This is a genomic window from Paraburkholderia sp. RL18-101-BIB-B (assembly GCF_046026985.1).
In the GTDB taxonomy this organism is placed as follows: Bacteria; Pseudomonadota; Gammaproteobacteria; order Burkholderiales; family Burkholderiaceae; genus Paraburkholderia.
The window spans coordinates 1-57,671 of record NZ_JARESV010000050.1 but is presented as its reverse complement, the minus strand read 5'-3'; the positions used below and the strand labels follow the sequence as shown (position 1 = coordinate 57,671).

The 57,671-nt window shown below is 62.9% G+C and carries 49 protein-coding genes and 1 riboswitch (1 of these 50 running past the window's edge); of the genes, 23 read left to right on the top strand and 26 right to left on the bottom strand.

All coding sequences use genetic code 11. The annotated features are described in order from the left end of the window. Positions 1 to 431: the 3' end of a LysR family transcriptional regulator gene (locus tag P0D73_RS38530; RefSeq protein WP_408280227.1), read on the top strand. It extends 520 nt beyond the left edge of the window; the window shows 431 of its 951 coding nt (coding positions 521-951); its start codon lies beyond the left edge, outside the window; its stop codon occupies positions 429 to 431. Between the two features lie 30 nt (positions 432 to 461). Here P0D73_RS38530 and P0D73_RS38525 read toward each other — a convergent pair whose 3' ends face one another. Next, entirely contained in the window at positions 462 to 1,898 is a 1,437-nt protein-coding gene (locus P0D73_RS38525; RefSeq protein ID WP_408435302.1) for an aldehyde dehydrogenase family protein, read from the bottom strand. 214 nt (positions 1,899 to 2,112) lie between these two features. Here P0D73_RS38525 and P0D73_RS38520 point away from each other — a divergent pair, with 214 nt between their 5' ends. Further along, on the top strand, positions 2,113 to 2,484 hold the full coding sequence (locus P0D73_RS38520) for a cupin domain-containing protein (protein WP_132375088.1): 372 nt from the start codon (positions 2,113 to 2,115) through the stop codon (positions 2,482 to 2,484). Between the two features lie 123 nt (positions 2,485 to 2,607). Here the strand turns inward: P0D73_RS38520 and P0D73_RS38515 are convergent, their stop codons facing one another. The 3 genes from P0D73_RS38515 to P0D73_RS38505 form a co-directional block, all read right to left on the bottom strand. Next, positions 2,608 to 3,999, bottom strand: coding sequence for an NAD(P)/FAD-dependent oxidoreductase (locus P0D73_RS38515; protein WP_408435300.1), 1,392 nt, complete (start codon positions 3,997 to 3,999; stop codon positions 2,608 to 2,610). Between the two features lie 68 nt (positions 4,000 to 4,067). After that, positions 4,068 to 5,672 carry a purine-cytosine permease family protein gene (locus P0D73_RS38510; RefSeq protein WP_408435298.1) on the bottom strand — a complete coding sequence of 535 codons (1,605 nt, stop codon included), beginning with the start codon at positions 5,670 to 5,672 and terminating at the stop codon, positions 4,068 to 4,070. Between the two features lie 269 nt (positions 5,673 to 5,941). Then, on the bottom strand, positions 5,942 to 6,922 hold the full coding sequence (locus tag P0D73_RS38505; RefSeq protein ID WP_408435297.1) for a LysR family transcriptional regulator: 981 nt from the start codon (positions 6,920 to 6,922) through the stop codon (positions 5,942 to 5,944). A 226-nt stretch (positions 6,923 to 7,148) separates the two neighbouring features. Between P0D73_RS38505 and P0D73_RS38500 the strand changes: the two genes are divergently transcribed. Beyond that, the gene (locus tag P0D73_RS38500) at positions 7,149 to 8,477 is read left to right on the top strand and encodes an NAD(P)/FAD-dependent oxidoreductase (protein ID WP_408435308.1); all 1,329 of its coding nucleotides are present in this window, start codon (positions 7,149 to 7,151) and stop codon (positions 8,475 to 8,477) included. Positions 8,478 to 8,550: 73 nt separating this feature from the next. Here the strand turns inward: P0D73_RS38500 and P0D73_RS38495 are convergent, their stop codons facing one another. Then, a complete protein-coding gene (locus tag P0D73_RS38495) occupies positions 8,551 to 8,898 on the bottom strand; it encodes a DUF4148 domain-containing protein (RefSeq protein ID WP_408435295.1) in 348 nt (115 codons plus the stop codon). Positions 8,899 to 9,142: 244 nt separating this feature from the next. Here P0D73_RS38495 and P0D73_RS38490 point away from each other — a divergent pair, with 244 nt between their 5' ends. The 6 genes from P0D73_RS38490 to P0D73_RS38465 all read left to right on the top strand — a co-directional run bounded on the left by P0D73_RS38490 (position 9,143) and on the right by P0D73_RS38465 (position 14,414). Beyond that, the gene (locus tag P0D73_RS38490) at positions 9,143 to 9,499 is read left to right on the top strand and encodes a hypothetical protein (RefSeq protein WP_408435293.1); all 357 of its coding nucleotides are present in this window, start codon (positions 9,143 to 9,145) and stop codon (positions 9,497 to 9,499) included. Positions 9,500 to 9,521: 22 nt separating this feature from the next. Further along, positions 9,522 to 10,205 (top strand): heavy metal response regulator transcription factor IrlR, encoded by a 684-nt coding sequence (gene irlR, locus P0D73_RS38485; RefSeq protein WP_132375094.1) that lies wholly within the window; start codon positions 9,522 to 9,524, stop codon positions 10,203 to 10,205. After that, positions 10,202 to 11,659: a heavy metal sensor histidine kinase gene (locus P0D73_RS38480; RefSeq protein ID WP_408318944.1), complete on the top strand. Its 1,458-nt coding sequence runs from the start codon at positions 10,202 to 10,204 to the stop codon at positions 11,657 to 11,659. Before irlR ends, P0D73_RS38480 begins: the two co-directional genes overlap by 4 nt. 129 nt (positions 11,660 to 11,788) lie before the next feature. After that, a complete protein-coding gene (locus tag P0D73_RS38475) occupies positions 11,789 to 12,085 on the top strand; it encodes a DUF4148 domain-containing protein (RefSeq protein ID WP_408435291.1) in 297 nt (98 codons plus the stop codon). Positions 12,086 to 12,151: 66 nt separating this feature from the next. Further along, a complete protein-coding gene (locus tag P0D73_RS38470; RefSeq protein WP_408435289.1) occupies positions 12,152 to 12,778 on the top strand; it encodes a carbonic anhydrase in 627 nt (208 codons plus the stop codon). A gap of 142 nt (positions 12,779 to 12,920) precedes the next feature. After that, positions 12,921 to 14,414 (top strand): SulP family inorganic anion transporter, encoded by a 1,494-nt coding sequence (locus P0D73_RS38465; protein ID WP_408435287.1) that lies wholly within the window; start codon positions 12,921 to 12,923, stop codon positions 14,412 to 14,414. A gap of 17 nt (positions 14,415 to 14,431) precedes the next feature. Here P0D73_RS38465 and P0D73_RS38460 read toward each other — a convergent pair whose 3' ends face one another. Further along, positions 14,432 to 15,325: a LysR family transcriptional regulator ArgP gene (locus P0D73_RS38460; RefSeq protein ID WP_408280204.1), complete on the bottom strand. Its 894-nt coding sequence runs from the start codon at positions 15,323 to 15,325 to the stop codon at positions 14,432 to 14,434. A gap of 97 nt (positions 15,326 to 15,422) precedes the next feature. On the opposite strand from P0D73_RS38460, the gene P0D73_RS38455 reads away from it, so the two are divergent. Further along, complete coding sequence (locus P0D73_RS38455; RefSeq protein ID WP_132375099.1) at positions 15,423 to 16,040, top strand: LysE/ArgO family amino acid transporter; 618 nt, start codon at positions 15,423 to 15,425, stop codon at positions 16,038 to 16,040. A gap of 103 nt (positions 16,041 to 16,143) precedes the next feature. Here P0D73_RS38455 and P0D73_RS38450 read toward each other — a convergent pair whose 3' ends face one another. After that, a complete protein-coding gene (locus tag P0D73_RS38450; protein ID WP_408435285.1) occupies positions 16,144 to 17,619 on the bottom strand; it encodes an HD domain-containing phosphohydrolase in 1,476 nt (491 codons plus the stop codon). Between the two features lie 149 nt (positions 17,620 to 17,768). On the opposite strand from P0D73_RS38450, the gene P0D73_RS38445 reads away from it, so the two are divergent. After that, on the top strand, positions 17,769 to 18,560 hold the full coding sequence (locus tag P0D73_RS38445) for an alpha/beta fold hydrolase (protein ID WP_408280197.1): 792 nt from the start codon (positions 17,769 to 17,771) through the stop codon (positions 18,558 to 18,560). Between the two features lie 229 nt (positions 18,561 to 18,789). On the opposite strand, the gene P0D73_RS38440 is transcribed toward P0D73_RS38445, so the two are convergent. The 13 genes from P0D73_RS38440 to P0D73_RS38380 form a co-directional block, all read right to left on the bottom strand. Beyond that, on the bottom strand, positions 18,790 to 19,008 hold the full coding sequence (locus tag P0D73_RS38440) for a DUF6566 family protein (RefSeq protein ID WP_408435283.1): 219 nt from the start codon (positions 19,006 to 19,008) through the stop codon (positions 18,790 to 18,792). After that, the gene (locus P0D73_RS38435) at positions 19,008 to 19,358 is read right to left on the bottom strand and encodes a hypothetical protein (protein WP_408280194.1); all 351 of its coding nucleotides are present in this window, start codon (positions 19,356 to 19,358) and stop codon (positions 19,008 to 19,010) included. Before P0D73_RS38435 ends, P0D73_RS38440 begins: the two co-directional genes overlap by 1 nt. Positions 19,359 to 19,639: 281 nt before the next feature. Then, positions 19,640 to 21,457: a glutamine--fructose-6-phosphate transaminase (isomerizing) gene (gene glmS, locus P0D73_RS38430; protein ID WP_408435282.1), complete on the bottom strand. Its 1,818-nt coding sequence runs from the start codon at positions 21,455 to 21,457 to the stop codon at positions 19,640 to 19,642. 63 nt (positions 21,458 to 21,520) lie between these two features. Then, entirely contained in the window at positions 21,521 to 22,543 is a 1,023-nt protein-coding gene (gene galE / locus P0D73_RS38425) for a UDP-glucose 4-epimerase GalE (RefSeq protein WP_408435280.1), read from the bottom strand. A 35-nt stretch (positions 22,544 to 22,578) separates the two neighbouring features. Then, on the bottom strand, positions 22,579 to 23,496 hold the full coding sequence (locus P0D73_RS38420) for an endo alpha-1,4 polygalactosaminidase (protein WP_408435278.1): 918 nt from the start codon (positions 23,494 to 23,496) through the stop codon (positions 22,579 to 22,581). A 56-nt stretch (positions 23,497 to 23,552) separates the two neighbouring features. Further along, on the bottom strand, positions 23,553 to 24,746 hold the full coding sequence (locus P0D73_RS38415) for a glycoside hydrolase family 191 protein (RefSeq protein ID WP_408435276.1): 1,194 nt from the start codon (positions 24,744 to 24,746) through the stop codon (positions 23,553 to 23,555). A gap of 138 nt (positions 24,747 to 24,884) precedes the next feature. Continuing rightward, a complete protein-coding gene (pelG, locus tag P0D73_RS38410) occupies positions 24,885 to 26,258 on the bottom strand; it encodes an exopolysaccharide Pel transporter PelG (RefSeq protein WP_408435274.1) in 1,374 nt (457 codons plus the stop codon). Next, on the bottom strand, positions 26,258 to 27,910 hold the full coding sequence (gene pelF, locus P0D73_RS38405; protein ID WP_408435272.1) for a GT4 family glycosyltransferase PelF: 1,653 nt from the start codon (positions 27,908 to 27,910) through the stop codon (positions 26,258 to 26,260). The genes pelG and pelF overlap by 1 nt, the downstream gene beginning before the upstream one ends. After that, positions 27,907 to 28,917 carry a tetratricopeptide repeat protein gene (locus P0D73_RS38400; RefSeq protein WP_408435270.1) on the bottom strand — a complete coding sequence of 337 codons (1,011 nt, stop codon included), beginning with the start codon at positions 28,915 to 28,917 and terminating at the stop codon, positions 27,907 to 27,909. Before P0D73_RS38400 ends, pelF begins: the two co-directional genes overlap by 4 nt. Further along, positions 28,910 to 30,322 carry a PelD GGDEF domain-containing protein gene (locus P0D73_RS38395; RefSeq protein WP_408181445.1) on the bottom strand — a complete coding sequence of 471 codons (1,413 nt, stop codon included), beginning with the start codon at positions 30,320 to 30,322 and terminating at the stop codon, positions 28,910 to 28,912. The genes P0D73_RS38400 and P0D73_RS38395 overlap by 8 nt, the downstream gene beginning before the upstream one ends. Before the next feature lie 89 nt (positions 30,323 to 30,411). Then, positions 30,412 to 30,963: an LpoB-related protein gene (locus P0D73_RS38390; RefSeq protein ID WP_408181443.1), complete on the bottom strand. Its 552-nt coding sequence runs from the start codon at positions 30,961 to 30,963 to the stop codon at positions 30,412 to 30,414. A 37-nt stretch (positions 30,964 to 31,000) separates the two neighbouring features. Further along, positions 31,001 to 34,987, bottom strand: a complete 3,987-nt coding sequence (locus tag P0D73_RS38385) for a tetratricopeptide repeat protein (RefSeq protein WP_408435268.1) — start codon at positions 34,985 to 34,987, stop codon at positions 31,001 to 31,003. Beyond that, a complete protein-coding gene (locus P0D73_RS38380) occupies positions 34,977 to 37,682 on the bottom strand; it encodes a polysaccharide deacetylase family protein (protein ID WP_408435266.1) in 2,706 nt (901 codons plus the stop codon). The genes P0D73_RS38385 and P0D73_RS38380 overlap by 11 nt, the downstream gene beginning before the upstream one ends. 445 nt (positions 37,683 to 38,127) lie before the next feature. Here P0D73_RS38380 and P0D73_RS38375 point away from each other — a divergent pair, with 445 nt between their 5' ends. The 3 genes from P0D73_RS38375 (at position 38,128) to P0D73_RS38365 (ending at position 39,938) form a co-directional block, all read left to right on the top strand. Then, positions 38,128 to 38,313 (top strand): hypothetical protein, encoded by a 186-nt coding sequence (locus P0D73_RS38375; protein WP_408435264.1) that lies wholly within the window; start codon positions 38,128 to 38,130, stop codon positions 38,311 to 38,313. Between the two features lie 111 nt (positions 38,314 to 38,424). Further along, positions 38,425 to 38,504, top strand: a riboswitch (cyclic di-GMP riboswitch). A 56-nt stretch (positions 38,505 to 38,560) separates the two neighbouring features. Beyond that, entirely contained in the window at positions 38,561 to 39,433 is an 873-nt protein-coding gene (locus P0D73_RS38370) for a spherulation-specific family 4 protein (protein WP_408435262.1), read from the top strand. Positions 39,434 to 39,776: 343 nt separating this feature from the next. Continuing rightward, on the top strand, positions 39,777 to 39,938 hold the full coding sequence (locus tag P0D73_RS38365; RefSeq protein WP_007182451.1) for a DUF1328 domain-containing protein: 162 nt from the start codon (positions 39,777 to 39,779) through the stop codon (positions 39,936 to 39,938). A gap of 201 nt (positions 39,939 to 40,139) precedes the next feature. Here P0D73_RS38365 and P0D73_RS38360 read toward each other — a convergent pair whose 3' ends face one another. Beyond that, a complete protein-coding gene (locus tag P0D73_RS38360) occupies positions 40,140 to 40,769 on the bottom strand; it encodes a GNAT family N-acetyltransferase (RefSeq protein ID WP_408435260.1) in 630 nt (209 codons plus the stop codon). Between the two features lie 104 nt (positions 40,770 to 40,873). Next, positions 40,874 to 41,779 (bottom strand): LysR substrate-binding domain-containing protein, encoded by a 906-nt coding sequence (locus P0D73_RS38355; RefSeq protein WP_408280174.1) that lies wholly within the window; start codon positions 41,777 to 41,779, stop codon positions 40,874 to 40,876. A gap of 107 nt (positions 41,780 to 41,886) precedes the next feature. Here P0D73_RS38355 and P0D73_RS38350 point away from each other — a divergent pair, with 107 nt between their 5' ends. Beyond that, entirely contained in the window at positions 41,887 to 42,777 is an 891-nt protein-coding gene (locus P0D73_RS38350; RefSeq protein ID WP_408435258.1) for an EamA family transporter, read from the top strand. Positions 42,778 to 42,828: 51 nt separating this feature from the next. On the opposite strand, the gene rfbC is transcribed toward P0D73_RS38350, so the two are convergent. Next, positions 42,829 to 43,380, bottom strand: coding sequence for a dTDP-4-dehydrorhamnose 3,5-epimerase (rfbC, locus tag P0D73_RS38345; protein WP_408181430.1), 552 nt, complete (start codon positions 43,378 to 43,380; stop codon positions 42,829 to 42,831). Positions 43,381 to 43,488: 108 nt separating this feature from the next. Next, on the bottom strand, positions 43,489 to 44,484 hold the full coding sequence (locus tag P0D73_RS38340) for a GlxA family transcriptional regulator (RefSeq protein ID WP_408435256.1): 996 nt from the start codon (positions 44,482 to 44,484) through the stop codon (positions 43,489 to 43,491). A gap of 758 nt (positions 44,485 to 45,242) precedes the next feature. Here P0D73_RS38340 and P0D73_RS38335 point away from each other — a divergent pair. The 6 genes from P0D73_RS38335 (at position 45,243) to P0D73_RS38310 (ending at position 53,742) form a co-directional block, all read left to right on the top strand. After that, positions 45,243 to 45,617, top strand: a complete 375-nt coding sequence (locus P0D73_RS38335) for a hypothetical protein (RefSeq protein ID WP_408181427.1) — start codon at positions 45,243 to 45,245, stop codon at positions 45,615 to 45,617. Positions 45,618 to 45,941: 324 nt separating this feature from the next. After that, positions 45,942 to 46,865 carry a LysR family transcriptional regulator gene (locus P0D73_RS38330; RefSeq protein ID WP_408435254.1) on the top strand — a complete coding sequence of 308 codons (924 nt, stop codon included), beginning with the start codon at positions 45,942 to 45,944 and terminating at the stop codon, positions 46,863 to 46,865. A gap of 16 nt (positions 46,866 to 46,881) precedes the next feature. Further along, the gene (locus P0D73_RS38325; protein WP_132375120.1) at positions 46,882 to 47,556 is read left to right on the top strand and encodes a response regulator transcription factor; all 675 of its coding nucleotides are present in this window, start codon (positions 46,882 to 46,884) and stop codon (positions 47,554 to 47,556) included. 247 nt (positions 47,557 to 47,803) lie between these two features. Continuing rightward, complete coding sequence (locus tag P0D73_RS38320) at positions 47,804 to 51,049, top strand: efflux RND transporter permease subunit (protein ID WP_408435252.1); 3,246 nt, start codon at positions 47,804 to 47,806, stop codon at positions 51,047 to 51,049. Beyond that, complete coding sequence (locus P0D73_RS38315) at positions 51,039 to 52,253, top strand: efflux RND transporter periplasmic adaptor subunit (RefSeq protein WP_408181423.1); 1,215 nt, start codon at positions 51,039 to 51,041, stop codon at positions 52,251 to 52,253. Before P0D73_RS38320 ends, P0D73_RS38315 begins: the two co-directional genes overlap by 11 nt. After that, a complete protein-coding gene (locus P0D73_RS38310) occupies positions 52,246 to 53,742 on the top strand; it encodes an efflux transporter outer membrane subunit (protein WP_408435250.1) in 1,497 nt (498 codons plus the stop codon). Before P0D73_RS38315 ends, P0D73_RS38310 begins: the two co-directional genes overlap by 8 nt. 99 nt (positions 53,743 to 53,841) lie before the next feature. On the opposite strand, the gene P0D73_RS38305 is transcribed toward P0D73_RS38310, so the two are convergent. After that, complete coding sequence (locus P0D73_RS38305) at positions 53,842 to 55,020, bottom strand: porin (protein ID WP_408181420.1); 1,179 nt, start codon at positions 55,018 to 55,020, stop codon at positions 53,842 to 53,844. Between the two features lie 325 nt (positions 55,021 to 55,345). Here P0D73_RS38305 and P0D73_RS38300 point away from each other — a divergent pair, with 325 nt between their 5' ends. Further along, a complete protein-coding gene (locus tag P0D73_RS38300) occupies positions 55,346 to 55,621 on the top strand; it encodes a DUF4148 domain-containing protein (RefSeq protein ID WP_408181418.1) in 276 nt (91 codons plus the stop codon). A gap of 10 nt (positions 55,622 to 55,631) precedes the next feature. Next, complete coding sequence (locus P0D73_RS38295) at positions 55,632 to 55,847, top strand: hypothetical protein (RefSeq protein WP_408435248.1); 216 nt, start codon at positions 55,632 to 55,634, stop codon at positions 55,845 to 55,847. Between the two features lie 281 nt (positions 55,848 to 56,128). Here P0D73_RS38295 and P0D73_RS38290 read toward each other — a convergent pair whose 3' ends face one another. Then, on the bottom strand, positions 56,129 to 57,244 hold the full coding sequence (locus P0D73_RS38290; protein WP_408435246.1) for a porin: 1,116 nt from the start codon (positions 57,242 to 57,244) through the stop codon (positions 56,129 to 56,131). Between the last annotated feature and the right edge of the window lie 427 nt (positions 57,245 to 57,671).

The following is a 57,671-nucleotide window of genomic DNA, read 5'->3' as shown; positions in this document are numbered from 1 at the left end:
ATCATCCGAAGGCCGGCTGCCGCACGCTGCTCGAACTGGAAGACGCGGAGTGGATATTGAACTGGGACCCGGCGAGTCGCGAGTCGATCTCGGACAACGTGTTTCGCAAGCGTGGCATGCAGGTGCCGCACACCATTCTGCTTGCGCACTCGCTGGCGGTCGTGCTGGGGCTGCTCGCCCACACGGACATGCTCAGCATCTTTCCGTGGCCACTCGTGGAAGTGACGCTCGCGAAGGAGCAGCTGTGGGCGCTGCCATTGCGTGAGACGGTCGATGAAACCATCGTCAGCATCACCTCACGCCGCGGCGCGCCGACGAGTCCGGCGGCCGCGTGCTTTCTCGAATGCCTGCGTGAAGTGATCGACGAAGGGGCGCGCTCGCAAGATCCCGAGCAGCGCCGGCTGTTTCATTCGATCGAGTTGCTGCTTTAGTGTTTTGTTACCTCACGGCGCTGTGTGGATTCAATCCGCGTAACCCACCACGCCCTTGATCTCCAGAAAGTCCTCCAGACCGAACTCGCCGTACTCGCGCCCGTTGCCCGATTGCTTGAAGCCGCCGAACGGCGCCTCGGGGTTGTAGTCCGCGTAGTTCAGATAGATCGTGCCGGTGCGCAGGCGCTTCGCCACCGCACGCGCGTGCTCGATCGAGCCGGATTGAATGTAGCCCGCGAGACCGTACAGGCTGTCGTTGGCCATCGCGATCGCTTCGTCTTCGGAGTCGTACGCGAGGATCGACAGCACCGGCCCGAAAATTTCCTCGCGCGCGATTGTCATGTCCGGCGTGACCTTGCCGAATACCGTCGGACGCACGAAGTAGCCGCCCTTCAATCCTTCGGGGCGGCCCAGGCCGCCGGCTACCAGCGTGGCGCCCTCTTCCATACCCACGCCGATCAGCTGCTGGATCTTGTCGAACTGCTGTTCGCTGATCACGGGGCCGAGGTCCGTGCCCTTCGCGTCCGCGGGACCGACGTTCAACGCTTCCGCGGCGTCTTTCGCATACGCCAGCGCTTCGGCTTCGCGGGCACGCGGCACGAACATGCGCGTAGGCGCATCGCACGATTGTCCGCTGTTGTCGAAACAGGCACGCGCGCCGCGCGTCACGGCTTCTTTCAGATCGGCGTCTTCGAGAATCAGGTTGGCCGATTTGCCGCCCAGTTCCTGATGCACGCGCTTGACCGTATCCGCCGCGGCCTTCGCGACCTGCACGCCCGCGCGCGTCGAACCGGTAAACGACATCATGTCGATATCCGGATGAGACGACATGGCTTCACCCACGGTGCGGCCTTCGCCGTTCACGAGATTGAACACGCCGGCCGGCACGCCCGCTTCGTCGAGGATCTCGGCGAAGATGATGGCGGACAGCGGCGCCAGTTCCGAAGGCTTGAGCACCATCGTGCAGCCGGCCGCGAGCGCGGGTGCGACCTTGGTGGTGATCTGCAAGGCCGGCCAATTCCACGGCGTGATCAGCCCGCACACGCCGACCGCTTCCTTGCGGATCAGAATGCCGCTCTTCACGTACTCGAACTCGAAGGTATCGAGCGTGCGGATCATGGTTTCCAGATGTGCGACGCCGGTCCATGCCTGCGCGTCGTTCGCGTACTGCAGCGGTGCGCCCATCTCGCGGCTGATCGCATGCACCATGTCGTCATAGCGTTTGCGATAGACGTCGAGGATCGCTTGCAGCAGATCGATGCGCTGCGCGATCGTCGTGTCGCTGTAGGCGGGAAATGCGCGCTTCGCGGCCGCGACGGCGCGATCGACATCCGCCGCGCTGCCCAGCGAGATTTGCGCGAACGCGGCGGCGGTGGACGGATCGATCACGTCGAGTGTGGCGGCGTTGGTCTGGCCGACGGGGTCGACCCACTGACCGTCGATATAAAACTGCTTGGCGTGTTGCATGGGGCTTGTCCTCTACATGAAAGTTTCAGGTCAGATGCGGGGCAAATCGCACCCGCGGCGGCATCGCCTGCTTTACATCGACGCCACTCAATCTGAATGTCTTCAAATCGAAATTCATCGCTACGCGGCTTTGGCTCAGACTCCGGCTTCGAATCCATTTTTCGCATCGATTCACACCGATAGCGACCTCGATCCAATCAACCAGGAGAGACACATGAGCAACATCACTTTCACCCGCATCGACGCTAAAGGCCCTGGCGCGTCCGGCCTGAACCCGGCCCTGCACGATCCGGCCGACGTCATTCTCGAAGGCGCCAAGGCACCGCACGCCCTCAATGCTTTCTCCGACGCCACCAACATGTTGTCCGCGGGCGTGTGGCAATGCGATGCGGGCACGCTGAAGCTGGCCGACCTGCCGATTCACGAAGTGTGCGTGCTGATCGAAGGCGAAGTCGTGATTACCAGCGACGACGGCCGCAGCGAACGCTATGCCGCCGGCGACGCCTTCATCCTGCACAAAGGCTTCTCGGGCACGTGGCACATGCCGGTGGCGACCAAGAAGTACAGCATCGTGTACTGCGGTTGATTCTGACTGCATCGCACCGTTGCTTCACCGGAAACCGCACCCACTGAGGTGCGGTTTTTTATTCTGGCGAAGAAACCAAAAAACGCAAAAAAACGCCCGCCACGATTGCGCGGACGCCATCAACTACATCGGAAAACCCAGCGCCTTGATCGAATTGATCCACAGACGCCGCCAGCCGCCGCGATCGTCGGCGCCGTCGAACGCGTTGAAGGTGATCTTCGCGGCGATCCAGCGCACGGGTTCCGGCGGAATATACGACGGCCCTTTGCGCGAAATATCGAGCGACGTGATCACCGTCTCGCGATGCCACAGCATGTCGAGGCCCATCTTCGCGCCAAAGCGGCTGCCCGCCACGCCAAAGCCCGTATAGCCCGCGACGAACACGCTCTTGCCGCCGTGATAGCGACGCGCGAACACGGCGCCGCGCGAACAGTAGTCGATCGGGCCGCCCCAGGCATGCGTGAAGCGTACGTCGTCGAGTTGCGGGAAGGTGCGGTAGAACGCTTCGGCGAGCTTGTAGTAGGTGCTTTCGTCGCGATCGGCGGCGGGATTCGGATTACCGCCGAAGTGATAGCTCACGCGGCCGCCAAAGATGATGCGGTTGTCTTTCGTGAGCCGGAAATAATTGAGCTGCGTGCGCGTGTCGTAAATGCCCTGGCGATTCTTCCAGCCGATGCGCGCCATCTGTTCTTCGCTCAACGGCGCGGTCGCGATGATGTGATCGCGCACCTGCATCACACGGCGTTTGATGTCGGTCACGCCGACATCCGCCGTGCCGGTGCCGAGCAGCACGCGCGGCGTTTCGATGCGGCCCGACTGCGTGTGCACGATCATCTTCGCGCCGCAATCTTCGAGGCGCGTGATCGGCGAATGTTCATGCAGACGCACGCCGAGTTTCAGCGCGGCGGCCTTCAAACCCCACGCGAGCTTCGCCGGATGAATCGTGCCGCTGCGATTGCGCGACCACATCGCCCCTGCGAAAAGCGGTGAATCGAGTTGCTCGCGCGCGCCCTTGCTGTCGAGCAGCACCACGTCGTGCCCGTGTGAGACATGCAACTCGTAATCGCGCTTCAGATGGCCGAGGTGGCCCGGATCGACTGCAACAGTCATCTCGCCGTTCCATTCGACATCCGCCTCGATGCCATAGCGCGTCAACGACTCCTTGAAGCCGTCGAGATTCTCCTGGCCCAGCTTTTCGAGCACGTCGAGGTCTTGCGGAAAGACGCGCGTCGCATTCGGCAGGCCGTGCATCACCGAAGTCGAGATGATGCCGCCCGGACGGCCCGAGGCGCCATAAGCCACCTTGCCCGCCTCGACCAGCACGACGTCGAGCGACGGGTCGGCTTCTTTCGCCTGGATCGCGGCCCATAGACCGGTGAAGCCGCCTCCCACCACGACCAGATCCGCCGTGGTCGGACCGATCAATTCCCGTTCGACAGCCGGCGCGCGCGGATTGTCCAGCCAGAACGGAAACAGTTTTACCCCTTCAAACGCGCGCTTTACTGACTCGCTCATCCTGTTTGCCTACTCAATTTAAATACCATTGCTTGTACTGCACGAAGCCGCGCACATCGGCGTGCGCTTCAACCTGCATCCTGCGTGTCCAGCTCCGCCTCGCGCTCGCGTTCCGCACCCACGGCGCGTTGCGGTTTCGTCCGCCGCTGCGTGGCCGCTTTAAGCTTAGTCGCCGGCACCACGGGATGCACGGTTACATTGCGCTGCGAACCGCCGCGCAGCCAACGGCGGCCTTGCGGTCCATACACGCCGTCCGGCTCCGGAAAGCACTGCAACAACGCGATATACAGCGCGGCTGCCAGCGTCAGCGAAACCGGCATGCTGATGTCGAGACCACCGGCGAGATGGCCGAGCGGACCGACGAACTGATCCGGCAGATTCACGAAGCACAGGCTGATCGCCGCGCTCGGAATCCATGCGCCCATCGCGCGCCAGTTCCAGCCGTGCGTGAACCAGTAGTGACCGCCACGGCCGCCGCGATTGAACACCTGCAAGTCGTCCGACAGATAGAAACCGCGCCGCGTGACGAAGCCGATGATCATGATCACCATCCACGGGCAACTGCAGACGTTGATCAGCACCGAGAACGTCGACACGCTTTCGACCAGATTGAAGGCGAAGCGGCCGAGAAAAATGAAGCCGATGGCGAGGCTGCCGATCAGCAACGTGGCGCGCACGCGGTTCAGGAACTTCGGAAACATGCTCGACATGTCGAGGCCGGTGCCATACAGCGCGGTCGTGCCCGTCGACATGCCGCCGATGATCGCGATCAGACACACCGGCAGGAAGAACCAGTTCGGCGAGATCGCCAGCAGACCGCCCACATAGTTATTCGACGCGATGAAATCCGGCGCCTTGCTGGCGATGATCGTCGCCGTGGCGAGGCCGAAGAAGAACGGCACGAACGTGGCCAGTTGCGCAAGCATTACCGCGAGGATCGTGCGCTTTCTCGGCGTGTTCTCCGGAATATAGCGGGCCCAATCGCCGAGCGTGCAGGCGAACGATACGGGATTGCTCATCGCAACCAGCACGGCGCTCACGAAGGCCGGCCAGAAACCCACCGAGCCGAGCGCGACCTTGCCGGCGTAGGCGCCATCGAACGACTTGGTGAACGCGAACAGGCCGACCACGAACAGAATGCTCGCCGCCCACACCGCGATCTTGTTGACCCACAGCATGAAGCGGAAACCATACACGCACACGGTCAGCACCAGCACCGCGAACAGACCATATGCGAAGCTCAGCGTCATCCAGTTGACCGGCAAACCGAGCAGATGATTCGCGCCGCCCACGAGCGCATCGCCCGAACTCCACACCGCCAGCGAGAAAAACGCGACCGCGGTCAGCACCGCCAGAAACGAGCCGACGATCCGCCCATGAATGCCGAAATGCGCGCCCGACGAGACCGGGTCGCTGGTGCCGTTACGCGGACCGAACAGGCTCATCGGCGCAAGAATGCATGAGCCGATCAGCACGCCGAGCACGATCGACCAGACACCCGCCTTGAATGACAAACCGAGCAGCACCGGAAAACTGCCGAGCACGGAGGTCGAAAAGGTATTGCAACCGCCGAACAGCAAGCGGAACAGATCGATCGGCCGCGCATAGCGCGAGCGATCCGGAATGCGTTCGAAACCGAATGTTTCGACTTGAGTGATGCTGTTGCTGCTCATTGTCTCCGACTCCTGTAACGGCCAGGTCAATCACAATGGCTCGCCACGGGGATGCGGCGTCCACTTTTCTCAGATGTCTGGACGCCACTGTAAAGACAATCGGCACGGGCAAAAATATCGCCCGCCCAACCTTTACTTCGATCGCCGGCGATGTAACCCTCAAGCACCGCCCGGCAAGGCTCTGCAGGCATCCAGAAAGCCCGCTTAGGGACTTCCCGCAGGCTTCGCGCAGCGCAAACGTCGAAGCGAATAGCGAGAATCCGCACGCGTTATGTCACGTCCGCGCCGCCCGCCTGGCGCGTCTGCCGGCGTTTTTTTGCGGCTGCGACAGTCGGCAGCGGCACCGGCACCGCGCCCGACATGCCGTGCTCGATCAAAAAATCGCGGAACAGCCCGGCCACATGCGGCAGACGTTTATCCGACACATGCATCACATACCAGTCGCGCTCGATCGGGTTGGCGGGCATCGGCAACAGCGCGAGCAAACCCGCCTGAAACTCCAGCGAACAGGCGTGCAGCGACAGGAACGCGATGCCCAATCCCGCCTCGACCAACTGCTTGATCGCCTCGTTGCTCGACAACTCGGAGCCGATATGAAGCTTGAGGCCCGCGAGCCGAAACAGATTCTCGACCGTCGAACGCGTGCCCGAACCGCGTTCCCGCACGAACAGATTCGCGCTTTGCAGATCGTCGAGCGACAAACGCTTTTTCTTCATCAGCGCATGCGCGGGCGAGGCGACGAACGCCATCGGATGCTTGGCGAACGCGGTCGCCGCCGTGCGCAATTCGCGCGGTGCGCTGCCCATCACCGCGAGATCGATCTCGTGCGTCGCCAGCATGCGGATGATGTCCGCGCGATTGCCGACCTTGAACTGCACCTTCACTTGCGGACGCAATTCGGTGAAACGCACCAGAAACGGCGGGATCAGATACTCGGCCGTGGTGATCGCGCCGATGCGCAGCGTGCCGCCCTGCTCGCCGTGCAACTCGGCCAGATCGTCGGCCGCGCCGTTCCACAGGTCGAGGATTTCCAGCGCATAACGGGCGAGGATCTCACCGGCCGCGGTCAACTGCACACCACGGCCCACGCGCTGCAACAGCGGCGCGCCCGCGGCCTCTTCGAGCAGCCGCACCTGTAGCGACACGGCCGGCTGCGTGAGCCGCAATTCCTCGGCCGCACGCGACACGCTGCCCAGCTTCGCAATCGTATGCAAGGCCTTTAACTGACGAAACGTCGCGGCTTTTAACATAAGTGAAAACCTATATGTTCCGTATAAACATTAAATTGTGCTGCGGTTTTCGCCGATTTTATACTGGCCTGACAGATGAGCCGGGGAATGTTTGGAATCGCGCTCCGCGCGGCGCCAGCACCGGCCCGGCACGAATAACGTCAGGAGGATAGAGATCATGGCCGCAATCGATCAACAGGCAAGCGCAACAACGCAGCGGGCGCACCACGCGCAATCCGCGCAACGCATGGACAATTCGGCGGCGCATCGGGTCGTGATCGTCGGCGGCGGTGTGGGTGGACTCGGGCTCGCCACGCGCCTGTCCGAATCGCTCGGGCGTGCCGGCCTCGCGCAGATCGTGCTGGTCGACCGCTGGCCCACGCACTTCTGGAAGCCCCTGCTGCACGAAGCCGCTTCAGGTCAACTCGATCCCGCGACCCATCAACTGCAATATGCGGTGCAGGCGCAACGGCACGGCTTTGAATTCGAACAGGGCGAACTCACTGCGCTCGATCGCGCCGAGCGGCATATCACGCTGAGCGCGTTACACGATGCAGACGGCCGCGAAATTCTGCCGGCACGGCAAATCGCTTTCGATACGCTGGTGCTGGCCATGGGCAGCGTCACACAGTATTTCGGCGTGCCCGGCGCCGCGGAGCATGCGTTGCCGCTCGAATCGGTCGCACATGCGGAAGCATTCCGCCGCAAGTTGCTCGATGCCTGTCTGCGCGCGAACCATGCGCGCCGGGCGCAGACCGCGCATGCGGATACGCCGGTGTCGATCAACATCATCGGTGCCGGCGCGACGGGTGTCGAACTCGCCGCCGCATTGCGCGACACGGTGCGTTTGCTGAATCGCTACAGTCCGTTTTCACTCGATCCGGTGCGCGACTTCCGCATCCGTTTGATCGAAAGTAGCGGACGTGTGCTGCCTGCTTTGTCCGAAACGATTTCAGCGCGCGCACAGCGGATGCTCGCCAGTCTCGGCGTGGAAGTGTTAAGTGCCACGCGTGTCACCGAAGTGCGCGCCGATGCCGTGCTGACCGACGGCGGCGCCCCGCTCGCCAGCGACATCGCGATCTGGACAGCGGGCATCTCGGGGCCACCGGTATTGCGCACGCTGGACGGCATCGCGGTGAATCGCAACGCGCAGATCCAGGTGAATCGCACGTTGCAATGCACGAACGATCCGAATATCTTCGGCCTTGGCGACTGCGCGGCCTGCCCCGCCGACGACGCCGGCGCGTTCCTTTCCCCGCGCGCGCAGGTCGCGCATCAACAGGCGCTGTTTCTCGCGCGCGCATTGAAGTGCCGGATTGCAGGTGAAGCGTTGCCCGAGTTCGTGTACCGCGACGCCGGCACGTTGGTCGGCTTCGGGCGTGAAGGCACCATAGGCAGCCTCAGCAACAGCTTGCTGACGCAGCCGGTGTTTGTCGATGGTTGGCTCGCCACTGCGGTCTACAAGCTCATCTATCGGCGGCACGTCATGACACTGACCGGTTTCGCGCGCATGGCGCTCGATACGGCGAGCCACTGGTTGCGCAGACGCGTGCATCCGGTGATCCGTTTGCACTAGAGAAAAATTTGCTGCTCACGCGCCGATAGATGCGATCGGTTCGGCAAGTGAGCGGCTTGCCACCTACTTCAACCTAGCGCATCTGAAACGCGTCCGCCACGGAACGCGCGCCGTCCGGCAACGGACACGGCTGCGGATACTGGCTGTCCGACACGTCCATGCAACCCGACGCGCGTGCGACGGCCAGTTCACGCTTCACCTCCTCGCGGGTCTTTCCTTGCGGCGCCTGCCGCGCCTTCCGCACCGCACGCTCTTCTCCACCCTGCACCTGTTGCGGCTTTCGCTGCACCTGCTCCTGAGCCTCGTAAGCCACACGCGGCCCCGTGGCTGGGTCAAGTGACGAAACACCGTCGCTCGCCACCGACACACTCATCCACGCAAAGCCCAGCACGCCTCCCGCAAACCAATTCGCATTCCGCACGATCTATTCTCCGATTCCGTTTGATTGAGCCCCCATGCTAGATCGAAGCGGCTCCCTGAACATGAGCGTGCCATGACGATCCTGTCATGCGTGCGACGCACCGCAATAAAACATGCACGCAAAATATATGACGGAATTGTCATGTTGCGTTCATGTTCGCATCGATCAGGTATCCGTACGATGGACCCGTTCTATCTTCAAATTGACCCGTATGCGGCACTTTCAACGAATGCGAAGTCTGACGATGCGCATCACGCATTTCAGTGCAAGCGTCCCGGCACGCTGGGAACGGCTCCGCATCGATCATCCGGTCTCTCTGGGAGCCGCGCTGCTCGTCATTGCACTCAGTTCGCTGGCGTTCTGGTGGATTCAGCCTGACGGGCTGTTCGACGGCGGCGAACCAGCCTGCCCCTCCGCATATGCAAAGTCAACTGTCCAGGACGGGCCGTTATTCACGCGAGGCCTGCTCTCGCTCGAGGTGTTTTCCGCGATGACTCGCACCATGCCGCGGACTTGCAGTTCGCTGCCTGCAGTCGATCACGGGCTCGATGCAGCCAATGCCTCCACGTCATGCGCGCCCAATGCACGCATCGGCCGCTGACCCGCGGCACTGAGAGAAAATCATGCGTATCCTGATCGTCGAGGACGAAATCAAAACCGGCACGTATCTTCGCAAAGGTTTGACCGAAGCGGGCTTTATCGTCGACTGGGTGGAAGACGGCGTGACCGGCCAGCACCGCGCGTTGACGGAGGACTACGACCTGATCGTCCTCGACGTCATGCTGCCCGGCCAGGACGGCTGGACGGTGCTGAAAAACCTGCGCCGCACCCATTCGACTTCGGTCCTGCTGCTCACCGCGCGCGACGAGGTGGACGACAAAGTGCGCGGCCTCAACATGGGTGGCGACGACTATCTCGTCAAGCCGTTCGACTTCGCCGAACTGCTGGCCCGTGTGCGCTCGATTCTGCGACGTGGGCAAACGCGCGACGCGGCTTCCCTGCAAGTCGCCAATCTGGTGCTCGACCTGACGCGCCGCAAGGCCACGCGCCACGGCGACATGATCCTGCTCACGGCCAAGGAATTCGCGTTGTTATGGCTGCTGATGCGTCGTCAGGGTGAAATTCTGCCGCGTTCGACGATCGCCTCCCAGGTGTGGGACATGAACTTCGACAGCGACACGAACGTCGTCGACGCCGCGATCCGCCGCCTGCGCGCGAAGGTCGACGACAATTACGAGCCCAAGCTGATTCACACCGTGCGCGGCATGGGTTACGTACTGGAAGAGCGCGGCCCATCGCAGTCATGATCCGACGTCTACTCGCGGCGGTGCGCCTGCGCGCGTCAACGCTGCGCTTCAGGCCGCCCGCGCGGCTCGTGCCGCGCACCTTGCGTGCGAGGCTGTCAATACTCTTCGCCCTTTCGACTTCGCTGCTACTCATATTCAATGGCGTACTGCTGTATCACGGCCTGAAAACGCGCATCGAAGCCGCGTCGGCGCGCGAGATGACCACCACGCTCGCCGCGCTGCAATTGCGCCTGCACACCATGCCCAGCATCCAGGCGGTCAGCGCTGATCGTGAGACGTGGCACAACCAGCTATACGGACATCAGAACCTGGATATTGCGCTGTTCGATTCGCGCAGCGCACCGCTCATTCGCACCAACGGCTACTGGCCGAATGCGGAGACCATGACCGTCCGCGCTGGCCTCGCACCCGTGCGCGTGTCGATCGAGAAACTGCCGCTGCGCTTTCTGGTGGCAATGGCGCTGCTCGGCGACCCATCCGGCACACAAGTGCGCGTGGTCGTGCAATACGACGCGAGCGGCGAACGCGCGTTACTGCGCGCCTACGCACTCAACGTGCTGGTCGTCATCGTGACGGGGACGCTGGTGAATGCACTGCTTGCGTGGTCGATCGCCCGTTTCGGACTGCGGCCGCTGGCTCGTTTGACGGCGCGCGCCGAGCAGATCTCCAGCAGCCATCTTGCGGAACCATTGCCCGAGCGCGACATGCCTGGCGAACTGAAGGAACTGAGCCGTGCCTTCAACCGCATGCTGGCGCGCCTGCATGAATCGTTCACGCGTCTCACGCAATTTTCATCCGACCTTGCGCATGACATGCGGACTCCCCTCACGAATCTGCTGGCTGAAGCGCAAGTGGCACTCTCGCAACCGCGTTCCGCCGACGAATACCGCGGCGTGATCGAATCGAGCGTGGACGAATTCCAGCGCCTCGCGCGTCTTATCGACAGCATGCTGTTTCTCGCGCGGGCGGACAGCATTCGCCACCGCTTGACGCTGCAATGTGTCGACGGGCGCAGCGAGGCGCTGCGCATTGCCGGCTACTACGAAATCATGGCGGCGGATGCCGGCGTCGAAATCGTCGTATTGGGCAATGCGCGTTTCGAAGGCGATGTGCTGATGGTGCAGCGGGCGCTCAGCAACCTGATTTCGAACGCGTTGACCCACGCACCGCGCGGCAGCACCGTCGACGTGCAGTGCGCGGAACGCAGCCGCTATGCGCACGTCTCGGTGTCGGACACCGGCGCCGGCATCGCGCGACCGCATCTGGAGCGCATCTTCGACCGTTTTTACCGGGTCGATCCATCGCGGCACAACTCGGCAAGCGGCACGGGCCTCGGACTTGCCATCGTCAAGTCGATCATGGACGAACATCACGGCGAATGCAGCGTGGAAAGCGTGCCGCACGTGCGCACCACGTTCAGCTTGCGCTTCCCGAAGCATCCGCCGATCAGTTGAGCCAGGCACACGCCCGCACGATGACAAAACTATCATGCGGCGATCACCACGGTCTCATCCCCTGCTATGCACAATGTTCCTGTCTGATCAACATTGATCAGACATCCCAATCAACTTGCAGAGGACTCGATGAAACACTACGCAACCGCCCTGGCCGCCCTGATTCTGAGCACACTCGCCACCACCGCCGTAGCAAACGACAACAACAGCATTCCCACCTTCACCTCGCAACCACAAGGCACCCTCGCGGGCCAGCCGCAACAGATGGGCAAATCCCGCGAACAGGTGCGTCAGGAGTTAATCGAGGCTCAGCGGCAAGGTCTCATTCCCAACACCGAAGCCGACTATCCGCCGAGTCAACGGAGCATCGACGCGAATAAAGCCCGCCATACAGCCATGCAACGCTACTGGGCCGAGAACGACTGACACTCGTTCGGCAACAGATACAGATGCAATTCACAACGCGATCGTCGCATCAACGGAAGCTCGTTCATGACATACCCGAAACGCATGCTCGTCGAAAACCTCGCCTGGTCCGACGAAATCAACAACCGTGATCCCGCGTATTTCCGGCGCCTCGCCAGCAATCAGCAACCGAACGTGCTGTGGATCGGTTGCTCCGACAGCCGCGTGCCGGAAGCGATTACGCGGGCGATGCCCGGCGAGATCTTCGTGCATCGCAATATCGCGAATCTCGTCGCCGACAACGACGACAACCTCTCGAGCGTGCTCGAATACGCGGTCACCGCACTGCAGGTGGAGCATGTGATCGTCTGCGGCCATCACTGCTGCGGCGGCGTGCAGGCGGCGCTGCGCCCACCCGTGCCCGAACTGCCGAACGTCAATCGGCGCATTGGGGGAATTCGCCGGCTGTGCGCGCTGCACTCCACCGAATTGCGCGAGCTGCCGAGCTTCGAGGCACGCGTGGATCGGCTCGCCGAACTCAATGTGCTGGCACAGGTTCAGGCGCTGCACGCCATGCCGCTGATTCAGCGCGCGCGGCGTCCCGTGCAGATTCACGGCTGGATTTTCTCGATGCTCGAAGGGCGTCTGAAAACATTGACCGACACGCCCTGGACCGCGAACAGCAACGCTGCCACCGAAGCCGCGATGGGCTGACCGCCGCTGCACCAACCAGTCGCAATACGTGCGAGCAGACCGACTCGTCCCAATCCCCCGCGCTGCTGTAACCGCGCACGACAAACGCCGCCGATAAGCGCGGCGATTTTTTTGACTCCCCAGCTTCGAGGCAAGCTTTACGATGATTCCATCCACCTCTGAACAACCTGAAGTCAACAGCAACCCCGCGTCTCGCCCGTATGCATGGCGCAGCGACCTGCTCGCGGGCATCACCGTTTTCCTGATCGCGTTGCCGCTATGCCTGGGCATCGCGCAGGCTTCCGGCGTCGCGCCGTTCGCCGGCATTCTGGCTGGCGTGATCGGCGGCCTTGTGGTCGCGTTGCTGAGCGGCTCACGGCTGAGCGTGAGCGGACCCGCTGCCGGGCTCGTCGTGATTGTCGTCAATGCGCTGGCTACGCTCGGCAGCTTCTCCGCGTTTTTGAGCGCACTCGTGATCGCGGGCGCCTTGCAGATCATGCTGGGCTTTCTGCGCGCCGGACGGCTGGCGAGCTATGTGCCGGTGCCGGTGATCAACGGCATGCTCGCCTCGATCGGCATTCTGCTGATCGCCAACCAGTTGCCGCTGGCCGCGGGCATCGGTGGCGACGGCATCTCCGTGGTCATGCCGCTCCTCGCGATCGCATCGATCGCCATACTCGTGGCGTGGAACACGCCAACGTTGCAGCGCTGGCGGCTCGTACGCGCGGCTCCCGCGCCGCTTGTGGTGGTGTTGATCGGCATCGCGGTCGCGGGATTCGCCGACTCTCTCGCACCGGGCAACGCGATCGCGTCCGTGCAACGTGTGGCGATGCCCGCGCTCGGATCATGGGGTGCGTTTCGCGACGCGCTCACGTTTCCCGGCTTCGCGCACTGGCTCGACCCCGCTGTGTGGCGCGTGGCCGTGGTGATCGCGATCGTCGCGAGTCTGGAAACCTTGCTGAGTCTCGAAGCGCTCGAACAGATCGATCCCGCGCATCACAGAGCGCCGCCCGACCGTGAGCTGAAGGCGCAAGGCGTCGGCAACCTGCTCGCCGGTCTGATTGGCGCGCTGCCGCTCACCGCCGTGGTCGTGCGCAGCGCGGCCAACGTGCATGCGGGTGCCCGCAGCCGTGTTTCGTGCATGACACACGGCCTCGTGCTGCTGATCGCCACGCTCACGCTCACCGGCGTGATCAATATGATTCCGCTCGCCAGCCTCGCGGCGATTCTGATCCAGACCGGCTACAAACTCGCGAAGCCGCAGCTGTTCGTCGCAATGGGCCGCGCCGGACGCAGTCAGTTCGTGCCGTTCATCGGCACCATCGCCGGGGTGCTGTTGACGGATCTGCTGAGCGGCATTGCAATCGGCTTCGCGCTGAGCGTGGTACTTGTTGTCGAACGCAACCTGCATCGCGCGATGAGCTTCACGCGCGACGGCGATCACTACGTGCTGACCTTGCGCAAGAACGCGAGCTTCTTCTGCACGCCGCAACTGAAACGTTATCTCGGGCAGATTCCGCCGGGCGCGACCTTGATTCTCGACGCGACCCAGGCTGATCATATTGACTACGACGTGCGGCGCGTCATCGACAGTTTCATGGCGGATGCGCGGACCAGCAGTGTGCGGATCGAGTACCGGCACTGGCCAGCTGCCTGATTACGCATTGCGGATGTTCAGTCCAAAAACTCGGTTGCCCGCTTACGTAACACCGCGCCGAAGTCGTCGAGCCAGTCGATCGATAAACGCCAGCTCTGCCAGTAGAGATCGACATCGATATGCTTGCCGGGCGCGATCTCCATCAGTTCGCCGCTGGCCAGATGCGGGGCGATCATGCGTTCCGGACACATGCCCCAGCCAAGGCCCGTGACGCAGGCGCGCAAAAAACCGGCGACGTGCGGAATCCAATGCAACGGCGGATCAATGTCCGCGCGCGTGATGCGGCGCATGAAGCGCTTTTGCAACTGGTCCTTGGGATTGAAGTCGACGCACGGCGTACGCCGCAAACTCTCGCGCGTGACGCCGTCGGCAAAGTGACGTGCGAGAAAGTCCGGTGAACAGACCGCCAGATAACGCATCCGCCCAAGACGCGTGGAGCGACAACCCTGCACGGGCTCGGCTTGCGTGGTGACCGCGCCTTGCACGCTACCGTCGCGAATCCGCTGCGCAGTGTGGTCCTGATCGTCGATCACCAGATCGAGCAGCATCTCCCGCTCGACGCAAAATTGCGCGACCGCGTCGATAAACCAGGTGCCGACGCTGTCGTCGTTGACGGCCACGCGCAGCGCCGGCCACGGTTCGACCAGCGCGCCGGGCAGCGCCGGCAGGCGGCCGGTCAGCTCCGCTTCGAGCAATTGCACGCGTTCGGTGTGGCGGCACAGCAGCGCGCCCGAGGTGGTCGCGACACAGGGCTGGCCGCGCTTCACCAGCACGCTGCCCACGCGCTCTTCCAGCAGTTTGACCCGTTGCGATACCGCGGACGGTGTCACATTCAGTTCGCTGGCGGCACGGTCGAACGAACCGTGGCGCACCACGGCGGCCAGCGCATCGAGCAACGCATAGTCGAGCATTAGCGTTCCTTAATCGGCATTAAGTGAATTAGCTTCTCTTATGAGCAGCAAACCCGCAGACTAGCCTCGTTCGCTTCTCCCGTCTACTGGATCGATTATGAATTGGCTGTCTTTTTCTCACGGCGCCGCCTTGTGCGCCTCCCTGATCGTGACGATCGGCGCGCAAAACGCCTTCGTGCTGCGTCAGGGCATCATGCGCTCGCATGTCGGCAAGATCGTCGCGCTGTGCGCGTTGTCGGACTGCCTTCTGATCGGCGCGGGCGTCGGCGGCGCATCGGTATTGGTCGAGCGCTATCCTGTGTTCGTTCACGCCATGCTGTATGTCGGGCTTGCCTATCTTGCGTGGTTCGGGATCAGCGCGTTGCGCCGCGCGGTGCGGCCTGGGCATGCGGTACTGGAAGGCGGGGACGTCAGCGCGGCGCCCGTGCAGCGCGCCGTGCCGATCATTCTGATGACGCTCGCCTTCACGTGGCTCAATCCGCACGTCTATCTCGACACGTTCCTATTGATCGGCACGGCCGGCGCACGCGAACCCGAAGGCGCGCGGATCGCTTTTGCGCTGGGCGCGATGGCGGTCAGCGGGATCTGGTTTATCGGATTGGGCTACGGCGCACGGGCGCTCGCGCCGCTCTTCAAGCGGGCGACAGCATGGCGCGTGCTGGATGGGGCGATCGGCAGCATGGTGCTGCTGCTCGCGGTGACGCAGTTTCGGTGAGCGCCGCCAGCGCGGTTGAAATTGGACCATGTCGGTGGCAAGCCGAGACTATCAGAAAGTACGGGTGGCCGCGGCACTGCAAACCCGTACGCAGCGCACCCGCCTAGATGCACCCGAGCGCGGAGGCCTTCAACGTGGCCGCGGCACGGGTAGAACATTCGAGCTTGCGAAAGACGCTTTCCACATGCGTGCGCACGGTACTGGGGCTCAGTTCAAGAATGCGGGCGACTTCCTTGTTGCTCGCCCCCAGGCTGATGTGTTTCAGCACTTCCGCTTCTCGCGGCGACAGCAACCCTGCTTTCGGATTGCGCGCACGTTCGCCGAATGCGGGACCATCGCCGAGTTCCGAGGAAACGGTTGCCTCGACCGCCTCTGTATCGAAACGCCCCGCCCGCGCCTGCTCGTTGAGCAGCGCCGCGGACTGCTCCGGCGAAAATGCCGGCCTCCAGGGGCGCGCTGAGCGCAGCGCCACCCAGGCGGCAGCAACCGCAAGCACCCGCGCTTCGCGTCCAATTGCGTCGCCCGCGCTGCTGCGGAAATAGCCCGAACCATCGAGACGCTCGTACGCGAAAGAAGCGATCTCCGACTCGCGAGCAAGACCCTCGATCTGTTTGCCCGCACGCGCGGTCCAGTAGGGCACGAGGCGAACCTTTTCCCATGCTGCCGGAGAAAGCTCGCCCGCCGTATTCCAGATGGCGTTGGGGACCGCCATGCGTCCCATGCCATGGAGCAGCCCCGCCGTGTACGTGCAGCGCCGCGCATCGTCGCTCAGGCCTAAATGCGCGCAGCAGGCGCCAGCCGTCTCCGCTACTCGCCGCGAATAGCCGGTCATCCACGGCAGCTTCAGGTCGATCACGTCGGCGACGATCTCCGGCGCGCTGACCAGTTGCAGCGCTTGCGTGCAGCCCGACTCGTCACGCCGCTGCGCGATCGAATCCCCGAGTTCCTCGAGCCACGCGGCCGCCCGAGCCGAGGCGAGCTGTGCCAATTCCGACGGGTATTGCCGGCCGGCCTTCTGCGCGATCAGCATCTGCGCGCGCTCGATACCGTAGACCCGGCTCAGAATCTCGAGATCCCCGGCCACGGCGACGATGAACACCGCGGCGGGTACATCGCGCCCCGGCCGATGGTCAGGGAAACCTCCGCCGTCCCAACTTTCGAAAATACGTCGAAGCGCCTCCTGAGTCGCATGAGTGAGCCCGAGCATACGAGCCACCTCGCCCGAGACCTCGCAGTGTATCTGGGCGAGCGGCGTGATCGCGGCGCCCACTTGCGCCGGCGACTCGCCGGTCCCGGTCCAGTCCGGCCGCATGGCAAGCATGGCCGCGCGGCCGCCGATGTCGTCGCCGAGCCAGTCAGAAAAACCGGCCGCGTTTCCCGTGCAGCCGGACCACCTCAGAAGGGACACTTCCTTGACTACGTCGCATTGCGTGCCGTCCAGACCGGCCTCGGCGGCGAGTCGCGCCGCCAGCCAGGCGGTGCGCGGCGAATGGTCGGTAGGCTGCCCCATGCTGAGGTCGCCAATGAACGCGAGGGCCTTGACTGCGTCCAGCACCCGGATTGCAGAAACGTCATGCATAGCTTTCGACCTTGTTGTCAGTACTCGCGCGTCCAGCCGGACTGTGCCGGCTCGGTCATTCGACCGATACAGGAAATCGGCCGATCGGCGCATCCTCCAATCCGCAAGTTGTTTCTTACCCAACGAAATTGACGAAGAGGATGAACATTATGAATACCTTGCTGAAAAAGTGCCTGGCTGCCACGTTGATGCTGGGAGGCTTGCTGTCGCTGGCCGCTGTCACACCGGCAAGCGCCGCCGCGCCGAACGGCGATCTGAAAGGCAAAAACGTCGTCCTGGTGCACGGAGCATTCGCCGACGGCTCGAGCTGGAACAAGGTGATTCCGCTGCTGGAAGCAAAAGGTCTGCACGTGGTGGCGGTGCAAAACTCCCTCAAATCACTCGACGACGATGCAGCGGCGACGCAACGCGTCATTGAACAACAGAACGGGCCCGTCATTCTGGTGGGCCACTCGTGGGCCGGTGCGGTGATCTCTCAGGCAGGCAACGACGACAAGGTCAAGGCCCTCGTCTATGTCGCGGCGTTTGCCCCGGATAGCGGTCAGTCGATCAACGACATCCTCAAAGGCAAGCCCGCGCCTTCATGGGCGACGGAGTTGCAGAAGGATTCCGCCGGCTATCTGACGCTGTCGACAAACGGGATCATCAAAGACTTCGCGCAGGACCTCCCGCCGGCCCAGGCCCGTATCGTGGCGGCCACACAAGGCCCCTGGTTTGCCGGTTGCTCGGACGACAAGGTGGCGAGCGCGGCGTGGCACAGCAAGCCGTCGTGGTACGTGCTGACGGAGAAGGACCGCATGATCCCCGCGCCCTTGCAGGCCGCGATGGCGCAACAGATCGGCGCCACGCTGGTCAAGGTCAATGCGAGCCACGTTGCGATGCTGTCGCAGCCGACTGAAGTTGCCGCGGCTATTATCACGGCCGCTCGTGCGGCAAAGTGAAGACTCTGGCTCACGAGCGGTTCGGGAACCTCAACGCTCATGCAGCCGCTTCACGCCTGCTTAAGCGTCTCTTAATCGAAGCAGTCGCAGCATCTTGACTTGAGGGTGCGTCGTGCGTTTGGGACGTTGTCTCAGTGACCGTCAGACGCAGCCCTCACCTTCTCTCAGGTTCTGGAAGCCTCGGAAACCAGGACCATTCAAGCCGGCTATCGCCGGCTTTTTTTGCCGGTCACCCGTGGCTATCGATCCAGGCACGCGCCCACTCGAGTCCTGCGCGCTGCGCTTCTTCCTCAGTATCGAAGTGGGCGAGAATGCCCGACGCTTCGATCAGCTTGCCGGCGAGCGTAACGGTCCCGCTAGCGGCGTAGCGCTCGGGCTGCAAGATGTCCTCCTGCTGCAAGATGGCGTGCCCCCAGACGGTGTAGCCGTGATAAGTCTGGGACTCCATCAGCGCGTCACCTCAGCCGTCATGCCGCGCGAATCCACCCGCAACACATTGCCCTCGGGCGTGATCTGCCGCGGAATCTCCGACATGTCCGGCGCATGAACAGGCACGTTTTCCCGCCGGTCCGTTTTCGCGACGAGCCTGGCAACTGGCGCCGATGCAGGCCGCGCGCGGGCTTTCACGGCATGAGGAACGATGTGCCGACCACCGGCAGGTCGATGGGCAACGACCGCGCGATGCGGCATGCTCGCTCGTGCTTCCGGCGGGTTCCAGACTTCGACGTAGTGTGCGCCGGCCATGGCCGTCGAAGCCACCGCGAACAGCAGAGCGCCCAAGCCCAAAAATCGAAACATGTTCTCTCCCTATGCGCCATCGATCACGCCGCCACAATCACGCCGGCGCAACGAAATCCCATGCCGGATACTGTACATCCATACAGGTCTTTGCGCAATCCAATGATCGTCGCGCCGAACAGCTTGCGCTCGGGTCATGACGCCAACGAGTAAGGAAGAGGAGAATGTGGTCGCCCTGCGGTTCGTGAACGATGATCAAAACTCTGAGCAAGCTTTGGCAGGCAACCATTCAACAGCAAAGCCGACGGGGAGCCGCCGCCGCCCGCCCCGCCGCTAACCCTTCACTCCACCGTAACCGACTTCGCCAGGTTCCTCGGTTTATCGACATCCGTCCCACGCGCGCACGCCGTGTGGTAAGCGAGCAATTGCAACGGCACCACATGCAAAAGCGGCGACAACGGCCCATAGTGCTCCGGCATTCTGATCACGTGAATCCCCGGCTCACTGCCAATCCGCGTGTCCGCATCCGCAAACACATAAAGCTCGCCGCCGCGCGCCTTCACTTCCTGGAGATTCGACTTCAGCTTCTCGAGCAGCGCATCGTTCGGCGCGATCGTCACGACCGGCATCGCATCGGTGACGAGCGCCAGCGGGCCGTGTTTCAATTCACCGGCGGGATAAGCCTCCGCGTGAATATAGGAAATCTCCTTGAGCTTGAGCGCGCCTTCGAGTGCGATCGGATAGTGCGAACCGCGTCCGAGGAACAGCGCGCTTTCCTTGCCCGAGAACTTCTCCGACCACGCGATGATCTGCGGCTCCAGCGCCAGCACGGCGTTCAGCGCGGCCGGCAGATGGCGCAACTGGCGCACATAGTCCGCTTCCTGTTCCGGGCTCACCGTGCCGCGGATTTTGCCCAGCGTCGCGGCGAGCACGAACAGGCCGACCAGTTGCGTGGTGAACGCCTTGGTCGACGCCACGCCGATCTCGCGGCCCGCGTGCGTGTGAAACGACAGCGACGTCAGCCGCACCATCGCGCTCGTCGCCACGTTGCAGACCGACAGCGTGTGCTGATGCCCAAGCGACTGCGCATGCTTCAACGCAGCGAGCGTGTCGGCCGTTTCGCCGGATTGGGAAATCACGACCACCAGCGCCTTCGGATTCGGCACCGAATCGCGATAGCGGTATTCGCTGGCAATTTCGACCTGAGTGGGAATCTTCGCGATCGATTCGAGCCAGTATTTAGCCGTCAGTCCCGAGTAATAGCTGGTGCCGCACGCGAGAATCAACAGACTGTCGATATCCGCAAACACGGCGGCGGCCGCTTGACCGAACAGCGACGTATCGAGCGACTCGCCTTGCGGCACCGTGTCGGCGATCGCACGCGGCTGCTCGAAGATTTCCTTCTGCATGAAATGCCGGTATGGGCCGAGTTCCACGCCGCCGCCATACGCGGCCACCGTGCGCACTTCGCGCGCTACGTCGGCGCCGTCGCGGCTCACGACCCGCACGCGCTCGAGCGTCAGCTCGCACACATCGCCCTCTTCCAGGAAGATGAAGCGCTCGGTCTCGCCGGCCAAAGCCAGCGCATCCGACGCGAGGAAATTCTCGCCTTCGCCGATGCCGACGACGAGCGGCGAGCCTTGCCGCGCGCCCACCACCAGATGCGGATGCGCCTTGTGTTCGACCGCGATCGCGTACGCGCCGTCCAGTTGCTTCACGACTTCGCGAACCGCCTCGAACAGGTCGCCGCGATACAGGCTATGCACGAGGTGCGCGACCACTTCGGTGTCGGTTTGCGAAACGAACACGTAACCCTTCGCGCGCAGCATCTCGCGCAACGGCTCGTAGTTTTCGATGATGCCGTTATGCACCAACGCCAACTCGTCGTTCGAGAAAATCGGATGCGCGTTGTCCGTGACCGGCGCGCCGTGCGTCGCCCAACGCGTGTGCGCGACGCCCGTGCCGCCTTCGAGATGCGTCTCGCGTGCCTGCGCGTCGAGGTCCGCGACGCGCGCCGTGCTGCGCGCGCGGCGCGGGCCGGCTTCGGCCAGCACGGCGACACCGCACGAGTCGTAACCGCGATATTCCAGACGCCGCAGTCCTTCGATCAGAACCGGGACGATGTTACGTTGCGCTACCGCGCCGACAATGCCACACATAAATTTGCTTTCCCACGTGATGTTGTATCGGATGAGGCGAGCCGCCCCGAATCGAGTCGAGCTTCAGGCGTAACCGGCGGGATTGGTCGATTGCCAGCGCCAATGGTCGGCGCACATGCGTTCGATGCCGTATTGCGCGCGCCAGCCGAGCAGCTTTTCCGCCGCGGCCGGATCGGCGAAACAGGACGCGACGTCGCCCGGACGGCGCGCGACGATTTCATAAGGCACCGGCTTGCCCGACGCCTTTTCGAACGAGCGCACCACGTCCAGCACGCTATAGCCTTGCCCCGTGCCGAGATTCACGACGAAGCTCGCATCGCGCTCGACCAGCGCGTCGAGCGCGGCAAGGTGTCCGCGCGCGAGGTCCACCACGTGGATGTAGTCACGCACGCCGGTGCCATCCGGCGTGTCGTAGTCGCCACCGAACACGCGCAGCCTCTCCAGCTTGCCGACGGCGACTTGCGCGACATACGGCATCAGGTTGTTCGGCACGCCGCCCGGGTCTTCGCCAATCAGACCGCTCTCGTGCGCGCCGACCGGATTGAAATAACGCAGCGTGGCGATGCGCCAGGCCGGATCGGATACTTCCAGATCGCGCAGGATCTGTTCGGCGATCAGCTTCGTTTGTCCATACGGATTGGTGGCGGACAGCGGAAACGATTCGTCGATCGGCGAGGTCTTCGGCACGCCGTACACCGTGGCCGACGAACTGAACACGAACTGCTTCACATCGCGTGCGCGCATGACCGAGAGCAGCGTGAGCAGACTGCCGAGATTGTTGTCGTAGTACTCGATCGGCTTCGAGACCGATTCGCCGACCGCTTTGAGCGCCGCGAAGTGAATCGCACCAGTCACCGCGTGCGTATCGAAAATGCGTTGCAACGCCGCTTCATCGCGCGAATCCGTTTCGTAGAACGCCACGCGCTTGCCCGTGATCTGCTCGACGCGTTTGAGCGACTCGCGGCTGCTGTTCACCAGGTTGTCGACCACGACCACGTCGTAGCCGCCATTCAGCAATTCGACACAGGTATGCGAGCCGATAAAGCCCGCGCCACCGGTTACCAGAATCGTGCCTTTCAAGTCCATGCGAAATTCCCTTTTATAGTTATTCAATTCGAGTGTCACGGCCGCTCATTGCCGGTCCCGGCCGCGCCCACGCCGACGGTCGCGAGTCCGCCGTCGGTGACGTAGGGCACGAAGCCGGCTTGCGCAATCCGTGCCGCGGTGGCGGTTGCGCACGTGTCGTCGGCGGGCGGGCAATAGTCGATGGACAGCACCGGCAGCTTGTATTGATCGCGGATGGTCGCCGCCTGCATCAGCAGCCAGTCGCGATCGGCCTGCGGCACTTCCGTATAACGCTGCTTGCCGGCATCCCAACCGCGGTACAGCGATTCGAACGCCACCATGTAGGCGAGATCATGGATCTGCGGCAATACCTCGAACCCGCGGTTGAAGATCAGCTTCGCCTTCGGATAACGCTTCTTGATCGCGCGGATGACGCGCACCAGTCCAGCTTCCTGCGCGGCTCGCGCGGCATCGGTTTTGGCGATCAGATGGTAGGAGTCGAGCGTGTCGAGGAAAAAGCCCCGATAGCCTTTTTTCCATAACGGCGAGATCACCTTGTCGACGAAAAACGCCGGCCATTCGGCGGCCGTCTGATCGATCACGTGCGAGGCCCACGCTTCGTTGACGCCCGGCAGCCACGCGGACGGCATGGCGCTGTAATACGCGCGATGCGGGTTCACCTCGCCGACGCTCACATACGCGAACCACGCCGGATGCGCCTTCGCGTGAGCGCGCGGATCGAAGTGCGCGTCGGGGTCGACCACCACGACATCGAATGCGGCCAGTTCTTCGACGGGAGGATTCGCGCCGTAATACAGCGCCACCGACGGTCCCGCCGGCGCGTCCGCCGCGCTCTGCGCGTGCGCCACCGAAGCCAGCGCGCCGAGCGCGGCCATGCGCGCGAACCGGCTGACACGACGCAGCAGCGCGCGCAAGGTGAAACGTCGGTCGTGGTTGTGCTCGTGCTCGGACAAAGCCGGTTCCTCTTTCGTGTTGTTCGGGCAACGTCGCCCGTTTCTGGCTGTCGGTTCTAACTACCCACAGGCAGGAACGACCACCAGCAGATACTATCAAGCGACACAGTCGAGATCGAAGGACTGAAGCCCGTTTGCTGCGCCGCCGTCCACGCGGTTTGCGCGGTCGAACTCGCCGTGCATGACGACGTATAGTCGAGCGATCCCACGAAGAAAGCGCTGCGGCCGAGATTCTGCTCGGTGCTTTGCCATGACTTCAACAACTGCACGACTGACGTGCTCGTCGACGGCAAGAACACCTGCTCCGCGATTACGCCATCGATCAGCCACGGAAACGATACACCGCCCGTCGTCCCGCCGATGGCCTGCACGGGCGCCGCATTCGGCACCATCGCCAGATCCGGATAGCGGTCGCGCAGTCGCTTGACGAGATCGAGGCCACCTTGCGCGCAGGCTGCATCGCATGGGGCCGTAGACGCATTGGCGCCGTGGCCGACAATTTCGAAGTTATCCAGCATGAATCCGTCGACACCGGTAGCCGCGAGACGCGGCGCGACGTAGTTGACGATCAGGTTCTGATAGTCGGCGTTGACGGGATTCATCCAGTATTCCTGGAAACCCGAATATCTGCTGATTTGCGCCGAGGCATTCGCGCCGCACGACACGAAGCCGGACGGGACCGTGTTCCAGTAAGTGCGCGATTTCTCGCAAGCACCGAAATTCAGGTAGCTGAGCACCTTCGCGCCATTCGCCTTCAACGCGGCGATCTGCGCGGCCGAGAAGGCGGGCGTGCCGTTGCCGGGATCCGCGTCGATCACGATCAGCTTGAACGTGGCCGCCGCGTGGGCGATGTTGATCGCGCTGCCCTGACCGTAATAGACGGCCCAGACCGGCGACGCCGGCAAGGCGCGCGCCGTCGAGATCGTCGGCGTGGTGCTCGAGCCGGAATTGGTATTCGTCGATGAATTGCCCGAACCGGACGAGTTCGTCGAACCGGTCGAGTTGCCGGAATTACTGGCGTTACTGGAGTTCGTGGCGCTGCCGGTGGCCGAACTCGTCGACGACACCGTTGCGCCATTCGTGCCGCCCGTACCGCTGCCGCCGCCTCCGCAGGCTGCCAGCAGACTGCAGGACGCAACGATCGCGGCCGCACCGATCCAGCGTTGCGCGAAGCGGCGGCCGTAATGGACGTCGGCGGCAAGGCGCGCGCGCGCGGGCCGCCGAAGCGGGCCAGGATCATACTGATGCATGGTGGAATCCGAAGTCGAACGGTGTGAGGCTAAGGGTGCCGGCGCGCCGATTCACGCTCGTCAAACGCGCCGGGATGTCGCCACTTTAGAACGGCAGCACGAACACGATCTTGAGTCGCAAACAGCGACGCCTTGGGTTCAACCCCGCAACATATACGTTTCGTATTCCAAAGACATGAATTTGCGGTCGAGCACCTTTACGGATGCCACCACCACGACCAGCAGCGCCAGCGCAAAACCATAGCCGTAGAAATCCGGTCCGAGCCTGAGCGTGATGCCGGTGAAGAGTCCGTTCAGCACGACGAATGCACCGGTGAGCCGCAGCACCACGCGCCGCCCGTCGAGATAGAAGAACACGTTGAGCAGACCCAGCAGCAACACCTGCAGACTCGCCGACACCACGTCGACGACGAGCAGCGGCATATACAACGGCGAAATGCCGAGCGAGCCCAGCACGCGCTCGCCGAAGGCGATGATCAGCAGCAGCACGACCGTCTGCACCTTGATGATTTCGTACAGACCGGCACGCACGCTGCCCACCATCATGTCGCGCATTTCGTTGATATGGCGCAGCGTCGCGCCGCTGCGCACCGCGTCGTAGAAGGCGTCGTAGTACTCGACGAAATCCGCTTCGATGCGCACGAGGAAGGTCGCCATGCCTGGCATCACGCACACGTAGGCGATAAAAATCGGAATGTCGTAGATCACCGACGCATTCAGCGGTCCGATCACGTGCGTGCCCGTGCCCGGCGCATACCAGAACATGAACTTGTCGAGCCACACGCCGATGTTGAACAACAGGCCGACCAGCGCGAGGCTCGGGTAGGCGAAGCGCCGCTCGAACACCTCGAACGAAACGAAACGCTCGCTGCGGTAGTTACGGTAGATCAAGCCCGACAGACCGGCGAGCAGCACGATGTGCCCCGCCACGAAGCCGCCAAGCAAGCCGACTAGTCCATAGCCGTTCAACGCGAGTGCAAGGCACACCACGCACGCATAGCCCACGGCGAACACAACGAGGATCTGCCGATACTGCTTCACGCTCGACAAAAAAATCACGGCGATCCAGATGTTGCTGACCACGACGAAGCCCGTAATCATCAGCAAGCGGTAGATCAGCGGTTCCTCGCGGAAACCCACCAGCATCGCGATCACCGCGACCGCGCTGGCCAGCACCGACGACACCAGCACCACGCCGTTATAGTTCGACAGCACGAGGTCGTCGCGCTTTTCGAATAGCCGGTCTGAGATGAAGCGCGTGAACGATAGTTGCAGCGGCCCGGTCAGAATCAGGCTGAGCGCGATCAGATACGTGACCGACACCTGAAACTGCACGATCGCGAAGGTCGGAATCACCGAGGTGAGACTGATCAGCCCGATGATCAGGATGCCGAAGATCGACAGGATCAGCGGGCCGGAACTGATCAGGCCGGCGTAGGCATAGGCGCGCGCCACGCCGGTCAGCGTGTCGCGGCGCATGATCTTGCGTAATTCGAAGCCGATACCCGCCATCAGCGTGTCTCCTGCGATTGAACGGGCTGCGCCGGCTGCACGCGCGGCTCTGCCTTGGATTGGGTGCCGTGGTGCATCGGGCAGCGCGCCGCATCGGCGGCCGTGCCGTTACGGTCACGGTCCGGCATGGCGGCGAGGCGCTCATACAGCGCGCGATAACGGTCGATCATCTGCTTCTTGGTGTAGTAGCGGCGCACGCGCGCGAGTCCGGCCTGCTGCGCGGCCTGCCAGCGGGTTTCGTCGGCGATCAGCGACAGCACCGCCTGGGCGAATGCCGCCGGGTCCGCGAGCTGCACCACCATGCCCGCCGAGCCGAGCGCGCGATCTTCCTCATCCACGCCTTCGATCAATTGACGGCACGAACCCACGTCCGTCGTGATAGCCGGCACGCCGGCCGCGAAACCTTCCAGCACCACCAGCGGCAGCGCCTCGCTGATCGAGGTCAGCGCGATCACGTCGATTTTCGGCATCATGTCGTCGATACGCTGGAAGCCGAGGAATTTCACGTTGCGGCTCAGCCCGAGACTCTCCACCAGCGCACGGCATTCGAGCGCGTAAGCGGGATCTTCCTCTTCCGGTCCGATGATCCAGCCTTCGAGATCCGGCATGGTGCGCGACGCAATGAAGATCGCGCGAATGAAGGTCTTGATGTCCTTGATCGGCACCACGCGCCCGATCAGCGCCACCACTTTGTGTGAGCGCGGCTTGCGCTCGGCGACCAGCGGCGCGAGCGCGTCGACGTCGATGCCGTTCGGAATGCATTGCGTGCGCTCAGCGCGCGCGCCGTCCGTGACCTGGCGCTGGCGGTTCGCCTCGTACAACGCGACGATGTCATCCGCCGCGTCGTACGCGAGCTTGCCGATCGCTTCGAAGAAACGCACCCACAGTTCGCGGAAATAGCTGACGCGCGAGATATCGCGCTCGAACACCCCGCGGTTGTCGCGAATCCACTGGCTCTGCAGCAGGTCGATCTTGCGCTCTTTCGTATAGATGCCGTGCTCGGAGATCAGCAGCGGACGCCCCGTGCGGTAATGCACCAGTGCGCCGAGAAAGCCGCCATATCCCGTCGATACCGTGTGGTACACCTTCGCCGGCAACAGCTTTTCAGCGACGCGCGCGAGCTGCCACAGCGGCTTGTGCATGATGCGCACGGTCCAGAAGTAATCGGTGAACGAGGGATCGGTACAGTACTTCTGATACTGATCGACGATCGTGTCCCAGGCCGCGCGGCTCGACAGGAATTGTTCCTCGCTCAGCGCGCCGTTGGTCCCGAGCATCGGAATCACGTCGGCCATTAGCGCACTCACGTCCCGGCCGTTGCGCGGATCGCGCAGAGCGTCATGCAATTTCTGCGAGCGGGCAAAGGCCGCGGCGTCGCCATCGACGGCGCGCGGCTGAAAGTCCGCGACGGCCTGCTCGTACAGATAGTGCGTTTCGATATGCACGACGTTGTCCGGCAGCGCGTAAGCAGCACCGTTGTAATCCTGTTCCCGGCTGCCGATGAAGACAATCGCGAAACGGGTTGCCGGGTACGAGCGGATCATTTCATTGACCCAGCTCGATACGCCGCCCCGCACGAACGGGAACGTGCCTTCGAGCAGCAGGCAGACATCGGCATCGGCGGCACGGCGGATCGGGAGTTCTTTCATCATGACCAGTACTTCACAACCGGTTTGAGTGTGGGCAACGCGGCAGCATTGCCCAGTGATGCGAGAAGCTGCTCGACACGAGCGTAGTCGCCGCGCAGGAAGTCGGCTTCAGCCAGCCACGGCACCAGCCGTTCGCGCGGGAAACCGAGTGCGAGCGCTCGCCCGATGTATTCGTGCGCGGCATTCGGCAAGCCACTCGCCAGCGAGAGACGACCGCGAATCAGCCACAGCGCGGCGTCGCCCGGATCGGTTTCGAGCGCTGCCTGCGCGTAGCGGTCGGCCTGTTGCAGCGTATGGCGATAGACCGCGCCCTGCACCAGATTCTGGTACACGAGTTCGAAATAGAGCTCGGCGAGCATGCGGTTGAGCGCATGGCGTTCGACGTCGCTGTCGGTCGCTTCCAGCGCTTTGCTGGTCCGGAAGATCTTCTGCATGATTTCGTTTTCGGCGTGATCCAGCGTGCCGTAAGCGATCAGGCGAATGTCTTCGAGTGGGTCGGCAAGCAACTCGCGCAGCAACGTGCCCGTCGTGCGAGTGGGCATGCTCTGGATCGCCACCAGCGCGGACAGCCGGTCGGTGGGCGACACCTGGGTGTTGGCAAGACGCGCCTGCAGCCGCGCGCCGCCGCCGTGCGACACACGCGACACCAGGTAGGTGACGAATTCCGGCCGCGGCACATCGGCGAGTTGATCGCTGTCCTTGTCGCCCGGAAAGAGCGCTGCCCAGAGGCAGCTAACCAGCACCACGAGGCCGCCGAACAGCGGCACGAAGGTGCAGGCGAGCCACAGGAACACGAACGACACCACGCGGGGCTCGCGATAATTCGCCGGCAGCCACGCGCGGAAAGCGACCGCTTCGGCGAGTCCCGCCACCGCTTGCAGCGCGAGAAAGCGCAGCAAAGGATCGATCGCGCCGGCCGGCTGCAGCAGGCTCGCGATCGCCAGATATTGCACGATCACGGCCACCACGGCCGCGAGCGCGCTGACGATGAGAGAAAGGGTCTTAGACATCGAGGCCGCTTCGTTTGAGAAGACGCATCAGCGCCGCGCCCGGCTCGTCGCCCTCGAGGTGAAGCGTGTGAACGCCGACGCGCGCGTGTTCGAGGTCGGTGTTGAACTGGGCCGTCAGGCTGGCTTCGATCCGCGCCAGATAACCGTCGATACCGGTCGTGTCGGTGGCCGGCATCAGGTTCACCAGCACCGACTGCTTCGCGGTCTGAACTGGCCACATCACGTCCAGCGAACGACGGCGGCGCATGACGTGCTCGAACAGCGAGTCGCCCTCTTCATCGCGCGGAAACGCCAGTGCGACGAGCGACGACGCCACGCCCGCCTTCTGCTGGAGACGCGTGAGGCGGCTCAGGTCGAGCGCGAATTCGTACGGGCAATTCGGCACGCGGTCGAGAATGCGTTGCACGAACGCGGAATGCTCGACGCCGTCCGCGTAATAGCCGAGCAACACCAGCAACAATTGCAGATTGTCGAAATTGAGCGACAGGAACGGCATGCGCTTGACGACGAGCAGCGCGCGCAATTCACCGTCCGCGGACACCAGCGGCGCGCAGACCAGGTACTGGCTGACCGGCACCACCGTGTTTTCGTTCTTCAGATGCGCGACGCTCAGCGTGTTGAGCGCATGCGTGACGAGTTCGTCGTGCATGGCGAGTTCGAACGCGTCGCCGATCTGCGCGATGGCCTGAGTGCCGAGCTTGCCGTGATGCACCGGATACAGCGCCGCGACTTCGATCTGGCAGGCCTGCGCGACGAATTCGAGCAGACCGCTCGCGCCGCCCAGCGGGTCGCTTTCCTTGCCCGCCGCCGGCACGGCGAGCGCCGTATCGGTGGCGACCGAGAGACGGCGCAATTCGGTAATCGAATCGCGCAACGTGGTCGGGCGGGACAGCAGGTCCTTTTCGAGCCGCTCGTGCGAGAGCCGCATCAGATAGTGACTGTTGGTCAACGCCACGAGACGGTCGTTCAGGTAGTCATTCAACGAGGATGCGCGCCCGGCGCGGCTGCCCCACGTATCGCCGAAATGCCCGGCGAGAATCGTCTGGATCAAACCGCCCGCGAAATATAGCGTGGGGAACGGATCGCCATGCTGATAAAAGAGCGTCCATGCACCGAGCATGAAAGCACCGCTCAGCAGACCGAGCAGGCTGCCATATCTCAACGCCACCAGCAACGGCACCAGCCACAGCCACGGAAAACCGGCGTGCAGCAGCAACGGGTCTTCAGGATGAAGCCAGCGGGCCACGGCCAGCACGACCAGCACGAGCACGACAGTTTCAACGATCGCGAACGGCCGCGCCACCGCGGGCGCCAGCAAGCGGCGCACGCGTCCGAGATTGCCGAACGGATGCGCATGGCGCGGCTTCGAGGCGCCCGGGTTGTTTTCCACGGCTGCGGTATTCACGGCCATTTCCTTTTCACATGTCGGGTTTCAGCTTGCGGCCCGCACTTCGGGCGCAAGCCGCAACCTTGGGGATATGCTTACCGGCGTCCTTATTGGCGCGCTTGCAACGGCGACAGAACCTTGCCGATCAACGAAGTCGCCACGCTCGACAGACCCGAGCGGCTCCAGCCCGTACGCGTACCCGTCGCGCTCCACACCACGGCGCCGTTCGACACGTCGATCAATTCGAAGGTCACGCCGACCACCGGCTCGCCGTCCACGCCCGTCTTGTAGCGCCATTCTTCGACGGCGCCCGACAGCACATAGCGGGCGTTCTGCGAACGCGCCCATTCCAGCGCCTTGTCGCCATCGGCGCGCTGCGTGGTGTCGAACATCGCATTGCGGCTCGAATCGGCCGGCGCGATGCGCACATCGGCGATACCGCCCGCGCGCAGCGTGTTGGCCGCGATCGACTCGGCGCTATGGCCTGCGTCCGGCGTTTCAGTGTAGTTGGCGATCGACACCACCGCCACTTTGTCGCCGCGCGAGAGCGCCGGGCCCGAGGTCTGACGCACCGTGCCGCATGCGCTCACCACCAGAGCCAGCGCGGTTGCCGCGGCACACCAGGCGCTCGTACGAACCAATCGTTTAATGCCGACCATGAAGAATGCTCCTTTGGATATGTATTCGAAATCCGGTTCAATAAAACCAGCTATACCGTGCGCCGATCTGGGTCACGGGCGTGCCGAGATGCGACACGCGCTGATGCGAGAAGTAGATTGCCGCGTGATCGCCGCCGAAGATCGTGCCCGCGAGCCCCAGGCTGATCGCCGGCCCCCAGCCTTGATTCGAGTCGTGCTGTAGGCCCACGTCGAGGAACGGCCGCCACGCGCGCGTGTACTGGTCGATCAGATCGTTGCCGAAACCGAAGAAAAAGCCGTATTGCGAGTATGTCTGCGGGATGAAAGTCGACGCGGTGACCGGCCCGGCGGCTGCCGGGACCAGCCTTGAAATCAGGGCGTCGGCGTTGCCGCTCGCGCCGTAGTCGCCATGCGCGCCGACCAGGCGGAACGTGTAGTCCGGATAGTTCGTGCGGATCCGATAGCCGATCTCGCCCGTCGACAGCACGCCGCTGCCGAGGTAATTGCGTGCCTGGCTATAGAAACGATCCGCTTCGACGCTGCCCGTGGCGTACAGATTCTGCGTCATGCGATACGTGACCGTACCGATTACGTTGTCCTTCATGCCGCCGACCAGCAGTGCCTGCGATTCACGCGCCGTCTGATTGCGGCCTGCCTTGACGGCCACCGACAACGGCGAGTTCCTGCCCCACTCGGCTGCCACCGCCACGCTATAGAAACTGTCGAGCGCTTCGCGGCGGCCGGCTGTCACCATGAAAGCCGTGTCGTACGTTTGACGCCGCGCGAAAAATTCCACGGACCGATCCACCGACGGCACGTTGGTCAGTTGCGACTCGTCCGTCGAGTGCTGGAAGCGCTGCACACCGTTCACGCCGACCATGTAGAAATCAGCAATCTTGATGCTGCCCGCTAACGTCTGCTCGACGTAATCGAGCGGATGTTCGACGAAGCTGTTCACCGTCGCGTCGAGCGATTGCGGCCACGTCAACGCGGTCTGCTCCAGCCGGCTATGCAGTTCCGAATCGTAGGGCGCGCCTTCCAGGCCTTGAAACGCGAGGTTTTCAGCCGCGCCCGGACGATCCACCGCGATCGATGCGTCGATACGGTTGTAGAGCGGCAAACGCGCGCCTTGCTGGTCGAGCAGACGCTCCATCGCGGGCTTGTCGTTTTCAGCAAGCGCGATCGCGATCAACTGCTCCGAAGGCTGCACGAGCACATTGGCGTACTGGCGAGCCAGCCAGCGCTTTGCCAACGGATTCGCTTCATGCGACATCGCCCAGGCGAGCGCCACGTCGCGCGCCACCGACGAAGTCAACTGCGCCTGATCCGGCGACTTCGCGGCCACGTGCGCCTTCACGGGTTGCGCGGGCGGCAGGCCGGCCGCATCGCCGAGCAGCGTGCGGCGTGCTTCGGCGTTGTCGTTGCGGCCTGCGTCGCTGGCGAGCAGATCGATCAGGAAAGCCTTCGACACGTCCGCGTTTTCGAAGATCGACGCGAGCGTGACCTGGCGGCCGAGCATCTGCTCGCGCACTTCGCTGCCCTGTAAAGCGCGCGTGCGCAGCACGATCTGCCCTTGCGCGCTGTTGGCGCGAACTTCGGCCTCTTCCTGCTGCATCTGACGCCAGACGTTGCGACGGATTGACCACGCGAGATCGCTGCGCCCCGCCATTTCCTGCGCTTCGGCGTAGGTGAGTTGCCACAACGGATCGCGCGACATCGACGCCGACTGCAGTCGCAGATATTTCAACGCGGCTTCCGGCCGGTTCAGACGCATCAGCGCGGCGGCCAGCGGGCCCCACAAGGCCGGCGCCTGCGCGGGCGCATCGCGCCATTCGGCGACAGCCTCGCGCAATTGCGCTTCGCTGCCGTAGTCCACCAGCGTCCAGAGCAGCGCGGCACGCAAGTCGAGCGTCGCGCCGGGCAGCGACACCGCGTGCTGCAGATCGTGTAATGCGTCGAGCGGACGATCGGTCTGGCGATAGTATTCGGCCCGCACGCGCAGGAACGCGGGGTCGGCTTCGCCAGCCGTCAGTTGTTCGGGCGTCAGGCTCTTGAGCAACGCGTCGACGCGGTCGTATTGCTCCGCATCCGTGTAATAGTGAATCGCGCTCTGCAGCGCGCGCTGCGAGTGGTCGCGGCGGAACTGCAACTCGGACGTGCGAGCCGCGTCGACCGGATACGCGTCGTAGAAGTACGTCATCGCGCTCAGGTCTTCGGGTGTGGCCTGGCCGCTCGCCAATAGATGCTTGTAGGCGTCGTTCGCAATGTCGTCGCGTTGCAGCAGACGCGCGAGTTGCGCGGCATTGCGCCAGAACAGCACGTCGTCGTCCTTGGCGCCCCGTCGCGCGGCGAGCAGCGTGTCGAGCGCGCCCTTGTAGTCGCCGTGGCGATACAAAAGGCTCGCCGTGCGCAGCGCGTATTGCGTGTTCGAGGGATAGAGCTGATTCAGCTTGCGATAGTAGGTCAGCGCTTCGTCGTCCTGACCGGAGCGCTCGGCGAGCTGACCCAGGCGCGAATCGATTGCTTCAGCCGGCGAATTGCGTTGGCGGCCGCGCAGGAAAGCCAGCGCGTCGTCCGGACGGCCGAGACGCTCGTAAGCCGCAACCACCGAGTCGACCAGCTTGAGATCGCCGGGCGCCGCATTCGATGCCTGGATCAACGCCGCCAGATAGGCATTGTCGTCGTTGAGCATCGGCGCGAGGCGCATGACGTTTTTCCAGCCTTCCGGATCGTGCGTGGTCTGTGCGTAAGCGAGCCACATCTGCAAGGCGAGCGGCGACGCATGGTTCCATTCGGCGACCTGAGCAAGGCGCTTGGTCCAGACCGGCGAGCCTGGGTTCTTGCTGACCTGCTCGGTAGCGACGCGCTGGGCGTTCGGCAGATCGCTCGATTCGAGGAAGGACTGGTAAAGGAGGCTCGGGACGTCGTTCGATGCGGCTGCGGAGTTCGATGCGGCAGACGGCGCCGCAGGCGCAGCTGCTGCGGGACTCGACGCCGCGGCGGCAGGCGCAGACGCAGCGCTGGACACCGCGACGCGCACGAGATGCACATCGCGCGAGCCGTGCGTGCGAGTGTGCATGGCTACACCGGCCCCGCCTTGCGGACCATCCATATACGCGTACTGCCCTTGCGAGCCGTCTTCACGCGAGCGTTCGCGGATGAAGGCGACGAGACGCAGCGCGCCGTCCTGATCAGGCTGAGCCCGCGCATAGCCGGCCAGCGCCTTCGCGTAACGGTCGACGAGATCCGGACGATGCGCCGCGCGCGCCAGATTCAGCAACACGACGAGCGTTTCGTGATCGTGCGCGAACGCGGCGCCGTGTTCGTTGGCGGCCGCGAGCGCCTCATCTAGCAGATTGCCCGATTGCAAGGCCCGAATACCTTCTAGAAAGCACTGACGCTTTGCATCGAAGGTCGCAGCGCTCGCTTGCAGTCGGAACCAGCCGTTCGCCGCGCCGCGATAGTCGCCCCCATACATGGCGAAGCGCACCACTTCGCGGTTCCAGCGCGTTTGCTGCGCGGGGTCCTGTTCAGCGAGGCGCGCATAGAGTTGGCCGGCGAGCTGTTGCGCGTTCACCGAGGCGGCTGCTTCCGCCAGCATCTGCAGATCGGCATTCGACCACGTCAGCGCCGCCGCATTCGTGAGCTGCGTACGCAAATGGGCGAGCGCGGCATCACGGCCCGGATCGTTGGCGGGCAGCGCAAACGTCTCGCGCGTATCGACCGTTAGACGCAGCAACTGCGCCGCGCGGCGCATGTGATCGCTCGGAATCGCTTCCATGCGGGCGGCGATACGGCGCGCGTCCTCGTTGCGGCCCAGATGCACGTACTGCGTGCCGAGCACCGAGAGGATTTCCGTGTTGTCGGGCTGCACGCGCAGCCATGCTTCGAGGTAGGCGATGCTGAGATCGCTCGGCGCGTCGGTCGACGTCATCCGGCTACGCAGGCCGCCGCGCGGATGCACGAGATACAGCGTGATCAGCACGACGCCCGCGAGCAGCAGGACGAGCCACGTGGGCGCGATGCGAGGGCGATTAGCGGCCACAGGCGACCTCGACTGACTGGTAGTTCAGTTTCTGTCCGACGTCAGCCGGTGTATCGAAACGCAGGAACTCGCCGTCGCGACGCGTGGCGACAGCCTGCTTGTTGACGCTGACCTTGCACTGCTGCGCGTTGGCCAGTTTCACGAATGGCTGGTAGTGACCGGCGAATTCGAAACGCACGCCCTGCGCCGTGCGCCGGAAGTTGCGCACGAAACCGTTGGCTTCGCCGATATACGGCGCCGTCTGTGTGGCCGCCGCGCTGCCGATCGCAAAGCGGGCGTTGCCGCCGTCGATATGGATATACGTGCCGTCTGGACCCGCTGCAAAGCCGGTCACGCCCGACGCGTTATCCAGCGACGGTTTGGCCGCTTGTGGCCAGTGCAACTCACGCACCTCGCCGTTGCCACGCACGATCCAGTCGCTCGCCTGCGGGCCCACCTCTTTCGCCACCGCGAACGTGTGCCAGTCGAGCACCTTGCGGATGTACTCGCTCACGTAGACCGGCATCACCGGCTGCTTGAGCACGGTTGAAAAGATCTGGTCGAGCGCGCGCAACGAGGCGACCTTGGTGCCGCTATACATGTGGTAGTAAATGTCGATCGGCTTGAAGCGCAGTGGCCGGTCGGTCATCGAGAAGGTTTCGAGCACGCGCGTAAAGCCATAGAACGGACCTTGCCAGTCGTTCGTGTAGACGTTCTCGTCCTGATTCGGCGCATACACCTGATACGCGCCCGGCCCCTTGTCCACGCCGATCGGCGCAATATTGGTCCAGCTATTGGCTGACCTGGTGATTACCGTGTCGCCGCCGTTGAAGTTGTAGACGCCGGCCTCGTACACCTTGCGCACGACGAAACCCGGCGGCCGGCAATCGCCGGACCATTGCAGCAGCACGGTCTTCTTTCCGGGCGGCGCGAGTCGCGTGTTGATGTAGTCGATCGAACCGGTGATCTCACGGTCGATATTGAAGTGATAACCCGGAATGTTCAGCGAGAACGCCGCGTCGCCGCCTCCGCGGTCCACCTGCGCGCCGGTCTTGCTGTCCACCTGCTCCCATTGGAACGGATGCGAATACGTGTGCGTGCCGATCTCGACATGCGGCAGCGCGAACATCTTGCGCGCGATCTCTTCGAGACGCGGCGAGATATCCGGATGCAGGCCCTTGGGGCCGACTTCGCCTTCGATCACCGAGAGCGTCATCGGTACCTGATAGCGGGTGAAGATCTGCTGATACAGCGCTTCGCCGGAATAGTCGGGACCGGGAAATTCGGCGCGCGAGGCGAAACCGTCGCCGTCCACGTGCGACATGAGCAGACGCCGGCCGTTTTCGGTCGTGACGCTCGGCGACGGCATGTCCTGCAGATGCAGCGCCGCTTTCATGAACGCCATCGGCTGAATCGCCCAACGCTCCTGCTCGATGCTGTCGAGCGACGCCACGGTGTACGGGCTGAGCGCATAGCCGCCCCACGGCGTCAGCGCGACCTGATCGAGCAGCACGCCGTTGGCCGAGACGCGCAGCAACGGCTGGCTGCGCGAACCCACGCGCACGCCTTGCAGATCACGCGGCTCGGGCTTCGGGCTGATTTCGAAGCCGACCATCGGATCGCTCTTGACCACCGTGACCGGCGCGGCCAGGGTTCCCCCCACGGCTTGCAGGTCGAGCGCCGCGCCGGCCGAGCCGGCCGCGTCGAAGCCGAACTGGCCGAGGAACGCGACGGGAACGTGATCCGCCATGCGTGCCGCGACCCAGCGTTGCCACGCTTCGGGATCGGGCACCGCGCCGCGCTGGATCCACGCGACGACGCCCGCGTAGCGATCCGGCGTGATGGCGTCCGGCAGACGCGACGAGAAATCGGCGTACTCGACGTCGTAGCCCATGTAGTTGAGCGGCGTGGCCAGATCGCGCACACCCGCGCTCAGGTCGAGCGGATCCTGGGTGTCGCGGTCCTGCACGACGAGAATCTTGCGCGGCAGCACTTCGATCTTGCCGATGCCGACCACGTCGCGGGCCTTGCTTGTCACATAAGGCAGCATGCCGGCCGACACGACGCGCGCCGCCGTGTCGCGGGCGCATTGCCGGTCGTTGCGCGCGCAATATTCCACGGACACCACCGGCACGCCGCTTTGCTGCGTGAATGCGCGCGCATCCGCAATGCGTTGCGCGCGCAACGATTCGGGGACGTCGAGAAGCTGGCCGCTGTCGCCGAGTCCACGCACCAGCGAATCGCCGACTACCGCGTAGAGCGACTTCGCAACCGGCAGCGCGTTGCGCATGACGTCGGCGCCGCCCGCCACGAGGCGCGCGTCCGGATGCGCTTCATGAATGCGGCCGGCGGCGGCCACGGCCGCGGGCGTGTCGAGCAGGAAGCCACGATAGCCGCGCTGCCACAGCGGTTCGATCTGGCTGGAGAGGAATGCGTCGGCCGATCCGGCGGACTCGGCACCGGTGGTGCGGGCGATCCAGGTGGTATGCGCGAGCGGATGAGCGGCCGGGTCGAAACCCGTGGCGGGATCGACGACGACGGCATCGAATGCTTGCAATTCGCCGACAGGCGGATTGGCGGCATAGAAGAAAGCGAGGTTGGGGGCAGACGCGGCAGAGTTGGAGCGGGTCGCCGCGGCAGCGGACTGCAGCGGTGCAGCCTCCGTCTGTGTCACTGCATGAGTCGCAAGCGGTGCAATACCGGCCGCGCCAAGCATTACCGCTATCAAGGTGCGCGTAAGAAATCGTTCGCCCGCACGTCCGACCACCCCGCAAGAGTCCCCGCCGGCGCATGCCCGGGTCCGCTTCTTCATCGCCAAAATCTTTACCCCGTTCAGTCTGAACGCGAGCGGCGTTCTCCTTGTGGGGAGAATGTTTCCGCTAGCGGATTTTCGAGCCGGCCCGTCGGCATTATTTACATCGCGCAAAAACTGACTTTGCGCCGGATGCGATACCGACTTTTTGTCTGATTACTGGTAAGGCGGTGGAAGATAGCACATGACATGTGGCGTCTCAAGCTCGCTTATGTCGTCGGCGGAATCCGGATTGTTAAATAGTGGTAAATGCATCCGCTTGAATTCAAAGGCAAACGATTGCGCACCTGAGCACAACCGATATCAAGTGTTGCGGCTGCTTAAAATCGATTCGTCAAGGAGATCCGCAATGTGTTGGAAAACCGCTGCAGCAGGCAGATCAATCTTGCTGGCGCTTAATCTTCCGATCAATAAATCGCGAGAAAGAGAGGCGTTGCCCTACTCTTTCTCCGCTCTTTCAAATATTTTTAAGCCCCGTCAAACAGGCGTATTCGACCAGCGTTCAAGCTCGGCTCACCGCGGCATGCTGCAATAAATACCGAAACGCAAAACAGAAATCGATTTTTTTGGTTACTCTCGATGGGATTCGAATCAAACGACAAAAAAATAAATCGGCCCCCTAAAGAAAACTCAAGGGATGCCGTTAGCGCAGTTTGGGCAAACCCGGAGCGATCCGGCGACGCAAAACTATAGGGACTCCCTTGCGGGAGTTTGCCAGTTGCCCGCCGTGTCCACGGCGGGCCAATCGACAGCGGTTTCGAAAGACCGCGTCAGGAGGCTACATGCAAGAAAATCGGGGAATGGGTGCGGTTGCGGGTGTGCGTGCGGTCTTCGCGTTGGAATCGGCGGAAAGAACCCGCCTTGCGGGGCGCACCGGCAGGTGTCTGAAACGCGTCGGACTCATCGCAGGTCTGTTGCTGGGATGCCTCAACGGCACGGCCTTCGCGGCGGGCAGCACGGCCACCAGTCTCGTCGTACCGTCCTACTTCAACGCCACCGGCAGCGTCGCGAACTGGAACAGTCTCGTGACCTCGGCGCGCAAAGTGCCGACCACCGCCATCCTGAATCCGAACAGCGGCCCCGGCGTCAAGGAAGATCCGAACTATGCCGCCGCCGTCGCCAAGCTTCGCGCCGCGGGCGGCAAGGTGCTGGGCTACGTATCCACCTCGTACGGAAAGCGCTCGCTCTCCGCGGTCGTGGCCGACATCAATACCTACGCGGCGCTGTATAAGGTAGACGGTTTTTTCATCGACGAGATGACGTCCGATAGCCAGATGTCGCACATCCAGTTCTACCAGTCGATCTACAACTACATCAAAGGACTGAACGCCACCTACTCGGTGACGGCCAATCCGGGCACCAACATTCCAGAACTCTACGCAAGCCTGCCGACGGCCGACCAGTTCGTTGTGTTCGAAAGCACTGCGAAGAGTTACGCAAAATATCAGCCGATGGGCTGGCAAGCCGCCTATCCGAAGAACCGCTTCGTGCACATGGTGTATGGCGCGACTGCCGCGCAATTGCCGGGCGTCGTGCAATACGCGAAGACGCATGGCGCGGGCGGCGTGTATGTCACGTCGCTTGCCGGGGGCAATCCGTATAAGGCATTGCCGCCCTACTGGAACGATGAAGTGACGGACGCCGCCGCGCGTTGATGAGCTGACTTATATTGACATGCTGCTTGCTGCGGCCGGTGACGCCGGCCGCGCACCTCTTATAGCCCACATTCATTCGTGAACGCTCGGGTCTGGAACGCCGGCCGCCGCCGTGTCGAAATCCGCGTTGGCGTGGATACGACAGCCGCCTTCTCGCCGCCGGCTTCAAACGAAATTTCCTTCACGCCGACGCGCCGATCAGACGCACGCCCTCGCACGCCCAGGTCTGGGCACACGTATTGCTCTATTCCGCTCGCCGGCAAATAACCCGTCAAAGCACGCAGTGCCCACAACGAGTCGCCGTTTTCCATTTCAATCCAGCAATCCATCGGTGGGAGGCCCCATGCTTCGATACGCTGCAATCTTCTTCATCATCGCAATCATCGCCGCGGTATTCGGCTTTGGCGGCATTGCCGCAGGCGCGACGGAAATCGCCAAGGTCCTGTTCTTCATCTTCGTGGTGATCTTCCTCGTCACCTTGCTGATGGGCGTGATGCGACGCTGATGAACGCTTCGACCGTTTAGGCGGAAACACACCTGCCCCGGCGCGAGAATCAGCAATCCGTTGCAATACTTGCCGTACCGTATTGCAATTGTTGCTGCCCGCACCGGGGTTTTCATTTCCGGGCTCGACCTTCATCCATGCGTTCTACACAGCGCATTGCACCGCAGCACTTCCCCGCTCTTCGTTGTCGCTTCCTCGTCTTCACGCCGCGCGCGCAATCGGCGCACGCACGCTCAATCGATGCGACCAGTTAGCGAGCGTACGCGTCGCCACCGGCGGCTTGCTCAAGATCGCGCTGTCGTAACGCTTGCCGTCGAAGCGCACGAAATCGACGATACGAAACCCCTGTCCACGATAAAACGCGATCAGATGCGCTGCCGGTTGCGGCGTGTCGAGCGCAAGCTCGGCATAACCTCGCGTCGCGGCCCAATGATCGGCGAATGCGATCAGCAATGTACCGATACCGCGCGACTGCCACACCGGCTCGACCGCGAACTGGCGCATGCTGGCGATATCGTCGCGACGATATAGATCGCACGGCGATTCACGGTCCGTCGCATAGAGCGTCATCGTGCCGACGATGCGCCCGTCGCACACCGCCACGTAGCAATCGCCGCGCGTTGCGCGCAAGCGTGTGGTCTCGACGGTCTGATCCACGCACGTGCAATTGAGGCCCATCGCGCCGAGCGGCGTGAAGGCCCGATGCAACAACGCCGTCAACGCGACGAACGAATCGCGTGCCGGATCGAAGCGGCGCAATTCGACACGGCCCATGCCGTGACACACGTAGTCGATACGAACGGATTGTTGCTTCGTTGCACGTCGCTTCACGTTGAGCACCTCGTGGTATCAAGATGCTCGAAGTGTAGATTTCGCGTGGATGCGTCTCAAGAAAAAATGTCGTAAAAACTCACATGGGACCAGGCGCCGACGCACTAGCCCAAAGCCGGCACGAGCTGCGGCCCGCCTTCGCGCAGACCGAGATGCAATTCCTCGCAGAGGAACGTTTGCAAGGTTTGCACGGCGGCCGCCTGCGCGCCGGAAACCTCCCGCATGAAGAGCCCGAAGTCCGCGGTGGGTGCGTCGGGCAAAGCGTCGCTTTGACCGAGCACGCGCATCGATTCCGAACGGATGTTGCCGTCGAGCAGCACCGACACGCCGAGCCCCGCTTCAACCGCGGATTGCACGGCCGGCAGACTAGTGCTGGTGCACACGATGCGCCACGCGATCCCCGCGCGCCGCAGCGCCGTCAACACCTGCTGCTGCCACAGACACGCGCCGCCGAATGCCACCACCGGCAACGCGGCCTGCGCGTCGCGGCTGAAACCGCGCGCGCCGACCCAGAAGAGCGGTTGCGTCCACGTGAGAAGCGGCGTTGCGTCGACCAGCGCGGGATCGCCGACCACCACGTCGAGGCTGCCATCCGCGAGCCGGTTCGACAGCGCCGCACTGCTGTCAACGACGATCTCCAGCGCCACTTGCGGATAAGCGATCGAAAAGCGCCGCAACGCCCGCGGCAAACGACCGACCGCAATGTCCTCCAGCATGCCGAGCCGCACGGTGCCGGACACCTGACCTGCGCTCAACGCGCGGCGCGCATCGGCGCCCGCGCCGAGTATCGTGTGGGCATACGGCAGCAACAAGTGACCTGCTTCGGTAAGCTGCACGCCGCGCGGCGAACGGTCGAGCAGACGCTGGCCGAGTTCTTCCTCGAGCCGGCGCAATTGCATGCTCACCGCGGCCTGGGTCCGCGCGAGGCGCGTCGCCGCCACGCCAACTGCGCCCGTCTCGGCCACGGTGACGAAGGCGCGCAGCAGGCTGCTGTCGAGATCTCGGGTCATAAAGGTTCTTGAAGTCAGCATAAGAAATATCAACTTATCTTAATACCGCCGGCACCGATAAGATAGCGATGACGAACTCCGATCGAGCGCCAACTCACCAGACGACCATGCAGGACACCACCCTCCAAGCTGCGCTGAATCCCGCGCAAACCAGCGTCAAACCCGCCCGCAGCGCGGCCGGGGCGGCGTTGCTGTGCGTACTGTCGATGTCGTGCGTGCAATTCGGCGCCGCGCTTTCCGCGCCGACGATGGCCACCTACGGTTCACTCAGCACCACATGGTTGCGCCTGTGCTGGGCGGCATTGGTGCTCGCCTTGCTGGTGCGTCCGCGCTTGCTGAGTTACTCGCGCGCTCATTGGACTGCCGCCGGCGTGCTCGGCGCGGCGATGGCGGGCATGACGCTGTGCTTTTTCGCGGCGCTCCAGCGCATTCCTTTAGGACTCGCCGTCGCGATCGACTTTCTCGGGCCACTCGCCGTCGCGACCTTCGCGGTCCGTCGCGCGCGAGCCTTGCTGTGGCCCGCGCTGGCGATTGCCGGCGTCATACTGCTTTCGCGCGATCGCGCCGGCTGGATCGGCGAACCGGTCGGCGTGCTGCTCGCCTGCGGCGCGGCGCTCGGGTGGGGCACCTACATCGTGTTGATGAAGAAGACCGGCACCTTGTTCGCGGGACTCGAGGGACTGTCGGTATCGCTGATCGCTGCGGCACTCGTGGCCACGCCATTCGGATTGGCGCAAAGCGGTCTGCATGTCGCGACGGGCCAGATCGCGGCGACGGCGGGCCTAGCGGTACTGGTCCCGCTGTTGCCGTACGCGCTGGAAATGGTGGCGCTGCGGCACATGCCGGCCGCCTCATTCGGAATCCTGATGAGCGTCGAACCGGCGATCGGCGCGTTGGCCGGCTTCGTCGTACTGCATCAGCCGATGGGGGTTTTACAGATCGCGGGCACGTTGCTAGTGGTGACCGCAAGCGTCGGCGCCGTAGTGGCGACGCGCTGACAGGCGCGGCACGAGACGTGCGCTTCGGCGCGGCAAGACCGCACACTTAAGTCAGGCGATGTTTTCCGCTTCGTAAAGACGCCGGCCCGCGGCATCCTTCGCGCCAAGGGTCGGTTCGAAATCGATCGGCCACTCGATGCCGATGTCGGGATCGCGCCACAGAATGCAGCGCTCCAGTTCGGGAAACCAGTATTCCGTGGTCTTCCACAAACACTCGGCAAAATTGGACAGCACGACGAAACCGAGCGCGAAGCCCGGTGGCGCCCAGATCTGCCGATAATTGGCCGCGCTCAGATACGCCCCGCACCACTTGCCGAAATTCGGCGAATTGAGCCGCACGTCGACGGCAACCGCAAAGACTTCGCCCACCACGACCCGCATGAGGCGACCCTGAGGACGTTGCACCTGATAGTGCAACCCGCGCAACACGCCATGCACCGCACGCGAATGCCGGTCCTGCACGAACTGGAAAGCTTGCGAGAGGTCGTCGATAAACTCGTCCGCGCTGAAGCTCTCGAAGCAGAAGCCGAATTCGTCGCAAAACACCTCGGGCTCGATGAGTTTCACCTCCGGCAATGCCGTCGCGATCACCTTGTTGCCCATTGCTGCTGTGCTCGTAAGAAGCCTGACCGGCGAAAACGCGGCCGCCACGACGGACGCGCCCAACTGTCGTCAGGCGCCCCGCCGCCGGCACGGGCACCTGCATGAATATTACGCCTCGCTCGCCACGCGGCTGCGTGCGCGATATTCGGTTGGAGATAGCGCCATGCGCTTGCGGAAAATCTTCGCCAGACGATCGCCGTTGCCCGTGCCGCTGCGCCGCGCAATCTTGTCGACCGGTAGTTCGGTCTCGGTCAGGAAGTTGCAGGCAATGCGCAGTCGGACCTGCAGCAGATAGTCCGACGGCGTGACCTGCATTTCATGCTTGAAACGCCGCAGGAAATTGCGCTCGCTCATCGCCGCGACTTGCGCGGCGTCGGCCACTGAAACCGGACGATCGCAATTGGCCTCCATCCAGCGCGCCGCGGCACGGATCTTCTCGGCCACGCTGAGCGTGCCGCCTTCCGCCGGCAACGGCACCCAGGTTGCAGCCATGCCAGGTATCACGCGGTCGGCAACGCTGCGAGCAAGCTCGGCACCGAGATCGCGTTTGATGAACATGAGCGCGCTGCGGGCACAATCGTTACGATCGTTGGACGCGTTGAGCGCGGACTCGCCGGTGACGTTGTTGAGATAGCGGTTCACCTGCAGTCCGTCGCTATCAGTCGGGCCGGCCGCTTCCAGCACGAGCCGCCCTTCACCGATTGTTTCGATCGCACGCGTGCGCGATTGCACCGAACGCAGCCAGCCCAGCACGCGCTCGTCGCGCGCGGCCACATGCGCGCCGTAGCCGCCCGCGATGAACAGCACGTCGAAACCGCTGGCAAAGCGCGCGTCGATACGGTCAGTCCAGATGCGCGCGGAAGAAGAACTGGCGACGCTGCCGCCGTCCATGGAAAGGAATTGCACTTCGTAAGGCTGTTCTTCACCGGCGCGCGAGCCCGAGAGTTCGTTTGCGGTCTGGAACATCTCCACCACGGTGCCTGGGCCGAGCAGCCAGAAGCCGTCGAACAGCAGCACGCCGATTCGCCGCGTTGCACTACGCACGTTCAGCGTCGGCGTATGTAACCAGGTGATCCTCGCAGTATCAAGGTGCATGTGCGGCATGATATTTCCCCAAACTGTCGTACATTGTGGACCCCGATCGCCGTTAGCAGCCACTATGAGCGAAATGATTTATTGCCGGCAGAATCACGGCAAGGCCACTTAACGGATTAAGCGTGATGTTAGCGGAATGGATCGCTATAGTAAATTTGAAAAACAAATTACTATCGAGAAACAGAATGTATGAAGAAAACCGTAATCTTGCGTTTGATATGAGAACGGCGGGTCGCGCAGCCGCGACAGCAAACCATGCTGGCGCGATTTTCGCCATCTGGCGGGGAAGCCACGTGCAGCCTTGATCTTCAGGCATCGGCGCGCGTGAACCGAGCCTGTCGGCAGGGATTCGATTTGTGACCCGCGTATGGCGGAGCGCCATCCAAAAGTGTTTCAAACTTGAACTCCAAACCTCCCAGATAATGACCGTTCAATAGCGGCTTTATTCGCAAATTGGGAATTTATCGACCACCCGATGCAATCGAACCCGTATTTAACGAATCGATCGCGATTTAGATTTGGAATCGCGATTCTCGAACGCCTAAAAATGTTTCTATATTGAAACATTGGCGGTTTTATACGTATGAACAATGCGAGGTTGCGGCGCACAATTCCGGCAAACATCAGAGGATTGAACGCCGGCCGTGGCGAGTGCGGCAGGCGCGTTCCTTAAACAAAGTTTCATCCGTGGATCGTGCTCTTTAAGGATTCGCCAGACGCGGCAGCGACATAATTTGTGCATCGTGATAGCCGCAAGGAGCCAGCACATGCCGCGCCCCATGAGCATCGAGAGAGTCAACGAATATGGTCAGCACGCGGTTCGCATCGCCATCGCAGACAGCGCCGTGCTGCTCGACGTGGCCGATCTGGACGCCGTGATCGAGCACCTCAGCGTCCTGCGGGCCGGCATGCGCCCGGAAGTGCCCAAGGAGCCGCTGCGCACCCACCAGTACGTGATCGAGATCGACCCGTGCTGGCATGCGGAGAAGCATCCGCTGCACGATGGCGCCGTGCTGTTCCTGCGGCATTCCGGTCTCGGCTGGGCCGGTTTCGCACTGCCCACCGAAAGCCTCGCCAAACTGCACCACGCGCTCACGCAGCAACTGGAAGCCTCGCTGGAAGTACACGGCATGCTCAACTGAAACACCCGCAGGCAGGCTTGTTGCGTTTCACGCAGGACTGCGTTTCAGATCACACGCGCAACGCGTTACGCAGTCCACCTATACTTCAGGGGCCGCGTAGCGGCGGTTACTTTCATTCAAGTCTCTTTCGCAAGCGCGGCTTTGTCCGCGCTCTTTTTTGTCCATTACTTAGTGTTGCTCACAGTTCTCCTGGAACCGGCAAGCCGTTCGCGCGTACAGTTCATGAACATTGCACAAAATTAAAAAAGACTTAATGCACCTAGCAGCGCGGATTTATCCGCCATCGCCGATGATGCACCCATCGCCCTTTTCTACTGTTCCAACATGAACCAGCTACAAGCGATGCGTGTCTTCACACGAGTAGTCGATCTCGCCAGCTTCAATCTCGCGGCGAGACAGTTAGGCATGTCCGCGGCCGCGGTCACGCGCAGCGTCGGCACGCTGGAAGCGCATCTGAACATGCGCCTATTGAACCGCACCACACGCAGTCTTTCGCTAACGGACGTGGGCCGCGAATATCTCGATGGTTGCCGCGCGATCATCGAGAAACTCGACGAGATGGAATCGAATCTGCTGGAGACCACGCGCGACCCGCAGGGCACGTTACGGATCGCCACGCCCATGACCTTCGCCACCGCGGGCTTGGGCGCGCTGCTTGCCGCCTACCGCACGCTGCATCCGCGCGTGGACTTCGACGTGACGACGTTCGACACGCAGATCGATCTCGTGGAAGGCGGCTTCGACGTGTGCTTCTCCGACGACCGGCGTCTCGCCAATTCGACGCTGGTGAGCCGCACACTCACCAGCGTCGACGAACTCACGGCCGCGTCGCCCACTTATCTTGCGCGCAACGGCACGCCGCGCGACCCCGCTGCTTTGAACCGGCATGGTCTGCTGACGGTGTCCGACGGTTCGCCGCGAGCCTGGGAGTTCGCGGACGCCGACGGCATTTATCGCGTCAACACCGGCAGCGCGCTCACCGCGACCAGCAGTGCAATGGTGCGCGTGGCCGCGCTCAACCATATGGGCATCGCCTTGCTGCCTATGCCGATCATCGCCGACGATCTCACGCGCGGTGCGCTTGTCCCCGTGCTCGAACAGTTCGAGATCAACGGCGGCCCGCGTCAGGTGTCGATTCTCTACTCCGGCCGCAATTACCTGTCGATGCGCGTACGCAGTTTCATCGACTTCGCGGTCAGCCAGTATCGCGCGCCGGACCGCCCGGTTGCACTGCGCGCGGTCGCCTGAAGCGGGCGCGCGCATCATGCCCAGGATATTGACGATTGAAGATGACGAGCTGATTGCTCATGACATCGTTCGCACGCTCAGCGCGAGCGGCTTTTCCGTCGATGTGGCTCACACCGGCCGCGAAGGCATGGCGAAAGTGATGGCGGGCGATTACGACGTCGTCACGCTCGACCGCATGCTGCCCGATCTCGACGGTCTGACGATCGTCGCGACCATGCGCGGTGTCGGCATGGAAACGCCCGTGCTGGTGATGAGCGCGATGTCCGATGTCGATCAGCGCATTCAGGGCCTGCGTGCCGGCGGCGACGACTATCTGACCAAGCCCTTCTCGCCCGATGAAATGTTCGCACGCGTCGAGGTGCTATTGCGGCGGCGTCCACGTCACGCGAAAGCTGAAACGATGCTGCGCAACGGCGCGCTCGAGCTCGATCTGGTGCGCCGCAAAGTGACGCACCGTCAGCGCGAACTCGATCTGCAACCCACCGAATTCCGCGTCCTCGAATTTATGATGCGCCACACCGGCCAGGTGCTCACACGCACGATGATTTTCGAAGCCGTGTGGGGTTGTCGCTTCGACCCGGGTACGAATCTGATCGACGTGCACGTGGGGCGTTTGCGCAAGAAAGTCGAGATGCCCGGCGAACGTCCCTTGATTCGCACGATTCGCGGCTCGGGCTATCTGTTCGGCTGACCCAGGCGCATTCGCATTTCTGACGAGCAAGCTTTGGCGCTGCATGCAGCGCCAAAGCCGTTTCAGCACGCCTATCGACGCAAACGCACATCACACGCCGCATCCTAAAACTAGTTTCATTTGTTTTGTCCGCGCCTGTTAGGGCCCGCTCCCCAGAATGCCGTTACCGGGCCGCGCCATTGACGCGAGTCCCCATTGCCACACGCCCGCGCAGATTCAATCGCGCCTCTGAACGGAGCAGCCTTCGATGTTAAAAATAGTCCGGTTAGCTTTGACCCGGCCCTACACGTTTATCGTGCTCGCGATGCTGATCCTGTTGATCGGCCCGCTTGCCGCATTGCGCACGCCGACGGATATCTTCCCCGACATCCGCATTCCCGTGATCAGCGTGGTGTGGAATTACGCCGGCCTGCAACCGGACGACATGTCCGGGCGCATCGTCACGTACTATGAGCGCACGCTCGGCACCACCGTCAACGACATCGCGCATATCGAGTCGCAGTCGTTTCGCGGCTACGGCATCGTGAAGATCTTCTTCCAGCCGACCGTGGATATCCGCACCGCCACCGCCCAGGTGACTTCAGTTTCGCAGACGGTGCTCAAGCAGATGCCGCCCGGCACCACGCCGCCGCAAATCCTGAACTACAACGCGTCCACGGTGCCGGTGCTGCAACTGGCGCTGACCAGCAATACGCTCGACGAACAGAAGCTCGCCGACTACGCGACCAACTTCATTCGTCCGCAATTGCTGAGCGTGCCGGGCGTGGCGATTCCCACGCCGTACGGCGGCAAGACGCGTGAAGTGCAGATCGATCTCGACCCGCAGGCCTTGCAGGCGAAAAAACTCTCGGCGAACGATGTCGCCACCGCGCTCGCGCAACAGAATCAGATCATTCCGGCGGGCACCGAGAAGATCGGCCGCTTCGAATACAACATCAAGCTGAACAACAGTCCGCTTGCTCTCGACGAATTGAACGCGCTGCCGATCAAAACCGTGGACGGCGCCACGATCTATATCCGCGACGTGGCGCACGTACGCGACGGTTATCCGCCGCAAGGCAACGTGGTGCGCGTGGACGGGCACCGCGCGGTGCTGATGAGTATTCTGAAGAACGGCTCCGCCTCCACACTCGACATCATCTCCGGCGTAAAGGCACAACTGCCGCGTATCGAAGCGACCTTGCCGCCCGGACTCAAGCTTGTCACGATGGGCGATCAGTCGACCTTCGTGAAAGGTGCCGTCAGCGGCGTGGCGCGCGAGGGCGTGATCGCCGCCGCGCTCACTTCGCTGATGATCCTGCTGTTCCTCGGCAGTTGGCGCTCCACGCTGATCATCGCGGCGTCGATTCCGCTCGCCGTGCTGGCGGCCATTGCCGGGCTCGCGGCAATGGGCGAAACGCTCAACGTGATGACGCTCGGCGGCCTTGCATTGGCGGTCGGGATTCTGGTCGACGACGCCACCGTCACCATCGAGAACATCAACTGGCATCTGGAACAGGGCAAGGACGTAAAGAGCGCGATTCTCGACGGCGCCGCGCAGATCGTCGCGCCCGCGTTCGTGTCGTTGCTGTGCATCTGCATCGTGTTCGTGCCGATGCTGTTGCTCGACGGCATTGCGCGTTTCCTGTTCGTGCCCATGGCCGAGGCCGTGACCTTCGCGATGATCGCCTCCTTCGTCCTCTCGCGCACTTTCGTGCCGATGATGGCGCAATACCTGCTGCGTGCCCATGCATCGGGCGGCCACGCGTCCGGTGAACTGGCCGCGACGATGGACCCGCATGGCGGCCACTCCCACGCCGCGCCTTCGCGCAATCCGCTGGTGCGCTTCCAGCGCGGCTTCGAGCAGCGCTTCGAACGCGTGCGCGGCGTGTACCGGATCGTGCTCGGTCTCGCGCTCACGCATCGCAAACGCTTCGTGACGGGCTTTCTGATCGTGGTGGGGGCGTCGTTCCTGCTCGCGCCGTGGCTCGGCCGCAATTTCTTCCCCGATATCGATTCCGGCGAAATTGCGATCCACGTGCGTGCGCCGATCGGCACACGAATCGAAGATACCGCCGCGCAGTTCGATCTGATCGAGAACGCGGTGCGCCGCGCAATTCCGCCGGACCAGTTGCGCAGCATCATCGACAACATCGGCTTGCCGAATAGCGGGATCAATCTCACGTATAACAATAGCGGCACGGCTGGGCCGCAAGATGGCGACATTCTGATCTCGCTGAACGAAAATCATCGGCCCACCGCGGACTTCGTGCGCACGTTGCGTGAAACCCTGCCGCGTCAATTTCCGGGCACGACGTTCGCCTTCCTGCCGGCCGATATCGTCAGCCAGATTCTGAATTTCGGCGCACCCGCGCCGATCGATCTGCAAGTGGCCGGTCCGAACCAGGCCGCCAATCACCGGTACGCGAATGAAGTCATGCGCCGCATGCGCATGATTCCCGGCATTGCCGATACGCGCATGCAACAGGCGTCGACGTATCCGCAGTTCACCGTTTCCGTGGACCGCTCGCGCGCCGATCAGCTCGGCATTACCGAACAGGATGTCACCAACTCCGTGGTGGCGAGTCTGTCCGGCACGAGCCAGGTGTCGCCGACGTACTGGCTCAACCCTAACAACGGCGTGTCGTATCCGATCGTCGCGCAGACGCCGCAATATCGCATGACGTCCCTGTCGAATCTGAACAACCTGCCCGTGACCGGCAAGAGCGGCCAGGCGCAGATTCTCGGCGGCATTGCGACGATTACACGCGGCGTGGGCAATGCGGTGGTCTCGCACTACGACATCGAACCGCTCTACGACGTGTTCGCGACAACCCAAGGCCAGGATCTCGGCGCGGTGGCGGCGAAGATTCAGAGCATCCTGCACGCGACGGAGAAAGACGTGCCCAAGGGTTCCATCGTCACGTTGCGCGGACAGGTGCAGACGATGAATAGCGCGTTTCTCGGTTTGTCGCTCGGTCTGGTCGGCGCGATTGCACTGATCTATCTGCTGATCGTCGTGAACTTCCATTCGTGGAGCGACGCGTTCGTGATCGTCACCGCATTGCCCGCAGCGTTGGCCGGCATCGTCTGGATGCTGTTCACCACGCGCACGCCGCTCTCGGTGCCGGCGTTGACGGGCGCGATTCTGTGCATGGGCGTGGCGACCGCCAACAGCATTCTGGTGGTGAGCTTCGCGCGTGAACGGCTGGCCGTCACCGGCAACGCCTTGGTCGCCGCGATGGAAGCGGGCTTTACGCGCTTTCGCCCGGTGTTGATGACCGCACTCGCGATGATCATCGGCATGGCGCCGATGGCGCTCGGTCTCGGCGACGGCGGCGAACAGAACGCGCCGCTCGGCCGCGCCGTGATCGGCGGCCTGCTTTGCGCGACGTTCGCCACGCTGCTGTTCGTCCCCGTCGTATTCAGCATCGTGCACCGGCGCGACGCCGCCGCTCACCGCCTCTCGCACGACCACTCTTCTTCCGAACCCGGAGTCCAACATGTCCACTGAGATCGAGATCAATTCGCCGAAACGGCTGCGTCATCTGAAGCTCATCGGTATCGTCGCGCTGCTGGCGGCAGCGGGCATCGTGGCGAGCGGCGTTGCCAGCCGCGTGCATGCGAAACAGGAATTGACCACCTGGTCCGCCCAGCAAGCCGTGCCTACCGTAGTGGCTTACACACCTAAGCGGGACCTCGACGCGCAAGCACTGGTGCTGCCCGGCCGTCTGTCGGCCTTCGTCAATGCGCCGATCTATGCGCGGGTGTCGGGTTATCTGCATGCGTGGTACGCGGATATAGGCACGCATGTCAAAGCCGGGCAGTTGCTCGGCGAGATCGATACGCCCGACCTCGACCAGCAATTGCAGCAGGCGCGCGCCGATTTGCAAAACTCGGTGGCCAATGAAAAACTCGCGGCGTCCACCGCGCGCCGCTGGACGCAGATGTTGCAGCAGGACTCCGTCTCGCAGCAGGACGCCGATGAAAAGACCAGCGATCTCGTCGCCAAACAGGCCACCGTCGCCGCCAACGAGGCCAACGTGCGGCGCCTCGAAGCGCTCGAATCGTTCAAGCGCATTACCGCGCCGTTCGACGGCATCGTCACGGCGCGCACCACCGACATCGGCGCGCTCATCAATGCGGGCGGCGGCAATGGGCCCGAACTGTTCTCGGTGTCCGACGCGCATCAGCTGCGCGTCTACGTGAGCGTGCCGCAGGATGAAGCGGCCGCGATCCAGCCCGGCATGAGCGCCACGCTCACGGTGCCCGAGCGGCCGGGCGCGAAGTTCAACGCGAAACTCGTCGACACCGACGACGCCATCACGCCGTCTTCCGGCACCTTGCTGGTCCAGCTCGCGGTCGACAATCACGACGGTTTGCTGATTCCCGGCGAGTACACCGAGGTGCATTTCGCGTTGCCGACCAACGCGCACGCGTTGTCGATTCCGGCGAGCTCGCTGATCTTCCGGCAGAACGGTTTGCAGGTCGCCGTGGTCGGCAAGGGCAATCGAGCGGAGCTCAAGCCCGTATCGATCGCGACCGATCTTGGCACGCACGTCGAAATCGCCTCGGGTTTGAACGCCACGGATCGCGTAATCGACAACCCGCCCGACTCGCTCGCATCCGGCGATAAAGTGCGCTTGCAGACCAGCCCGAGCGGCACGAGCGACACCGCCCTGGCCGGCCGACGCACGGTGGAGAGCACTCATGGATAAACGCCGTCTATGCATCGCACTGGCGGCCGCGGCGTTGCTGAACGGCTGCTCGTTCGCGCCGACTTATCACGCGCCGCCTACCAGCATCCCCACCACGTTCAAAGAAAGCGGCCCGTGGCAGCTCGCCCGACCCGCTGACCGCGTGCCACGCGATGCGTGGTGGAGCGTGTATCGCGACCCCGTGCTCGACCATCTGGAAGAACAGGTGGCCGCCGCGAACCCCGACGTCGCCGCGGCGATGGCGCGCCACGACGAAGCCGCGGCCGATCTCTCGCAGGCGCGTTCGGGCCTGTTTCCGACCATCGGCGCCGAAGCCTCGGTCGAACGCCAGCGGCAGTCGGATAACCGGCCGCTACGTGGCGCGGGACAGCCTGCGGTGTACGGCGCTAATACCGTCGACGTCGGCATCGCCTACGACCTCGACCTGTGGGGCAAGGTCCGCAATGAAGTGGCCGCCGGCCGCGCCGCGATGCAGGCCAGCGAGGCCGACCTCGAATCGGTACGTCTGAGTTTGCAGGCGAATCTCGCGAGCGCCTATTTCAACCTGCGCGGCCTCGATGCCCAGCAGCAACTGCTAAACGATACGATCGACACCTACCAGCGCGCCCTCACGCTCACGCTGAGCCGCCACGCCGGCGGCATCGCATCGGATCTCGATGTATCGCGCGCGCAGACGCAACTCGACACCGCGCGCGCTTCCGCCGACGACATCGCCGCGCAGCGCGCGCTCTTCGAACACGCGATCGCCAGCCTGACCGGTGCGCCCGCGTCCAGTTTCACGCTCGCCGCCGTGACCGACTCTGCCTACTTGCCGTCCATTCCGACCGGCGTGCCGGCGGCGCTGCTGCAACGGCGCCCCGATATCGCCGCGGCCGAACGGCGTGTTGCCGAGGCGAACGCGCAGATCGGCGTCGCCAAGGCAGCGTTCTTTCCGGACATTTCGCTCGGCCTCGACGGCGGCTATCAAAGCGACACGCTCTCGCCGTGGCTGATCGCGCCGAACGAAATGTGGTCGGTCGGGCCGAGCCTCGTATTCACGCTCTTCGACGGCGGCCGCCGCGCGGCGATCACCGATCGGGCCCGCGCCAAGCTCGCGGAAAATGGCGCCAAGTACAAGGCCGCTGTGCTGCTCGCCTTCCAGCAGGTCGAGGACAACCTCGCGCAACTGCATCATCTCGGCGACGAGGCCACGAAACAGAACGAAGCGCTCATCGCTGCGCAACGCACGTTGACGCTGTCGATGTCGCGCTACCGTGACGGCGTGGTCAGCTATCTCGACGTGGTGACGGCGCAGACTACCGAACTCGATACGCAGATCTCGGCGCTGAACCTCAATACGCGGCGTTTGCTGGCTTCCGTGGCGTTGATCGAGGCATTGGGCGGTGGCTGGTCGGCCGACGCCGCCAGGAGCGCCCCTGACGTCCAGGCGGCGCAGGCACAAACGCACGCGAACGCCGCTAAAGCACGCGTTGCCGACGCCGCGGGTTAACGCGTCCCACGGTACATAAAAAAAAATCGCCGGCTCATCACCGGCGACTTTTGCGTTTGCGCGGGCGCTCGCGTCGAGCGGATAGTCCGCTCGCTTCGCTCAGAACCTGTGCCGCACGCCGACGGCCACCACGGCCTGCCGGTTGTTCGAAGAGGCCGCCAGCGAATAGATCGAGGCATTGCCGAGCACCGCGATGCCGTCCGCACCCGACACGTGCTGGTAAACGCCTTCGAGATACAGATCGGTGCGGCGCGACAAGGCGTAATCCGCTTGCAGCATGAACTGATTCCATTTCGGCGAGACGCTCTTGCCCGCGTCGCTGAAATGTCCGTCGGTAAATGTATAAGAACCGCCGAGTGTAAACGCGGGCGTTAGCGCGTAGCGGGCGTTCAGCTCGTAATTGTTGAAGGTCAGCAGATCGCCATTGAGCGTGGAATAGGCGCCGCCTTGCATGATCTGATGCGGGTCGTCGAGCATCGTACGCGTGAAGACGAGGCCGACCGTCGCCGCGCCGAACGTATAGCGCCCCGCCGCGCCGAGAATGCGTTGACGCGCGCCGGTGAAGGTCGCATCGCCGTCGCTGCTGCTCACCGCGCCACCCGTATTGGCGGGCTGATTGACGCCGCCCGGCTGGTTGATCTGCAGATACGCGACGGCCAGATTGAACGGACCGCCCGCCCACTGGGCGCCGAGGCTATAGGCGTTGTTGTTGCTGAAGCCGCCCGCCGCGTTGCTGAACGCGTAGGCGCCGCCGACCGTGAGACCGTCATAGGTCGCACTGCGGAATTTCAGCGCGTTGTTCATGCGCAGATCGTTGTTGAGGTTGTCGTTATCGAACGGGTGATCGGCGATATTGCCGCCGAAGCCCGAACCGGTCGCCGACAGCGGCGCGACGAAATCCACCAGAAAGTCGTATTGCCGACCCAACGTCACAGTGCCCCACTGCTTGCTCGCGATACCCACCCATGCTTGCCGGCCGAACTCGTCCCCGCCGTTGGAGAATTTGCCGCTGTCGATATTGAAGCCGTTCTCGAGATCGAAGACCGCGCTCAATCCGCCGCCCAGATCTTCGTTGCCGCGCAGGCCCCAGCGATCCGTGCTCACGTTGCCGCTTTCCATCATCCAGTTGCTTTTACCGCCGGTGGCCGTCTTCTGATTGCTGATGTAGTCGAGACCCGTATCGAGCGTGCCGTAGAGCGTCACGCTGCTTTGCGCATGTGCTGCCGCACAGAAGGTGCCGGCCAGCGCGACGAGTGTGGTTGCCAATGCTTTGTTCATGTTTGATTCCGGGTAAGAGAAGGCGCCGGCCCGCGCATTGTCGGACCGATCCCGCACACCGTGCGGGTAGCCGCAATGTAGATAGACGCGGTGACACATCCGTGATCAAAACCAGCCGTTTCATGAAACGTTTTTTATCTTCGTGACATGCATCCGGCGAATGCCTGATTCATCGGCTCACGGACGCTCGAACGGATAAATATCTTTTCATGCACACACCGCCGATCCGCTAAAGCCGGTTGACTATCCTTCTCATCAACCGATCCACGAATGCAGTGAGATTCGCGCATCGGCCCATCCAACTTGATTTGTGAGGATTACGAACATGAAATCTCTGTCGCTCGCCATCGCTTTCATCGGCGCTACCGCAACGGCTTCCGCCTTCGCTCAATCGACCACGACACCGACCCAACAGCCCAGCGCACCGTCGATGCAGGTTGCCGCGAATAGCACCGCAGCGATCAATGCCGCCGGTTCGTGGGTTCCGCCGTATGGCCAGGCCACCGGCGAAAAGACGCGCGCGCAGGTCTATCGGGAACTGGTACACGCAGAGAAGGACGGCCAGCTCGCGTATCTGAACTCGACGATTTACGCGCACTGAGACGCCTGCAATGCTCGATCTCCGACCACGCGCCACTTTCGCGCTGTTGCTCGCCACCGGCCTCGCGGCCGCGGCCACTTCGGCCGTCGCCGCGCCGCCGGTGGGCGGCACGCTCAGCCGTTCCACGACGCTGTCACCCGCTGGAAAGTGGAGTTCGCCGACCGCCACGAACGATCACGGCAAGACGCGCTCAGGTCTACCGCGAATTGATCAAAGCCGAGGGTGACGGTCAGATGAACTATCTCAACCAGCTCTACCGTTAATCGCACCACCCTCTTCCTCACCGACGATATCGATGACTCTTCGCACCGCGATCAAACGCTCCGCGCACTTCGCCGCGGCCGCTGTCGCAGCCGGGCTCCTGCTATCCGGCTGCGCGACGACCCCTTCGAGCACTGCCGACAGCTGCGTCGGCCCACCCAGTTACTGCAACATCTACTTTGGCTCCTAAAAGGAAGAGCGCGCTACCCTCGCGGATAGCGCGCTCTTTTACTGACTGCTCCGATTCTAGAACGAGTGCCGCACGCCGACTCGGCCGACCACCTGTTTGCCGTTGGACGACGGATCGAAGCCGGCAATCTGCGCGACTGCGCCGCCGCTTGCTTTCTGCAGCGCGGCGAGTGCATACACGGCAGTACGTTTCGACAGTTCGTATTCCGCGCTCAGATTGAGCTGCTGATACTTCGGCTCCTGATTGGTGGCGTGATCCCGGCCATCCGTGTAGGTGTAGCCTGCTGCGAGATTGAGCTGACTAGTCGCGGCGAACGTACCGGCGATTTCATAGTTCTGGAATTTGACGTCCTGACCCGCGTCGCCCTGCTGGAAATTGACATTGGTAAAGTTGCCCATGACCTTGAACTTGCCGAGTTGATACGAAGCGCCGGCGGCAAAGATGCCCTGACTACGCGCATTGGCGAGAAAGTTGCCGTACACGGCATTGGTAAATCCTGGGCTGTTCTGATAGCTCTGAATCGACTCCTCCGGATCGTTGACACGCAAATAGCCCGCACCAATGGAAAACGGCCCATTCGTATACGCCGCCGCCGCGCTATAAGCCGCATTATTCGAAAACTGCCCTGCCTGACCGCCAAACGAATAGAGCGCTTCGCCGGTAAATCCGCCGATGGTGGGACTCTTGTACTTCACTGCATTGCTGATTGCAAAGCCGTTATCGAGGTTATCCATGTCGTTCGGATGGGAGAAATACCAGCCACCGTAGCTATCGTTGAGCGAGAACGGTTCAATGAGATCGACCACGGGATCCCACTGCCGCCCGAGGGTGACGGTGCCGACCGTCTGACTGGCGAGACCCACATAGGCGTTACGCGAGAACGCGAGCCCGCTGCCGAGACTACCGTTAGTCGAATTGAAACCGCTTTCGAGATCAAAAATAGCGGACAGTCCGCTACCGAGATCTTCTTTGCCTCTGAGCCCCCAACGGCTGCCTGCGCTCACACCGCTGGCCATCTGATAGAGACGGCTGCCGTTGACGTTGCTGGCGAAATCGATACCTGTGTCGAGGAGCCCATAGAGCGTGACGCTGCTTTGCGCGTGTGCCGACGACGCGATACCGACGCAAAACAGTGCCCCGACCAGTTGCGCCAGCTTCATCTTCTGATTCATGAATCACCTTCCATTTAATTGAGGATGCCTGAAAACAGCGACCGCATTGCAATGGATGCAGCCACGAGACGAATATATCCAGATCAGAAAACACCGCCCCTGCAAGACAGACTTTCAATAAATGCGTTGGATTTTCATGCCCCGATCATTGACGGGAGTGCATGAACGGGTCGAGCAAGCAGAGGGAACGAGAGAGAAGGAAGAAAAAGCAACGAACGCGTCCGCATCATGGACGCAGCAAACCAATTGGTTTAGAGAAGTACCGCGACGGCGCGCGCAGCGCCGCCGGAAGAATGACTGCTGTGTCACGAACGCGGAATGTGCGAGAGCACGGATTCCAAATGCACCACTACCTGAGATGCGCGGGGGACCCGCTTAAAGGCTAGCGGTGTAAAGCCGCTTTCTTTGCCTACTTTCTTTGCGGCAA

Excerpts from the sequence above, each read along its gene's own strand:
- P0D73_RS38525 (WP_408435302.1), bottom strand. The coding sequence starts at position 1,898 with ATGCAACACGCCAAGCAGTTTTATATCGACGGTCAGTGGGTCGACCCC.
- P0D73_RS38520 (WP_132375088.1), top strand. The coding sequence starts at position 2,113 with ATGAGCAACATCACTTTCACCCGCATCGACGCTAAAGGCCCTGGCGCG.
- P0D73_RS38515 (WP_408435300.1), bottom strand. The coding sequence starts at position 3,999 with ATGAGCGAGTCAGTAAAGCGCGCGTTTGAAGGGGTAAAACTGTTTCCG.
- P0D73_RS38510 (WP_408435298.1), bottom strand. The coding sequence starts at position 5,672 with ATGAGCAGCAACAGCATCACTCAAGTCGAAACATTCGGTTTCGAACGC.
- P0D73_RS38505 (WP_408435297.1), bottom strand. The coding sequence starts at position 6,922 with ATGTTAAAAGCCGCGACGTTTCGTCAGTTAAAGGCCTTGCATACGATT.
- P0D73_RS38500 (WP_408435308.1), top strand. The coding sequence starts at position 7,149 with ATGGACAATTCGGCGGCGCATCGGGTCGTGATCGTCGGCGGCGGTGTG.
- P0D73_RS38490 (WP_408435293.1), top strand. The coding sequence starts at position 9,143 with ATGCGCATCACGCATTTCAGTGCAAGCGTCCCGGCACGCTGGGAACGG.
- irlR (WP_132375094.1), top strand. The coding sequence starts at position 9,522 with ATGCGTATCCTGATCGTCGAGGACGAAATCAAAACCGGCACGTATCTT.
- P0D73_RS38480 (WP_408318944.1), top strand. The coding sequence starts at position 10,202 with ATGATCCGACGTCTACTCGCGGCGGTGCGCCTGCGCGCGTCAACGCTG.
- P0D73_RS38475 (WP_408435291.1), top strand. The coding sequence starts at position 11,789 with ATGAAACACTACGCAACCGCCCTGGCCGCCCTGATTCTGAGCACACTC.
- P0D73_RS38470 (WP_408435289.1), top strand. The coding sequence starts at position 12,152 with ATGACATACCCGAAACGCATGCTCGTCGAAAACCTCGCCTGGTCCGAC.
- P0D73_RS38465 (WP_408435287.1), top strand. The coding sequence starts at position 12,921 with ATGATTCCATCCACCTCTGAACAACCTGAAGTCAACAGCAACCCCGCG.
- P0D73_RS38460 (WP_408280204.1), bottom strand. The coding sequence starts at position 15,325 with ATGCTCGACTATGCGTTGCTCGATGCGCTGGCCGCCGTGGTGCGCCAC.
- P0D73_RS38455 (WP_132375099.1), top strand. The coding sequence starts at position 15,423 with ATGAATTGGCTGTCTTTTTCTCACGGCGCCGCCTTGTGCGCCTCCCTG.
- P0D73_RS38450 (WP_408435285.1), bottom strand. The coding sequence starts at position 17,619 with ATGCATGACGTTTCTGCAATCCGGGTGCTGGACGCAGTCAAGGCCCTC.
- P0D73_RS38445 (WP_408280197.1), top strand. The coding sequence starts at position 17,769 with ATGAATACCTTGCTGAAAAAGTGCCTGGCTGCCACGTTGATGCTGGGA.
- P0D73_RS38440 (WP_408435283.1), bottom strand. The coding sequence starts at position 19,008 with ATGGAGTCCCAGACTTATCACGGCTACACCGTCTGGGGGCACGCCATC.
- P0D73_RS38435 (WP_408280194.1), bottom strand. The coding sequence starts at position 19,358 with ATGTTTCGATTTTTGGGCTTGGGCGCTCTGCTGTTCGCGGTGGCTTCG.
- glmS (WP_408435282.1), bottom strand. The coding sequence starts at position 21,457 with ATGTGTGGCATTGTCGGCGCGGTAGCGCAACGTAACATCGTCCCGGTT.
- galE (WP_408435280.1), bottom strand. The coding sequence starts at position 22,543 with ATGGACTTGAAAGGCACGATTCTGGTAACCGGTGGCGCGGGCTTTATC.
- P0D73_RS38415 (WP_408435276.1), bottom strand. The coding sequence starts at position 24,746 with ATGCATCAGTATGATCCTGGCCCGCTTCGGCGGCCCGCGCGCGCGCGC.
- pelG (WP_408435274.1), bottom strand. The coding sequence starts at position 26,258 with ATGGCGGGTATCGGCTTCGAATTACGCAAGATCATGCGCCGCGACACG.
- pelF (WP_408435272.1), bottom strand. The coding sequence starts at position 27,910 with ATGATGAAAGAACTCCCGATCCGCCGTGCCGCCGATGCCGATGTCTGC.
- P0D73_RS38400 (WP_408435270.1), bottom strand. The coding sequence starts at position 28,917 with ATGTCTAAGACCCTTTCTCTCATCGTCAGCGCGCTCGCGGCCGTGGTG.
- P0D73_RS38390 (WP_408181443.1), bottom strand. The coding sequence starts at position 30,963 with ATGGTCGGCATTAAACGATTGGTTCGTACGAGCGCCTGGTGTGCCGCG.
- P0D73_RS38380 (WP_408435266.1), bottom strand. The coding sequence starts at position 37,682 with ATGCTTGGCGCGGCCGGTATTGCACCGCTTGCGACTCATGCAGTGACA.
- P0D73_RS38375 (WP_408435264.1), top strand. The coding sequence starts at position 38,128 with ATGTGTTGGAAAACCGCTGCAGCAGGCAGATCAATCTTGCTGGCGCTT.
- P0D73_RS38370 (WP_408435262.1), top strand. The coding sequence starts at position 38,561 with ATGCAAGAAAATCGGGGAATGGGTGCGGTTGCGGGTGTGCGTGCGGTC.
- P0D73_RS38365 (WP_007182451.1), top strand. The coding sequence starts at position 39,777 with ATGCTTCGATACGCTGCAATCTTCTTCATCATCGCAATCATCGCCGCG.
- P0D73_RS38355 (WP_408280174.1), bottom strand. The coding sequence starts at position 41,779 with ATGACCCGAGATCTCGACAGCAGCCTGCTGCGCGCCTTCGTCACCGTG.
- P0D73_RS38350 (WP_408435258.1), top strand. The coding sequence starts at position 41,887 with ATGCAGGACACCACCCTCCAAGCTGCGCTGAATCCCGCGCAAACCAGC.
- rfbC (WP_408181430.1), bottom strand. The coding sequence starts at position 43,380 with ATGGGCAACAAGGTGATCGCGACGGCATTGCCGGAGGTGAAACTCATC.
- P0D73_RS38340 (WP_408435256.1), bottom strand. The coding sequence starts at position 44,484 with ATGCCGCACATGCACCTTGATACTGCGAGGATCACCTGGTTACATACG.
- P0D73_RS38335 (WP_408181427.1), top strand. The coding sequence starts at position 45,243 with ATGCCGCGCCCCATGAGCATCGAGAGAGTCAACGAATATGGTCAGCAC.
- P0D73_RS38330 (WP_408435254.1), top strand. The coding sequence starts at position 45,942 with ATGAACCAGCTACAAGCGATGCGTGTCTTCACACGAGTAGTCGATCTC.
- P0D73_RS38325 (WP_132375120.1), top strand. The coding sequence starts at position 46,882 with ATGCCCAGGATATTGACGATTGAAGATGACGAGCTGATTGCTCATGAC.
- P0D73_RS38320 (WP_408435252.1), top strand. The coding sequence starts at position 47,804 with ATGTTAAAAATAGTCCGGTTAGCTTTGACCCGGCCCTACACGTTTATC.
- P0D73_RS38315 (WP_408181423.1), top strand. The coding sequence starts at position 51,039 with ATGTCCACTGAGATCGAGATCAATTCGCCGAAACGGCTGCGTCATCTG.
- P0D73_RS38310 (WP_408435250.1), top strand. The coding sequence starts at position 52,246 with ATGGATAAACGCCGTCTATGCATCGCACTGGCGGCCGCGGCGTTGCTG.
- P0D73_RS38305 (WP_408181420.1), bottom strand. The coding sequence starts at position 55,020 with ATGAACAAAGCATTGGCAACCACACTCGTCGCGCTGGCCGGCACCTTC.
- P0D73_RS38300 (WP_408181418.1), top strand. The coding sequence starts at position 55,346 with ATGAAATCTCTGTCGCTCGCCATCGCTTTCATCGGCGCTACCGCAACG.
- P0D73_RS38295 (WP_408435248.1), top strand. The coding sequence starts at position 55,632 with ATGCTCGATCTCCGACCACGCGCCACTTTCGCGCTGTTGCTCGCCACC.
- P0D73_RS38290 (WP_408435246.1), bottom strand. The coding sequence starts at position 57,244 with ATGAATCAGAAGATGAAGCTGGCGCAACTGGTCGGGGCACTGTTTTGC.